The following is a 40,740-nucleotide window of genomic DNA, read 5'->3' on the forward strand; positions in this document are numbered from 1 at the left end:
CTGTTGAAATGTTCAAGTACTTGCTCGTGCGTCGTTTTATTTTCGCTGGCTGGAAGGGCTTTGCCTTTGCGGCAACCCAGTCTTTTTCTCGCTTCTCCCGTATCCTCAAAATGCTCGAAAAAAGACAAACTCACTGAAACACTTATGAAATTTCCTAAAGCACAGCATTGCGTTTAGAAGTGTGCTGCTTTGCTTTGCCATCGTGAAACTTACGTTGTTAAGACAAGTCTATCTGTAATTGCTGCACAAAATACAGCAAACTTAGAGTGAGGCCGAAGCCTCACTCTGTTCCGTTACTTCTCGACATTGGGCATGGAGAGCCAGCCGTCCCGGATGACGGCGGGGGCGCTTCCGAGTTGGGGGCTTGTGTCCGGGGTGAGCAAATGGGAAGTCACCTCCCAGCCTGTACCTTTGACCTCCACCCACTGCCATTGTCCCTGTGTGCCGCCGGGCAGGGGTAGGCTGATCGCATCCACTGGCGTCAGGATCGGACCAACCCGGAAGTTGGCAGACATGTTTTGCAGGGCAGGGGCGATCATTTGCGGGGTGAGCTGAGCCCAGTTTGCAGGAAGCCGTGTGGATGTCACCGGGATCTGACCGCGTGGATCAACCAGCAGGACCAGATCAACATATGCGGGCGCCTGTGTGCTGCTCACTGTGACGGGAATATCCGCACCGGAGTTGATGTAGGTTCCCGTTGCCTCTGTTGTTGATCGGGTCAGTGTTTGCTTCACAGACTCTGCAGAGGCATTTGTCAGTTCCTGCTGATAGTTCCTTGCTGTGATCAGCTGGCTGAAGTCGCCGTTGACATAGCTGCCCAGAACACCGGAGGCTGCCAGTTCAAAGTCGCCAATGGAACAGGTCGTCTGATACCCTTGTACGGGAGATGCCGGCAAGCTGGCCTCGGTGAGATCAACAGGGTCCAAAATCAGCGGTCCTTGCTGGGTCAGTGCCAATCTGGCGCTGACCACGGCGATGGGGGTTCCGAGCATTTCCTGTAGATTGCCATTCAGCGGCTGACCGCCTTTTGCGCTCATGGCCCAGCTGTTGAGCGCTGCAAGCTGCAACAGCCCTTCCAGTGCGGCGTCACTTTCTGAGAGCTGGGTTGCCAGCAAGCCGGTCAACATGTCTTCAAACAGTGGGTTTTGAACCGTTGGAGGCGTTCCCAGAGAGATCGGCTGTCCGGGAGCACTTTCCCAACGCAAACCAGCGCTGTTTTCAGAGTAGATGGACCGCACTGTGCCAGCGGGAGTGCCATCAGCCTCGAACACCATCATGGACTGTTCCAACCGGTTTGGCAGAAGCCAGCCGATGATGGGGGTAGAGGCACTGGCGGAGTTGACAGGGACGGAGACTGAGGTCTCTTCTGAGCCGTTAAAGGTTGCCGCGCTCATCAGCATGAGATCAAGCTTTGCCGGTTGTGTCAGAGCTGGCTCCAATGCGGCAAAGTTTGCGCCGGAATCTGAGTGCAGTGCCGGTGGTATTGTCACCACCGGATTGGTCGTCTCACCATCATCAATCACGTTCAGAACCTGACCAAAGGCGTCTGCGATGTAAACGCCGGTAAACTCAAAACGCCCCGCTCTTAAAGGCGCATACAGTTCCGTATCTGTTGGAACAGCAGAGGACGCAGAGAGGATTGCCTGCCGAATGTCAGGATCATCAGAGGTGAGCATGGACATTTCCTGCTTACGGCTCAAAAATGCCTCTTCAAAACCACTCATGGTCTGAATGAGCACATCAAAGCCAGTGCCCGTTGCTTCTGCATCAGTTAGGAATGACTGCTCCTCTGCGGTCAGCTTGCTGAACTGTGGTGAGGGCTTGATGAAGTTTTGCAGTCTAGCCGAAAAGACACCAAAAGCGGTGCCATTCAGGATTGTCTGGCCGCTTAGCTCAAACGGGCCGCTGCCTGTAGACCCTAAAGACTGTGATGTGTCTGGATACCAGTTTGCTTTCCAATCCAGAACCAACGGGATCCATGGTGCAGAGTAAGACAGGCTCACACCAACCGCAGAAGGGGCGACACCCGTAAAGTACTGGGGTGCATTAGAAACCGGATCGTGATCTTCATCGCTGCCGCTGGTTGGATAAATCGTTTGCAGTGCAGTGATGATTGCATTGCCGAATGCTTCCAGCTCGCTGGCCGTAAGCTCTTGTCCGGCTTCACTTGCAATTAAGCTTGCAATGTATTGAGCATTGCCTGGATTGAGCAGGATTGCTTCTGCCAGAAGCCATTGATACTCAACAGGAAGAAGCGAGGAACTGGTAATTCCGAGGTCGCTAAACAAGGTAGAGGCTGACACACTTCCAGAGATGGGATTGCTGCTGTAATCCGATGTCCAGGAGAATGTGAACTTGCTCAGAGTTTCTCCGGTTACTCGCACGTCCAGCGTGGTTTTCTGGGTTGCTGAAGCTGCGGCGGTTAAGGTCTGGCCTGCGATCCCTTTGCCTGCAACAATAACTGCCGGGTCATTGGGAGACATGAACTGCGAAAGCGGACTTTGCAAAACCTGAAATGTGGAACCAACGCTGGTTTCCAGCTGGCCTTTGTGATCATTTACGGACTTGGTTGCGTTTGCAAGTTTGGTGTTTTGATCATCCACTTCAGACTTAAAGGCAGCTAAAGCAGTTGTGTAAGGGCTCGCGTCAAACCCATTGCTGTCTGCTGTTTTTGCTTGCTCTTCAAGGTAGGCAACCGCAAAAATCCGCCAATTCAGGTCGGCAATGTACTCAGAGATCTGGTCGACCTCTGCCTGTGACTGGTTGAGGTCTACCAGAAGCGAGACCTGATCATTAGTAAGATTTACGGAGATAGCAGAGCTGCTTGCGGGCAATGTGCCGGGAGCTGCATTGTTTGCGTTGGCTGGGCGAACAACCCACTGGATTCCTCCGGGTGTAGGAGAGAAGGTGGTGGCCTGAGCCGTGGCATCAAAGTTGACGGTGCTGCTGTACGTATCGGCTGGAAAATTGCCAAACACGGACATCAGGAGATCATTCTTTTGAGTGCTTGTAACTGCTGTTGAAGCCGTTGTTTCGCTTGCAGTGTTTGCTGCAAGCAATGCTGCCAAAGCCTGACTGGAGCTTTGCCCAACAGACAAAGCCAGATCCGTGACCCCGGAAGACCCAGGAGTGTAGTCATGGTCTTTGCCCTGCCACGGCAGATTTAGGTAGACGCTGTTGCACAGCATCTGGCTGGGGTAGATCCATTCCGTGGTTGCTGAGGAAGGGTATTTTGCGGCAAGCCACTTTTCCCAGTCCTGTTTAGCCTCGGTCTCGCCGCCTGCAAGTGTCCAGGCAAACTCGGTCATGATCTGCTGCCAGAGAGCTTCTGCATCCTCTGCAGTCGACTTTTGGGAAACACCCGCGAACGGGTCTTGCGTGACTGGCTGATACCAACCAATCAACATGTAGCCTACGGTTACATTCTCCGTGTCATAGTTTGTCAGCGGGTCATGGAAGGAGAGCACGTTTTGTGTTCCGCTGTAAGCTGCAGCCCACCGGATGGATCCGGGTGCACTTGCGGTAATGTCAGCGGCATTGGAAAGCGGGTCGGCATTCCATTCAGCCAATGGCATCGCGCGGCCCAGACCTTTGGCCACGAGTTGAGGTGTGTCTTTAGAGCTGACAGCTGTGTTGAGCAGCCATTGCGCTTCCGTTTGTGATGTGACCTCACTCAAATAGTCGCTTTCGATAATCCAGGAGGTCAACGCAGGCTTTGCAGCCGATGATGTAGAGAGAATACGCGTGACCAGCCAACGGTTTGGCAGGTCTGGATAACTCATCATGCCTTCTTCATTTTGTGTGCCATGACGCAGCGCTTTAGGCACGGTGAAGTGTAGGTGAGCTCCTGTTTCCAAAGCATAATTGGGAGAAACTTCGGTTGTAATGGCAGATTTGCCGCTCAGCAGGTCGTCATAGTTGAGGCCCAGCTTGGCCCAGTTTGCCTTTTGGTTGGGCATGCCAACCAGCAAGCAATCCATCTGCATCGGAGCAATCATGCGTGGTCCGCTTACCACGGGAGAGACTGCGGTTTCATTGTAAGTCATGCTGCTTCTCCATTGGTGTTATTCTGAGAAGTTGAGGACCAGCTGAACGTGAATTTGCCAGCAGGCTTGATCAGCTGAACAGCAAACTGACCGGATGTTAGATCTGAAGAACCTTGCAGATAGCTGTCATTTGCGGTGATGACCGCAGCCAACAGCCGGGCGGTGGCGTCCATGCTCACCACGCCTGTACTGCCTGTGCGCATAGAAACATCAATGTCGTCAGCACCACCACTTTCATTTGGAATTTCACCTCCGACATTGGAGCCGGAAATATACCGGGCGGGGATCACATGTCTGCCGCCTATGTCAAAGATCCCGAACTGTAAATGTTGCTCCGGTTGAGTGAAGCTGACACTCTCGGGAACGCCATAAAACATGCCGAAAGCAACCGAGCTTGAAAGGTTCTGCTTTTGCAGGCAGACAAGAGGATTACCGTCCGCAGCTTTTGCTGAAACAACCATCTTCGGAAAGTCAGTGACTAGTTTGGAGCGAAGCAGGTAACCGGTGATTGGCTCAACCCAACCTTCTCCATTGTTCACCTGTGTCATAGCCTGCGTGACTGTGGTGTGCGCGCTGCCCTGATAGTGGGCGAGGGAACTGTCATCCAGAATGCCAACGCTCAACGCGCCCATGAGGAAGTAGTAGATCCAGTTCTGATCTACGACGAAGAAACGCAATTGCTCAGCGTCCAGTAAGCTCGCATTTGGAACCAGATAGGAAAATGGCAGACCGGTAAGCTGCGCCTGACGAGCAAGCCAGCTTTGAATGCTCACCGGTGGAGGAGGAAGTGTGTTTTCTGAAGATGTTGCTCCACCAGAACTGAGATAATCCCGCGCCTGACTGTAAGCGTTGTTGGTGCGTTCCAGCGCTTGATTGACTGCATCTGAACGCCAGCCTGCAATTTGTGTCAGATAAGAGGGGGATGATAGTGCCAAAAGGCGGCCAACCTCAAAGGCTGCAGCGTAAGAAACGTCAAAGACGCCGTTTGACTGATCATATCGCAGCAGCTGATCACTATGTAAAACTGCAGGCAGGATGCCTGAGGTTTCAGGAGGTGTAATTAGATCTTCTTTCGTGGCAACAGGTGCAAATGGCCCGCGGTACCACGCAGTCATGGTTTCACCAGAACGCATGTTCCAGGTGAGGGGGACAAAGCCTTGCTCCAGAATTGTCCCGGCCTGTCCTTCAAGAGTACTCTTGATCTTGAACATGCCGGCGCCGCCGCTTTCCGAGATCTCCTGAAAGTCAGTACAAAAATCACCGGTGTCTGTGACTGTTCCCATTTGCCAGGAGTACAACACGGCGACCCGCACAGCGGTTTTAGTCTCCGCAATGCTTTGGCTGCCACCCGGCAAATACTCACCAAGGCCTTCAAGGCTGATCAGGAAGATATAGTTGCTCTTGTCGGTTTGAGGGAGCCGGTTGGCGACGATGATGGAGTAAGTTTCAGTCCCAGCTTCTCCAGTTGTCGTTCCATCATCACTGCTTGTTTTGCGCACATGGGCAAGAAGCCTCATATCCGCTGCAGACGGCATGTTGGCTGCAAACACATCCTTGGGAATGTCGAGCATCTGGATCTTCTCATCCTGCTCTTGCGTGGTTGGGGCCGGAGAGATGACAGGTGCCAGAATGTCTGCCGAGGACGGGGTGATGAGCGTACCGACAGTCCCAGAGGTAACAGGCAGACCAGAACCGCCGAGTTCGTCCTCGGTCAACACCACAAGCGCCAGCCACGGTGCATGTTCCACTGGGTCTGTGTTTGGTACGGTAAGCTCACTTTCCCACGGTAGACTAGGAGAGCTGAGCGTGATGTACGGCAATGTTTCCTGCCAGGCACCGGGAGATCGCGATGGAGGAAAAACCTCCACCACCTGATCCGTACTCATGGAGAGCTTAGGGCCTGTGACAGAAAAATCCAGCGATGTGGAGTAGGGCGTACACTGATCTCCGTTTGAGGAACTGACAGCACAGGTTCCATCCTGTTTCACGGTTTGATCAACCGACAGGGTGTAGTTACCCGATGGAAGGGCTGGTACATCCTTATCGTAGATTTCAACTTGTCCAGCAGTCAGGCCAGACGAGGTGTTGGAGGCTTGTTCTTGCATTGGAAAATTCCTTCTCTTCGTCTGGTTCTAATCAGTGCCGCGCATCAGTGTGATCTGGCCTGCCGCTTTGCTCTTCGCTTTGCCTGTGACAGGGGCGGCGAATGAACTGAGGGTCTGCCTTGACCAGGTGGCTTTGAGCTCTGACGAGGATTGAATGCTGGCAAACACGCCCTTGATGGTCGGGCATGCCGTTGTACGTAGACGCACCGGCTGATCAGTTGTGCCTTCAAAGAAGAAGACTTTTGCATCACCCAGATCGAGCGTTTGTGAAGGCGTGGCCTGTTTCCAGCCTCCAACCTGAGTGCCGTGCTTGATCAGGATGTCTTGTGCAGACACCTCGCTTGCACCCACCGTGATCGCGATGGACCGCGCGCCGCTCGGGAAGCATGTCTCAAGCGTGCCATTGATGCTTGCGCCATTCACGTTTTCCAGCACGTCCGCGTCGATGACATTTTTCAGCAGAACAGGGCCAGGCTTGAACGGAGTGGTTTGCTCAAAAGCTCCGCGGGTGAAGACCGTACAACCTTCTCCAATCAAGCGGCCATCTCCGGCTAGCATCAGCTTTTGGTCGATCATCCAGCCATCAAGGTGGAATGGAATGTTGTCCCGGCCAGTTTTACAGAACACCGCCGCACGGTACGTTTTGGCTGGCAAGGCCACAGTCTGATCGTGGGTCTCAGTTTCAAGCAGCACACGACCAGCGCGATCCAATGCGACAACTCTGAGCGATACGTCATTGAACCCGCTGAGATCGAGGAGCAGCGGTAATGTGCTCTTTGATGCCTGAAAGAGGTAAGCACGACCTGACTCTGCGGAGACCTCAGGTATCCTGTAGTGGAACGGTGTTAGATTGCGCCATGTCCAACGGACACGTTTTCTGGATGGCAAACCGCCAGAAGCTACAGTTACTCCACGAAGTTCTCGTAAACTGCCATATGCAATCAGATCCACGCTGCCTTTTCCTGTTTGCTCCAGAACCTCCGATGAGCCAGAGGTGTCGGTGGAAGGTTGGGCAATTGCCGGCGGTGTACTGGAGGCCACCGGCGGTGTGTCCACATAAGTGTCGATAGTTGCCAGCTGTGGAGGCGCAATCATGATCTGATCGGCATACTCCTTCATGATACTCAGATCCGGGTTGTCTATGGCAGTCAGATTCACACTGTTCAGTGCCGTGCTGATTGCGGATCTGGTCTGCTCAACACTTGTCGATGCGATGGTCGACTGGATGACATCAAACGCATTGTCCTGTGCTTCCGGCTGATCTCCGTTGATCTGCGGAATATCCGCAAATGGCAGCGGCGCATCCGAGCTTTGTGCGCAGGTTGGCTTGTAAGCCGAACTCATCGTGATTGGGCCTACACCACCAGTTGGTTGAGACACAGTGGTACCGATGGCCAGTCCAACAATTGCGTCTTTGATGACTGCATCTTCGTCAGATGAACCAGCTGTCGAACTGCCATCAGACCAGAGAGCGGACGGCACGCCATTTGTGATTGTCTCCACAGTAAAACCAGATGTTTCTTCTGTTCCGTCTGCTGATGTGATGGAAACGGTCAGCTCCGTATCTACGCTGTCTTTCCAACCCACAGGCTTCACGCCGATAGGAGCAGAACCGTTGAAGGTCTGGGAGGTGTTCGTGAACGTGGCCGAGGTCGCCGGAATAGCCGAGGTGATCTTGAACTCAGCGGTCTTGGCCTGCACCGTATTGGCCGCTGCACCTGACACCTGACCTGCCTGAACAGCCGCAATCAGTGGGACGATCTCGTCGTCTTTTTGAGCATTCTTAGGCAGGAATTTTTGTGCAAATGCATCCCACGACAAGGCTGCCTGACTGCTTGATCCACCATCTCCAAACGGAATGGAGAAGGAAATGATCACCCAGTCTACATAGACCGAACCTCCAGTTTGTGGGCCATACAGGTTCAGACCAGCTCCGAGAGATGCAGAGAAGGTTGAGGAACCGATCCAGTAGTCGATGGTGTAGGAAACACCTACATCCACGTGCACATCAATGTTGTAGTAGAACGGCGCCCAGCTGATCAGGAAGTCCGCACCAGCATCAAACCAGGCATGAAGTTCACCGGAATGGAACTGTGCACTTAGATCAGCACCGGCCATGATGGCACTTGGGGTGAGGGCAAAATAGGTGCCCCCGGTGATGGATGTGTCATCATTGATGCGCCAGTCAAAACCGACACGTGGTACGGCTGGATAGTAATTCGGTGGTGTAAAGGCGGGTGAATAACCTCCTAGAGTAATGACAAAGTCACCTGCATTCTCATTGTCTCCAAACCATGCTCGGACTGCAAAACCACCTGTCAAATGGCAATCATGCGAAAGCAGGAAGGAGCTTGGAGAGAGTTGACCTGTGAGCGCAAACTCACCGTCAGAGGGATCAAAGCTCATGGTGACGCCCAGCTCGATATAGGCCAGAGCCTTATCGAAGGAGGCGTTTGGCGGCATGGTCGCCTTTGCCAGACCAATTGCATCAAATGAAAAGCTGGCGCCAAAGTTCGCAATGAGCATGGCAAAGGTATCCACCAGCTCAAAGCTGGAGACATTCATGCCAGCTGCGCCCCAGTAATTACCGATTTGGGGAGGGATGACCTCATCAAATTTGGCCAGCACCTGACCTGGGGAACTTCCTTCCGCGATGAATGTGGGATCAGAGACCGCCTGAATGAGAGGGAAGCTGTCCACTTCACTCACATCTGGCAATGTCAGGCCACGGTTGACTGAAAAGCCACCGGCAAAGCCTTGAATGGAGAAGGCTGGCGGTCCGCCAAGCGCGCCACCGGTGCGTACGTCACCAAACACAAACAGTGACGTGGTTTGGGTTCCTCCATCTGTTGGATTTGCAGGCATGAGGGCATAGGAGCCAACCGCTGTAAGTCCCAGAAGACTGGTGGATGCGTTGATCTCGCCGTCATAGCTGATGATGTTGTCACTGGTTTGCTTCAGTAGGTCACCTGAAAGCGAAACCGTGCCACCTTTGAATGCGAGAGCTAGGCCAGAAAGATCCAGACCATATCCATCGAAGTTGGTTGGGTCGGTGATGGGAATAGTAATATCAAGTCCCATCACCTCCAGCGTCACAGCCGTGGTTTCAATGCCGCCATCAAACAGCATCCCGAGGCTATGTGTGTCGGCGTGCCAATCGGCACCGATACCATCCACTTGCAAGGGACCAAAACTGCGCTGAACTTGCAGGTAAATTTCTGAAACTGGTTTGCCGTCTTGTTCTAGTGCGGCGCCAAAGGTGCCGTCTGAGATCCAACCCAATGTTGCATCAAACGCGGGGTTTACAGCAGGTTTGGCTCCTTGAGCGCTTGAGGACGAAGACCCTAGCAAGTTTTGAGCAACTGGGTTTGCACTGGAACCTGTGACGGAACCGGGGCTGAGTGCAAATGCAATGTTGACCAGATCACCTCCGGCGCCATAGCTTTCAACAGGATCATCTTGTCCAAACTTCAGAGCAAGAAGACCCTGAGCGGTGATACCTCCTAGAGAAAAACGCGAGAGGTCAATGAGTGGTTTGCCGTTTTTCCCATCCAGAGACGCCCCAATATAGGCCGCTGAAAACTGCATGTGCTCAAAATCTGGCCCGTCTTCAGGAACACTGAGCGTGACGGCCAGACCGGGTTTGTAATCGTCAGTGTTGGATTTTCCGGCCTGCTTAATCCAGTCACCTGCTTCTGAGTTACCAAGCTGAAGGGCAACACCGCTGTTTTTGATCGAAATACTCGGGATCACGAGTGATAAAGTATAGTCTGATGTTGTCTCCGAACTGTCACTGGTGTCTGAACTGATTTGCAGTTTGCCGTCATCTGGTAAGGATACAAGAGTAAGTGGAGCACCAGCAGTCAATGTGCCCAAAACTGAGTTGATCAAAGAGCTAAGTACGCTGCTGACGGTTTTATCTGCCATTGCCTCCGGAGATGCGGGCATGTAGAGGCCATCATCCTCGCTGATCAATCCTATGGACGTCAGAATAGTGCCGGGAGCCGGGATCTTTCCACCCAATAGCTTTTGAGTGAGCCACGCCTTTGTGACACTTGCGTTGAGCAAACCAAGTGCTGCGTAACGCGGCAGAACATGTAAGGCCAGATCTTCCAGCCATGCATCTATACCACCGCCTGCAGTTCCATCTGCACCGGGGAATGGCACGGGCAGAAGTTGTGCATTGTACACCTCATAGGCACTGCCACCTCCAATGGGATTGAAGATAAGAGAGAAACTCTTGCTGTTAGACCAGTCCAACGCGATACGCGGACCGGTGTTGCCAAACAGGTCAGCTTCTACACTCAGCCCCATATCAAATTGAATGTCACCGCCTGTCGCAAGGGGATAGCCAACTCCGGTTTCAGAGAGTGTAACCTGAATACCCGATCCGGCATCAAATCCAGCCATAGTCCAAAGGCCAACCAGACCATCTTTACTACCAAAAGAAATCTGAGAGGAACCACTCTGATCCAGTTTGTAAATGACCAACCCATCCTGCGCGGATACTCCTTCCAATTCAGTAGAGAGGAATGTGGCAATCGCTTGTGCCGTAGCTGAAGCATTTACGGTAGACAGCCTCTGCTTGATCCATTCGATCGCAATTTCTTCCAGAGACTGGCCGCTATCTGCTTCAGTCGCTGACTGGATCAATCCATCAACAAGTTCAGAAATTTGAAGAGCTTCCGCTGCGGTTTCGAGTTTATTGACAAAGTCTGAAGCACCGCTAGTTTTCAGTTTACTTAGCAACTCGGCTGTTGCTTCTGAAATGAGGTTTTGGGTCGCTTGAGCTGCTACATCCTCTGCAAACTCCATCCAGCCGTTAAAGGGGATAAGATTCAAGGTTGGGCCTTCCTGCTGCCCTACAGACAACATGAAGGTGTTATCAAAGCCGGCGGTCAGTTCGAATTGAGGAGCCGTACTTGAGATAGAACCAGACAGCGCGATCTGAGCTGTCGGAACCGGAACCAAATCAGGCGTTAAAGCGAGCCCGAATGAGAGTTCTGAGATTGAGAAGTCATCAGAAAGCTGCAGTTCCTCCGCCAACCGTGGTGAGATCGAAAACTGATTGGCATCTACATCTGCGGTAAATACCAATTCAAGATTGTATGGCAGGCCTGCAACCGTCACGCTGTTATCTGCGGGCCTCAGATAAATGCCGGAACCGGGTGTACCCTCTGCTGGTAGTTGCGAAAGCAAACGGCTCAGGCCTTCCACATTAAAGACGCCGTTGAGGCCTATTTGAGTTTTCTCCAGCAGCCAATCACTAGGATTTTCAATGAACTGTATCGGCAATGTAATATAGGTACGATCATCTTCACCTGTTTTAGTAAGGCCAAGGGCATCGGCAACACCCATAGCAACGGGATGAGTACTGAGGACCGTGTCTAAAGCGTCAGCAACGACACGACCCAGCAACATGGCTGGAACAGTTTTTTCAAGATCCTGTAAGAGGGTGTTCGCATCAAATGGATAAAGAGCGACAAGTGTCGGCTTCAGTGAACCATCAGAGGAACCAAGCATTACAGCGGCTGAAAGTTCAGCACTTTCAAAGCTGTTGCTCGAAAGAGAGAGTGTCAGAGCACTCTCAATCTGGGGTGCACTCAGATCCACTGAGGCTGTCAAACTCTCACTTGTCAGATCAAAACTGATGGATGTATCCAACTGAAGAGAAGAACCGAAAGTTACGGGACTGGTAAGCTCTAGTTTGAAGTCGTTTGCATTCAAAACCGTCAGTTCCAGAGGACCGAAACTTGCTGTGGCTGTGGATTGAACAAAAGCAGCTGCTAGAGCAGCTCTTTTCTCTGCACTGTCCATCAACGCAGAAAGTTGCGTTGGGAGGAACAATGCAGGATTTGACATCAATGCCAGAATTGAGTTCGGGACAGGGAGGTAGCCATCCTCCTTGGAAGTGATCAGGTCCAGAGCTGCCAGAACAGCCAGCAGCTCGTCTGGAACACTCGGCCATTCAAGTCCGGACACAGACTTGATGAGGTTGATCAGATCCTCTCGTTGCTGAACCTGCTCCAGCAGATAATTTCCCGCCTCTTTAAAGAACGAAGTCGGAGCTGCTGTGAGTTGCAGCCATGCTTGAGCGTTCAGAGCGAACTGTCCATCCACCATTACTGCAAGGCCAGCTGTTTCAAGTAGTCCGCCTAGCTTGGAGAGTGTTTCATTGCCGCCATAAGCGTCTACAAATGCTGCAACGCCTTTGTTCAATAGGGTTAGCAGTACTTCGCTATGGGCGGCTGAAAGAGCGGTTGCTGGATTGTCAAAATCTACTCTGATTGGCGTATTCTCATCAGCAGGGGTCACCGACAAAATTGGCGCTATAGCCGGGCCCTCTGAGGTGAGCACCAATGTGAGACCTATCTGGGCGGAGCTCAATGTGTTCTGGATGAGATCTCCATTTACACCCGACAAACCAGCAAGAAGGGTAACAGAAGGCGTGTGGGAGTCAGTCGAAGTCGAGCTGGAGTACAGCTCAGCAGAAGTCTCAACGGAGATAACAACGTCGCCCAGAGTCTCTGGAGAAAAAGTCCGTTGCAAACCAACGATAACACCGTCTCCTGCGTCCTCCTTGTCCCAGATAGCCAGATTGATGCCCGTGGACGTCGGCAATGGGACAAGGTAGGGATCGCCATTGCTTGAAGTTGAGATCTGCGGCGCGGATGTATCATCACTTAAAGCCCAGCCAAGTAAAGACAGCGCAGCTTGCGCCTGTGTTTGCTCAGAAAGCAGACTGTTGATCTGCCTGTTGATCGCCTCCAATGGATTGGTGAGAATGTCAGCGCCAACGCGTGGCATATCGTCGGGCCATGTAATGCCAGCAGGCATGTTCTGTGCAGTTGCTCCGCCAAGCAGACCTAACCATCCATCCAGCAGCAAGCCTGCGCGCGTGCCTGTGCGCAGCAAAGCCAAACCGCTAATCCCAGCGAGCAAAGGAGCAAAAGTGGCTGCACCCGCACCGGATAATTTATCGACCCAGGACACACCTTGTGCGAATTCCAGGTTGCTGCCACTTGCGACAACCGTGTCACCGTCTTTCAACTGAGATTGAGCCACATTGATCTGCCAGCCAAACCCATTTTCTGATGACCAGCTGACCTGCGCATCAGCCCCTTCAATGCCAAGGGTAATGCCGGAGACCGCGGAGGTGGTGACGCCTTCTGGCAATGCAATCTGAAAGCTCAACGCATTGAAAGCATTTGCGCCTGACAGTACTTGATCGGCGCTGGAAGTTTCCAATGTGAGAAGGTCGGCACCAAGCGAGATGTTCAGCGGGGTTTCAGAACTCAGTTCAAAATCTGCTCCGACCTGAAGTCCGACAATCAGATTTGCGTCTTCTGTATAGGCACGCAGATAAGCTTTGATCTGAGCGCCCATGAGCGGGAATAGCCAGGGATCCTGCGAAGTTCCGGCTGCAGATGATATCGAGACCGCTTGTGAACCACTGGTCATCAAGGTTGCTATCATCTGCGCAATCCATTGGGCAGGTAGTGCACCAGAGATTGGTTGATCCGCATTAAGGACCGCATAATACCACTTCTGCAGAGCCCCTAAGGGATCTGTAATGTTACTTGCAAACTCATCCGTGCTGAGAGGAGGTGCAAGATCCTGCGTCCAACCACTGCTGGTGGGAGCAGCAAGGCCTATCAAGACAGAAAGAGCAAAACCAGGTGTACCCGCAGATGTGCCCAGTAAATCGTGGAGCTTTTCGCTCACCGCAGATGCCAGATCACCAGCAACGACACTTGCAACCTTCTCCGGCTGCAACAGATTGAGAGAGGCGTGTGAGGAGCCGGCCATTTCAACGGAAACAAGCTCAAACTTCGGCAAGAGGTTTACATTCTCACCGGATGGAGTGAGTTCAATCCCCAGCTCCAGTGATCCAACCGCAAAGGCTTTGCCATCATATATCGCACTGATGAGGTCCGAGCCTTGGGTTTTGCTCTCAAGGGTAAGCTGAGCAGCAAATGGTGCAGGTGCAACAGAAAGGGCACCGCTGTTGAAACCAAGATCAACAAACGTGAGCGAAGCCGACGGAACAAGTTGAGCTTCCGATGTTCCCAAAGCGACGGCATCTGCATCAAACGCCAAACCTGGCAGCAAGTGAGTTGTGCCATCATTACTAGTCGTTGCCTGAAGTGTCAGGTATAGCGTCCCAACGCTTCCGATGGTCTGGAGGGCATACTGATAGGGGGCTGCTGGAGTTCCTTCGCCAGAGGCCTGTGTAATTGTGCCAGTGATCAAGCCAGTCAATGCAGCGCCCCAAGCATTGAGCGTTTTGGTATCACTAGAAATTTGCAGGAGCCAATCGACGAAGGGCTTGGTCAGGTCTTCACTGTTCTCAAGCAACGAGAGCCAGTCAAGGGCAGGGACCTCTCCGATATCAGCAACCTGTCCGCCAAAGCCTATTGCAGGGAACAGTAAGGATATCTCAGGCGAGTCTGCTGGCATGACCTGCGCCAGCGCCGCGATGAGAAGCCCTCGTACAGCTCCCATAATTTCTTCATTAGAAACGGCTTGGAAATCGGCTAGGTTAACATCGTTGGCCTGTGCCTCTCCTGGAATCTTAAGTTGAAGAATTTCAAGACTAATGTCGACGGGAGAACCTGTTGTATTCGCAGGAACCATAGCGACGCTCATTTGAAGGCCATCTAATGAAAAGCCTGCGACTTCGACAACCGGTCCCGATGAACTGGCAATCTCGACACCCAGCACAATACTCTCGTCCGGATCTGTCAGCGCCACCTCAGGCGATCCATTCACAATGATAATCGGAAGAAGGCCCCAAATTCTGGCCTGCAGATCGGTGGAGATATTTTGAACTGTCTGGAAACCCACCCCATATGTCAGTCCGCCCTGAGTTGCTGGTCTGGAAATGAGGTATGGGCCGGACACATCTGCTGTAGTTTCTGCATCATTTGCTTGCAGCAGCGGATACCAGGTGCCGAGGCTATCTGTTGAAGCACTGGGAATATTGAGAGTAGCACCACTGCGTGAACCGATAAGTTCTTTGATCAAGGCAGGTAGATTGCTCTGGGGATTTTTAAGACCGTCAGCAAGATGAGAGATTGGATCAGAAAACCAGTCCTCCACCAGCGAGTATTCAGAGGAACCTTCCTCTGTTTGGATGAGTAAACCGGCGAGTACAGCCAGTTGCAGTGTGGCAGCATCTAGGTCTTTTTCATTTATTGTTATTGTCACGGCGCCTGTTCCTCACATCTTGAGTTGCATTCAAGTCTGTGAGGGAAGACGGGCGACAAAGGCCCGCGTGAGTAAGGCTAAGTATCAAGAAAGAACGTGGTTAATGAAGGTCTTAAATTTGGGTCTCAAAGATCTTCCCCAAATCAACTTTCTCCAAGCTTGTTTTCAAGGCGCGATCATATCGCGTCTCTTTGCGGATCACTTTGTAGTCTAGATGGGTGTAAAGCTGGTGAGCTCTGGTGTTTTGGGCGGTGACTGTGATGAGGGCGGTGGTGTAGCCAGCGTTTTGGATTTCTGCTTCTAGGGCCATGAGCAAAGTTGTGGCGATGCCTTTGCCTTCAAAGAGAGAATAGACCCAGAGATCGGTGATGCGGTTATCGTTGAATTCTCTTGCTGCAAAACCAGCGATGTTATCACCGAGTTGAGCAACTAAAATATGCTCAATGCAAGCATGAACGAAGGGCTGGAAAGGGTTGTTTGCTTCCACGACCTCCGCACACAAAACGGGGAGGAGAGGTTTGATGCCGTTTCGCCAGGCATCCAGCTCGATTGCAGCCAACAGATCAACCTCTGTGGCTTTGGCTGGGCGTATGTTGATGGCTAGTGAAGGTTGCTGAGTAAGGTCCATGGTAATCGGTGAGGGGGCTTGGGCTTGCCTATCTTGTTCGCTTGAAACTTTGGAAGCCTTTGCAGGCTGGGGGGCTTGGGGCGTTGGGTTGGCTGAGTTCACTACAGGCCTTTTTTGTGACTGAGGATGCGCAGGCAATTGCCTTTCTTTTCTGAGTATTTGTTGTTGCCGCACTGGTGAAATCTGCTTTGATTAGAGCACAGGCTTGATTGACGCTGTTGTTGATGGCGGTTGCTGTCGGGGTTCTCTTTGAAGAAGCGTTGATGCCGACTTGCAGGAACGCGCAGGTCTTCAGTTTCTCGCACATATTGGCGATGGCAGAATTGAGATCGGAGGTCATTCCGGCAGAGGCAATGCTGGACGAGGCAATGAGAAGCGAAATTGCCAGGCTGAGGTTTTTCATAGGACACTCAGATTTGTATTGGTCACATGAGCATTGTGAGTTGCTGCCATGACCAATACAAGCACCAAGATCTGTGGGCTTTACCTAAGGTTTTGCGTTGCTGCTGTGCTGAAAATTGCCCGCTTGCCCGTCCTCGCAAGCTGGTTCAAACACTTTATTTCAGGATAGAAACTTTGCCGCGCAAAATGTCGAAGAACATCACAAAGTCGCCAAGCAGGCTGTAAAACGGAAACTTGAATGTGGCTGGTTTGTTCTTTTCAAAAAAGAAATGCCCAACCCAAGCAAAGCCATAGCCAACGATTGGGACCGCAAGCAGCAGCGTCCATAGGCCGAATGAGATGATATAAGTGAGCAGCGAAAGCACCAGCGCGGTTCCCACAAAATGCAATCGGCGACTCACGACATTCCCATGTTCTGCCAGATAAAATGGATAGAACTCTTTGAAACTGCCAAACTGCTGGTTATGGCTATTGTTTGCTTCACTCATTGCGTTATCCCCCCTTGATTTGCCGGTAGTATGTTATTAGTACCCCGGCTTGACGCGTGATGAACAATCTTGCGCGCTCTCCCAATCCTGCCTCTTTTTGTGGAAGAAGCATAGACCTGACCAAATTGCGCATGGCGCGGGCGTGTTCACGATAGCGCTGTGTTGGGTTCAAGTCCTTCGCACGTTTCTCCATGCTGATGCTTGTGTGGTTTTGCCCGCGCACCAGCAATGCAGATTGGTTATCGGCGCTTACATTACTTTTGGCAGCCACATAACGGATTGCAAAGCCAATGCGGCGATCGCTTGTGGTGTTAGCATCCGAGCCATGCACGAGTTTGAAATGGTGCAGCGACATCTCACCGGGTTTCAGCTCCATATAGATCTGATTTTCCGGCTCCAGCTCTTCCTCCGGGATCTCCTGTCCGCGGGTGAGAAGGTTGTCTTTGGCGTAGGTGTTGATTTGCGTGCGGATGGATTTGTGACTGCCAGGCTCCACCTTCATCACACCTGATTGGGCGGTGGCCGGGCTCAACGCGACCCATGCGGTGACCACATCATCAGCGTCTACGCCCCAATAGGCTGCGTCCTGATGCATGGAAACGTAGGAACTGCTGCCTGCCTCCTTGGTGAACAGGTTGGTCATCAGGCATAAGATGTCCGGCCCGATCAGTTGCTCAACCGCGTCGAGAATAACCGGATGATGGACGAGTTCATCTGCCCAGTCATACAGAAGATATGACTTGTTGCATTGCGCTTTGTCCATGGGATGCCCTTGCAGCTTCTCAATTGCTTCAAGTTCTGCACGCATGCGGATGGCATTGTCTGGTCCAAGCACTTTGATGGGAAACAGGTATCCATCCTTTTGGTAGGACCCTGTATCAATTGTGTTAGCGGTATCTGTCAGTGTCATGCTGGAACCATCCTTGAAATGAGTGTTGCGAAGGTTGCAAGAAGACCGATTGAGGCTGCACCAAGAAGAATTGAGAGGGCTGGTATGCGTTCGCGGGTTCCCGTTTGCGGGTCGAGCCGCGTAAACAGCATTGCGTAGAGGTTGCCAGACATGAACGCCCATGCGCAAAGCATAAGAGCGATGCCCATTGTGCTTTCGAAAATCAAAGCAGAAAAGACGAGTAAACTGCATGCGAGATAGTCGTCGATAGACAACGGCCAATATTTATCGGTTCTGATTAAAATGAGCGTTTCGCCGACACTGAGTATAACGGCGAGAACCACTGCATAAATTGGCAGATAAGTTTGAAACTCCCCCAAAATTCTCCCTCCTGAATATATGGAAACAGCGTTACCGAGTCTTGTTGTTGTGTCAAGTTATTTGATCTCGATCAAAACTGGAGTGTTTTTCGGTACATGAGGGAACAAGGCGACTAGGAGACAGTCGAAAACCAGATACAATGGCAAAAATTGGGGGAGCCAATCGGAATGACCGTTGATGTTGACCGCAGAACAATAAAGCCGGAAGCACTTGAAACACTTCGCCGAACCATTCTGGAGATCTTCTCCTCCGGGATGTATCAGGATGTAGGGATACGGCAGATCTGTCAGCAGGCTCGGGTGAGCCCACAAACGGTCTACAAATACTTTGGCAATAAGGAAGAGATGCTCTACGCCTGCATTAAAGGAGATCTTGATAACCTTTATGCAGAAGCAATGGCTGCCGCTGGTACTGCTGATAACACGGTTGATAAGTGTCTGGTCTTTCTGGATGTCTGGTGTGAGTTCTATTTTGCCAACCCAGGCATAGCGCGTGTTGTATTCTTGAACATCCCACAGGCTTACTGGATGGGTAAGACCCAGTTCACTCATGTTGCTTTACACGATGAAACCACCCGTACAATTGCACATGGTCAAAGTGAAGGTTCAGTCTGGGATGAAACTTCTGCTGAACTGTTAGGGCAGGCGATTATGGGTATGGCGCATAGGTTGCTTACACGTTGGCTCATGACAGAGAACGCAGATAGCGCGGAAACAAAACGAGCTCTGGCGAGGAGCATCCGAAAACTTCTGCAGCCCTAAACCGCAATGCGGAGGTTAGTCCAGTTCAATATCTGAGGCATGAGAGATCAGACGCTTCAGGCTGTTCATGCCTTCATCGACGGATTTTTGTGCCTGAATTGCCTTGCCGTTTTCAATATGGCCTGCTGCGCTGTCGAAGTGATTTCTTACGTTTTCTGCTTCTTTTTCATAGGCGTCGAAGCTTTGTCTGGCATTTTCATCTGATTGGCTGATGAGCTTGAGGTCTTTGTGACGATCAAGCCAGGAACTGGCATCGTCTTTTAGCTGAGTAAGTTGCTTTTCAACCCACTGAACCTGCTCCTTGGCCTTATGGGTCAGACTGTAAAGCTGGAAGCGGATTTTTCGGAGTGGCAGGACCTTTTCTTCCGCGTCTTCAATTCTTCCGGAAATCAGATCTGATTGAGCTGAAGTGAGCAATGTCTTCAGTGATTTGCATTCAGCTTCATATTGATGAGCATTCGGCAGGGAAGCTTTGATAAAGGGCAACCGTTCATAGGCTTGCTCCAATGCACGGCGCAGGTTTTCAATCTTCTTGCGCGTTGGGATTGGTTTGCCCTTCTCAATGGGCTGATCCGCTTCCCCATCTGCCGTGGTCGCATTGCTAAACCAGAGCTGCTGCATCTGGAACAGTGCGCCTTCGTTGTCGTGCAAAATGGCTGTTGCACCTTGATAATCGCCGGTGCTTAAAGCTTGCTGTCCTTTTGGAGTGGAAGTCGCAACCTTTTCAAAAGCTGAGGTAAACTGTGTGAGCGCTTCGGGCGAGTGTTCAAGCTCTGGCGCACGTTTGTTTAAGGATGTGGCGTCAGCAAGTGTTTTATCCAGTTGTTGCTGCGCCTCTTCTTTGTTTTTCTCGATCTGCTCCTTGGCATCATCATAGGCCTTTACAAAGGCTTCTTTCTTGCCAGCAATCTTACCCAGCATGAACTTCAGGCCCTGATAACTATGATCAGAAATCGCCTTTTGCATGCGCAAGAGCGGAAGGTTTGCAATACGGTGAGCCTTATCGAAGTCAGTGGTATCAACGCCCCATTGCGTCAACTCATCGCGATGCTTGAAAGTGTCTTCAACGGTGTTTTGGTAGGCCTCGACAGCTGGCATCTCCTTGGCAATCATCGCATCAGCGTGCTCACATCCCTGCTGCAGAACCTTCTTTCCCTCGGTGATGTGATACTGGACCTTATCCAGCAAGGTCTTGAGCACGCTTATAGTTCCGGCATCAGGTCGCTGCTGGCCAGAAAAATTCTTGTTAAACTGCTTGAAGGTGTTGCTGATCTTTTCGATCTGTACTTTGAAGAGATCAATATGCTCTTTTGTCACGAGCTGTTTGCGGGCCTGCGCGTCCAGCTTTTGTGCATTTGTTGCCAGCGCCTGGTATCTATTGGAGAGCTGCGTAATTTCAGCTTTAAACTCAGTTGCCGCGCGTGCTGCCTGCTCCTGATGTGCAGCTGTACTGTCTTTAGAAACCAATACGCGAGCACGCCGTGCTCCAGGTTGCCCCGGATTCACTTCATTGGGACGCTTGTTGTGCTCTGTATTGTCAGAATGCGTTTCGTCCGGTTGAACCTCATCCACATTCTTTAAATTCAAGTGCTTAAGGACCTGATCAGTCCATTTTTTCTGTTCGGGAGTGAGGTCAGACTTCGGCATCGAGATGCTCCAATCGAATGCGCATATTTTTGCTTCTTACTTACCTATAAGACCAAAATGCTGAGCAATCTTAAGGGAGATGGCGTGAAATGCGTCGTTGAGTTAATCGAGAATTGAAGAAGGGCAAAGATTTTATTGTAATTTTCAGGGAGGAAGGATGAAGGTGTAACTCTGGCCTTTGAAGCTACTGAAAATGTGACGGTCATCACAGAAGTGCTGCTGGCGCACATAATTTACAATTTGCGTCTGGTATGTACACTTGCAGCTCCCTAATTTAAGCAGCGAGAAATGGGCAAGATGAGCAGGCTGTGTGCCTCAAGCTCGCATGTAAGAGATTGCAAAAGCGAATGATTAAGAAGATTGCGGGTGGCGTGCTAGGTGTAGTGGTGATCGGCGTTGGTACGATTTACGCCAGCGCCTACACGAACATGGGGCAAAAACCAGATGATGACCACAAAGCGCAGCTAACGCAGTCCAAGCAATGGGGTGATGATAGTTTCGCAAACGAGTTGCCAATGGTGCGCGGGCCGTTAAGTGAGATTTTCCGCCAGTTTGTTCTGGAACCAACCGACCACAACAGACCGCAACAAGACATTCCTGTCGAGACAATTGGTGATCGCCTCAATGTAGCACCGGAATCCGGGGCTCGCGTAACATGGTTTGGTCACTCCACGCTCTTGGTCGAGATGGATGAAACGCGCATTTTGATTGATCCGGTCTGGAGTAAACACGCCTCTCCAGTGCCTTGGGTGGGCGCTGAGCGCTTCTATGATCCGGTGATCGCTTTGGAAGACCTGCCTGAGCTCAATGCTATTGTTATCTCCCATGACCATTATGACCACCTGGATATGGAGACGGTTCAGAGACTGGCGCGGCAGCAGGTACAATGGATCGTGCCGCTTGGGGTTGGGTCTCATCTGGAATATTGGGGTGTTTCCAAGTCCAGTATTACCGAACTCGACTGGTGGCAATCTGTGCAAGTTGAGGAGACAACTGTTACGGCCACCCCTTCACGGCACCGATCAGGCCGCTCTGTCACGTTTAGTGATGTGAATGCAACCCTCTGGGCTGGCTGGGCCTTTAACGGGCCGGAACACTCAGTTTTCTATTCTGGCGATACTGGCATGCATGATCGCTTTGAAGAGATTGGCGAACGCCTTGGGCCATTTGATCTGACCGTGATTGAAACGGGCGCTTACAATCCGCTTTGGAAAGACACTCATCTGGGACCAGAACAGGCTGTTTTGGTGCACAAACTGGTGAAGGGCAAAACAATGCTGCCAGTGCACTGGGGGCTGTTTGATCTGTCCTCCCACAACTGGACTGAGCCTGTTGAGCGCGTCAAGGTAGCTGCCGAAAAGTACGGCGTCGATGTTGCCATACCGCTGCCGGGTGGTTCTGTCGAACCGGGACAAGTCATCTCTACGAAAGCCTGGTGGCCAAAAGTGCCTTGGAAAAATGCCGAGGAACGTCCGATCTGGGCAACGCAGGTGGAAGACGCGGTAAAGCGTGCCAAGGAGATGAAGGGGAGTACCCCTCAAAGTGTAGCAACACCCTCCAGCTAACGACCGGAAGACAGGGAGAGCCGATGAATGCCGCTCTCCTTCTTGCATTTAATAGACCGCGAGGACACGGCCCGGCCCACCTGTCCCACCTTTGAACTTTGGTGCGCCAGCAATGATTGTCGCACCTGCCAGCGGTACTTGATCCAAGTTGGTCAGATTCTCGATGCCATATCGGCCAGATCCCAACCAGAGATAGTGCACGGGAAAGTCTTTTGTTGGCCCGTAATCAATGGACAGGGTGTCCACGCCAAGTCCGTAGACATTGCGCTCATCAATCAGAAACTTAGCCGTATCCTCGTGAAACCCGGGGAAGTGCAGAACACCCTTGCCGTCTTCTCCCCGGTACTTATCTGTGCCTACAAATTGCGGCCAACCAGAAAGTATCGCAACACAGGCTCTGTCTGGAATGTGTCCATGCTGCTGTTCATACTTCAAAATGTCTTCTGGTGTAACACGGTAGTCAGGATTATTTGCCGCCTGATCGCGCACATCAATTACGGCCAACGGGCAAACGAACTTCTCAACCGGGATCTCATCAATAGACTGGCCGTCTTTGCTGAAATGGATCGGAGCATCGAAATGTGTTCCCACATGCTCATGATAGTGGAGGGTCTTCAGGTTCAGCCCGTCCCTGGCAAAGGTAAATTCATAGCTCTCCTCAAACGCAGGACCACCCTCAAACGTTGGAAAGTCCGGTGTCAGTGTCTGGGTGAGATCCACCACGTTTGAAAATGAAACGGCTTCGGGAATTACATTTGCCGTCGCCGCCAAAGCAGATGCACTCAGCACGGCGCCACCCGCCACTGAGGCCACTGCTCCGCACAAAAATCCTCGGCGCGACAACCGCTCCCTCACCAACTGCACAACACACGCATCACACATATCCGTCCCTCTGTAGTTTTGCTCAAAAGCGTATGTGAGAAGGGTTAAGGAGGGTTGAGCGGCGTTAACACACAAGGAAGAAGCTCTTAACCTAAACGGTACTGCTTCCCAAACACAAAAAAGCAGCACTCGCCGGGCGGGGAGTGCTGCTTTTGGTGGTGGGTGCCCCTGAAGGTTCGGGAGGAGGGTAAACCTTCAAAGGCACCTTATGTCTCTGTCAGTTAAATCTGAGCAGAGAGATCCTTGGCGAGTTTGATGTACTTGTCGCCAACGATGAGATGGAGCGCTTTGTCTCCGGCTTTCATGACCTGAATGCCTGCCTGTGACAGCTCTGGCATGGACACACCAGCGATATCACGCAGTTCTACGCGCACGCGGGTATTTGCAACAGCCTCAACAGCTACCACGTTATCCTTGCCGCCAAGCTGACCAAAGATTGCAGCCGCGTCGAGACCTTGCTCAGCAACAGGTTGTGCAGAAGCACCGCCGCCTTGCAGGTAGATCTCCATGTCGGTCTTCAGGTTTTCAGAAGCCGTTCCGAAGATGGCCTGCGCGCCGTTGCCGACACGGATAACACCGCGGGCACCAAGTGCTTTCAATGCTGCATCATCAACCTTGGAAACATCTGCGGTGCTGACACGCAGACGGGTGATACATGCATCTAGGTTGGTGATGTTGTCTGCGCCGCCGAAGGCTTTCACAAGCGCTGCTGACATTGCATCTTCATCACCGCTGGCAACAGCTGCGGAAGTCTCAGTTGCAGCTTCACGGCCCGGAGTTTTCAGGTTCAGGGCTACAATGAGAATACGGAACACAGCGTAGTACAGAGCTGCGTAACCCAGACCAAACACCACCAGCATCCAGCCGTTGGAGGAGAGTGGGTAAAGCAGAACGTAATCGATGAAGCCGTGTGAGAAGGTCATGCCGTGCTTGATGCCGAGCATGATCATCAGGGAGTAGCCAACACCCGCAAGAATGGCGTGTGCAATGTAAAGAACTGGCGCAACGAAGAGGAACGCGAACTCGATTGGCTCAGTGATACCAGTCAGGAAGGAGGTCAGCGCTGCGGAGATCATGATACCGCCAACCATGGTGCGGTTTTCAGGTTTCGCGCAGTGCCAGATTGCCAGTGCAGCTGCAGGCAGGCCCCACATTTTGAAGAGATAGCCACCAGCCATGTTACCAGCAGTCGGGTCACCAGCAAGGTAACGCTGGATTTCGCCTGTTACAGCCTGGCCGGTTGCCGGATCAATGTAGGAGCCAGCTTCGAAGAAGAATGGCACGTTCCAGATGTGGTGCAGGCCGAATGGGATCAGCGCACGCTCGATCACACCGTAGATGAAGAACGCAACTTCCGGGTTTTCTTCCGCTGCCCAACGGGAGAACGCGTTGATGGCACCGCCGACTGGAGGCCATACGAATGATAGGATAACGCCCAGGAAAATACAGGCAAACGCAGTGATGATCGGCACAAATCGCTTACCCGCGAAGAAGCCTAGATAATCCGGCAACTTTATGCGGAAAAACTTATTGAACATGAACGCAGCCAGCGCGCCCACGAGGATGCCGCCAAACACCCCGGTATCGATGGAAGTGATGCCGAGGATCGGCTTGGTTTCGATCGCAAGTGTTTCAGCAACAACGCCCATTGTTGCGAGAAGAACACCGTAACCAACCACGGCAGCAAGGCCGGCAACACCGTCGTTTTTAGCGAAGCCGAGTGCAACGGCAACTGCGAAGATGATAGGCAGGTTACCGAAGATCGAACCACCAGCCTGAGCCATCAGGTGGTTGATGAATTCCGGAATGAATGGCAGGTCAGCTGCGCCGACGCCGAGAAGGATACCAGCAGCTGGAAGAACCGACACTGGTAGCATTAGGGACTTACCAACCTTCTGTAAGGCACCGAATGCGTTTGAGAATGTACTCATTGTTTTTCCCCCAGAGTTGCATGGTGTGCGAACACGCCATGCCCCCTGACTTTTGTTAGGTATTCCCGACTGGAACACCAACTCCCACATTTACTCCTGCATCACTGCTGTGATTTGAGGAGATCTTTCACGTCACTGGTATCCGCGCAGTCCAAAGCTGCTTGCGCGAGCTTGCGGGACTCCTCCATGGATACAGTGCGAACTTTGTGTTTCACTTCCGGCAACGCAGGTACGCTGACAGAGAGTTCTTTGATGCCGAGGCCGATGAGAACGGGCACCGCTTCTACCTGACTGGCCAGGCCACCACAGACGCCGACCCATTTGCCTGCATCGTCTGCTGCTCTGACGGTCAGCTCGATCATGCGCAGCACGGCTGGATGCAGAGCGTCGGCGCGGGACGCTAGGCCGGGATGGCCGCGGTCGATCGCCATGACGTATTGGGTGAGGTCATTGGTGCCGATGGAGAAGAAATCCACTTCCGGTGCAAGCTTGTCGGCCATAAGAGCAGCGGAGGGCACCTCGATCATAATGCCGACTTCAACATGCTCTACACCAAGGTTCTTCTGCTCTTCGCGCACCAGAGCGTTGACGGCACGCAGCTCATCCAGTGCACTGATCATCGGGTACATGATGCGTGCATGACCCTTGTGTGCCTGAGAAAGAATGGCCCGGACCTGACGGCGCAAGATGCTTGGGCGCTCGATGCCGATGCGCACACCGCGGACGCCGAGGAACGGGTTCTCTTCATGCGGCATAGGCATGTAAGGCAAAGGCTTGTCGCCGCCCACATCCAGCGTGCGGATGATGACAGGGCGTTCCTTGCCCATAACCTCAAGGATTGCGCCAACCTTTTCGGCCTGCTCTTCTTCCGTCGGCTCGTTGAGGCGCTCCATGTAGAGGAACTCGGAACGCAGCAGACCAACGGCTTCAGCACCAGCTGCAACAGCTTTTTCAGCATCTTCGACGCTGCCGATGTTGGCCGCAACTTCCACCCGGAAACCGTCTTTGGTGATGGCCGGCTTGTGGGCGTCACGCTGGTATTCTTCAGCTTGCTTGGCTGCGTTTTCGATCTTCTTGGTGAATGCAGCTTGCTCGGCGTCAGTCGGAGAAACTTTGATTTTACCGCGCTTTGCGTCCAGAAGCAGCACGGTGCCGTCTTCCAGATCCTTCATAGCGTCTTCAACATTAACGAGGTAGGGCAAGTCGTTAGAGCGGGCGATGATGGCCGCGTGAGAAGAAGACCCGCCATGGGTAGTACACAGACCAACGATCTTGGTGAGGTCCAGAGCAACGATTTCGGAAGGGGTGACGTCTTCCTGAAGAAGGATGGTGCCTTCCTCTAAAATCTCACCACCATCATCAACGCCAAGCAGCTTTTTCAGTACGCGCAGGCCGATGTCGCGGACGTCAACGGCGCGGCCAGCGAGCAGCGGGTCGTCCATTTTGGCGAGGGTTTCAGCCTGGGCTTCGTAAGCCAGCTTCCAGCTCCAGGCGGCGCCTTGGCCCTTGGCGATGTCTGCCAGTGGCTTTTCGGAGAGTTCCGGATCGGAGAGCAGCTCGATGTGGGCGTTGAAGACCTCGGCCAGTTCTTCCTGACTGTTCATGTTCAGGCGGTCCATGATGCTTTGCAGGTCAGCGATGGAGGATTTGACGGAGGCTTTGAACGCGGCACGCTCTTCAGCAGGGCCAATGCTCTCGCGGGTAACTTCCGGTAGAGCCTTGTTGTGCTTGACCAATTTACCGATAGCGCGGCCCGGAGAGGCGGTGAAGCCGATGAGAACACCATCTTCGCCGGACTTGACCTGAAGCAGAGGTGCTTCCTCGATCACGTCTTCCTGCGGAGCCTCGGAGAAGCTGGTGATTTCTTCGCCAAGACCAGCTTTCACAGCAGCGATAACATCAGCTACCACTTGCTGCGCATCTGGACCAACAGCTTCAATCTCCAGCTCGTCACCAAGCTTTGTTTTCAAAGACATAATGCCGGTAACGGAAGAGCCGCTGCAGGTTTTGCCGTTGACCGTAAAGGTCACTTTTGCGTCCGCTTTACGCACTTCAACAGCCAGACGGGCGGCTGGACGGGCGTGGAGGCCGGTGGCGTTGGGGATCTTGACGGAGCCAGTGATAGCAGGGCCGGTTGGCTCGGCAGCAGTTTCCTGCGCTGGAGCAATTGTGCCTTGCGGATCGTTGCTGCTTGGGACGGTGAAGACGACCTGACTGAGGTCTGTCTGAATGCTGCCGAGGGGAGCAACTGTTGTGACTTCCTGACCGCTGGTGATGACAACTGCGGACTGAACGGAAACACATTCGCGGGCGATGAGGTCGACGTCGAAGGTGATAAGGGGTTGACCTTGCTCGACCTGATCTCCCTCTGCGACGTGCAGTTCAAAGCCGCGGCCTTTCAGGGCGACGGTGTCGAGACCGATGTGCATCAGCAGTTCAACATCACCTTGTTGCAGTGTAACTGCATGATGTGAATTATGAATTTGAGTTATCTGGCCAGCAAACGGGGCGTAAAGAACATTGTCTGTCGGGTCGATGGCAACACCATCACCCATCATCTTTTCGGCAAACACCGGATCGGGCAGGTCGGTGACAGCCTGAACAATGCCCTTCAAAGGCAAATTGATGGAAAATTTGTTTTTTGGATCCTTCACCATTTTATCTCCCGATTATATTAGGTGAATGCGCGCCTTCTTAAGCTTCCACTAAGTCTTGAAGGGACAAGAGGCGATTTTTACGCGAGGATCATTTGCGTAAGGCCGCACAACAATACGTAAAAAGACTAGTGTTACGGAGTGTTACGAATTGTTACAAAGGGAAATATTTCTCATTACATAGAGAATGACTTACTGACGGATATCAGCACTAATCGACTTGATGTATAAATAAGATTAACTCGAATTATATACTAATATACATCATGCAATTACATGCGGTCGGCGACACCCTCCCATACATTTGCAACAATGCTGTAACAACAGCTTGATACATTACAGAACTGCCAATCCGGGCAGTTTCACTTGTAATGAGGATCAGTACGCGCTCTAGCATCCCGAAATCGCAAAAGCGCGCATGCCTGAAGGGACCACGGGACCGGATTTCAGTCTGCGTTTTTCTTTGCGTTGTTTTGTGATTTTTGCGTTCAAAGCGCTTTTTGCTGCGCGCTTATGTGCTGAACCGCGAGGAGAGGAGCCCGCGGCAGCATAGAGCCGCCACAGGTCAAGTTTCGATCTTCAGAGCAAGACAGTTCTGGCTTCTTTGTTGCTCAGATAAGCTGCTTCGATGATGCGGATGGTCTGCATCGCGTCACGTGGGGAGACTGGTACTGCGGTATCATTGTGAATGGCGTCCCGCATACCTGCGTAGAACCGTTCGTATCCACCTTTCTGGCTTGGTACGCGCGTACCTTCACCCGTCTCGTCGTAGAGCGTGCCCCAGTCGTCTTCAGCTTCAATGCCCCAGGTCGGACTTGCAGGTCCACCGCCAGCCTTCAACATGTCCTCTTGCGGGTCCATGCCATAGGTGATGTAGGTGGCTTTATCCCCGCTCACCTGAAAGCGTGGACCTTGCTCAGTGCTGAGGCAGTTGCCGTGCAGGACGACATCGCAGTCGTCATAGCCGAGCACAAGATGGAAGTGATCCACCGCTGCTGCCTCTTTACGCTGAACGCGCAGTTTCGCCTGAACGGATTTTGGCGTGCCAAACAAACTCAGCGCCTGATCAATGCCGTGGGCACCCAGATCATAAAGAATACCGGCACCGGGGATATCCTGCTCGCGCCAACGGCCTTTAATGTCCGGGCGGTAGCGGTTGTAGTTGCACAGGTACGAGTGCACTTTGCCGAGCTTGCCTGTTTCCATCAGGTCCTGAACCGTCAGGAAATCGCAGTCGAACCGGCGGTTATGATAGACTGAGAGCTTCAGGTCTTTCTGCTCTGCAATGTCGATCAGCTCTTCAGCTTCTGCACTGGTGATGGTGAATGGCTTTTCAACCACCACATGCTTGCCAGCGAGCAGTGCCTTTTTGGCATGATCGTAGTGCAATGTGTTGGGCAGGCTGAGAACGACAAGCTCGATCTCCGGTTGCTCCAACAGCTCATCAAAGGAGGTGTAGGGCGTGCAATCGGGCAACTTGCTTTTGACGAGATCCGGCTTGCTGGAAACCACCGCGGCAAGGTCGATCCCTTCTACAAATGTCAGCAGAGGTGCGTGGAAGCTTTGGCCAGAAACACCAAAGCCCACAAGAGCCGTTTTAACAGGCTGAACAGAACTCATATTACGCATCACTCGCTGGAAAATTCTTCTGTACGTTGTCGAGATCAAGAACGGTTGGCAGGGAGGCCTCGTTGCCGAGGAACTGAATGGCGTGTGCGGAGGCCGCGCGCGCTGTTTTGAAGTGATCTTCCCAACTGCCTTTTGGGTCTGCCAGATACGCATAGACGTAAGCACCGTGGAAGGTATCACCCGCTCCGTTGGTGTCGATGACGCGCTCTTTTGGCACTTTCAGAGCTGGTAAACGTTTGATCGGGCACTTGTCTTCGTACCACAGCAGGCCTTCTTCGCCTTGCGTGACACCGCCGACCTTCACGCCCTTGGCACGCAAGTATTCCAGCGTGTCTTCCGGGGATTTGCCAAGTTGCTCACAGAACAGCTCGGATACGATGGCTACATCAATGTAGTCGAGAAGTTCCTCGGTGTTCTCGCGAACAGCACCACCATCCAGAGACGTCAAGATGCCGTGTTTGCGGCAAAGTTTGGCGTAGTGCAAAGCGGCATGAGGGATGTGACCATCTACATGCAACGCCTGACAACCAGCCAGGTTTAGCTCAGGAACCGGATGCAGGAAGTCGTTGTCGCGACAACGTACGATGGCCCGTTTGCCGTCTTTTGGCATGATGAAGGAGAGGGAACTTTCCTTCACTTTGCAGCTATGGATTGGAATGGAGTATTTGGCCGCCATATCGCGGAACATGCGGGAGAGCCAATCGTCTGCCATGGAGCACAGCAGGTCAGGTGATATGCCCAGCTTTGCGCAGACGAAAGCCGCGGTGACAGCGTTGCCACCAAAACTGACAGCGTAATCCTGTGCAATTGCCTTCTCATCACCCTCTGGCATGATTTCTGACAAAAAGGTCACGTCAATATAAGACTGACCAATGAATAACGCTTTCATCCTGTACTCCATTAAAGTCCGGGTCACACTGCCAAGTGCAGCGATGGTACCTTCCGCTTTTAACGACGGATTTCTAAATGATGTCCTAGGGAAATCATGAAAGTGCCTTGCTCGCAAACCTGATGTATCAACTTGTTACATTACAGGTTGTTTTTGCGGGTCTTTCCCCAAAATGGCAGGTGGTATGAGGAAAACTACGCAGGCCGTGATTCCATAGGGCTAACTTAAGAAGCAATGTTCGGGGGGGTACGTTGTATTTTCCGCTTTCTGGGAGGCTTTTATATGTTCCGCCAAAAACTGCTGGTGTTAACGGCGATGCGCCCATTAGTTATATGCGATGAGCCCCACAATTTTTGATTTGTTTTGTAACTATCGAAATATCACTAAAAGCTGATTTGACTTGTAAGTTCTTAAGTATAGCGGTTCAGCGATAGGTAAAACATACTGCTGTTTTTACTATCTGTATTCTTCCATATATTGTCACATATGGGCATATGCCTCACTCGGCAATCCGACCAGTCCTCAGTTCAGTTGAGGCCCATACAAACGAGAACTGAGAAATGCGTAAAGTTAAATCTATTGGTAGAACAGAAGCCATTTTGTTCTGGGGGATCTCTATCGCTTCGTTCTTACTACATCTAGCTCCAGGCGATGTCGTTGTGGCACAGAAACAGGAGCATGCCAAATATCTTATATCCCTTAGAGAAAATCCTTCCGTCTGGGTCGAAACAAACGCCTTTCTTTACTACGCAAAGTTAGCGCAGCCATGGATTACATTACCTGCGATAGCGTTCATAATCCTATCAACAATCATAAGAAATAAGTGCCGGGATCAGTAAAATAAGTTAGACGCAACTGGTATCCAGAAACAGGTTAAAATTTGCAATTTAATTCAATGCGTTAGGTCTTAGGTTGGTACCTAGGCGGCGCGATCCGTCATAGTTCGCGCGGCAGTTTCACAAAAATGCAGAACTTGCCTTCTGCCGTTTCACCAAGGCTGATTTCACCGCCATGGGCGTTGATGATCTGTTTGACGATGGATAGGCCGAGGCCAACGCTGGAAGAGCGCGTGCGCTCTACACTGTCATTGCGGAAGAAAGGCTCAAACACCTTTTCGTGCAGATGGTCGGGAATGCCGGGACCGGGATCGCTGATGGAAACAAGCAGCTGATCATTCTCAAGGTTTTGCATCTCCACAGTGGCTGCGCCACCATATTTGAGCGCATTATCAATGAGATTGCTAAAGGCTCGGCGCAGGGCCGTCGGTTGGCCATTCATGACAGCGCGGCCTTCAACTTCCAGCTCAACTTCACCGCCACCACCAAAGATATTGCGGCTTTGGTCTGTCAGCTTATGGCGTTGAGGCACGAACACAACATCATTGCCCGTGTCCATATAGTCATCACAAAGAGACTGAAGCAGCGCTGCAAGGGAGAGGTGTTGAGGCTCTTCCAGCAAGGCGTTGAAGCGGAGGAAATCAAGGGAGGCTGCAATGAGGCGGGTCATCTCTTCCACATCATGCAGCATGCGATTGCGCAGGGTCGTGGATTCGATCTGCTCCAGCCGCAGGCGTAGACGGGTGGCAGGTGTACGCAGATCATGACTGATGGAGGCCAGCATCCGCTTTTGCTCTTCCAGCAATTGCGCGCGGGCTTCCTGCTCTCGCACCAGCGTATCCTGCAGGGCAACGGCTTCCTCTGTGTCCCACGGTTTCAGCTCTGCCCGTTCATATTTCGCCAGAGAACGGAACGGGGCGGATGTGTAGTGGACGAGGCTGCGGGCCAGCACAAACACCAGCGTGATGCAAAGGGCCGCGATGATGAAGAGCACCGGCTCCGTCATCCGGTCCTGCCAGAGCTTCGGGAAGGTGATCAGGCGGTTGCCTTGCTGGTTTGGAAGCGTCAGATAGAGCTGAACAGCCTTGTCCTGCCGTGTGACTGCCTGAGCAAAGGCGCCCATCTTATCAAGTTGATAGGCTGGATTGGGTTGGTCGTCCGAGATCAAATCTGCTCGAGGCAAAGCACCGGTAAACACCAGTTCGGCTGCGAGCTTGAGACCATCGTTATTGAAGGTCAAAGGAAGAGAAGAGACATCACCTGAAAACACTGGTTTGCCAGCTTCAACAACCTGCAGATACTTACCCGCAAAAGGAGCAGGTGCAGTGCCGCGCATGTATTGGCTCAGTTCCGCACCGGCCTCAAAAGAGTTCGCCAGTGCTAACTCGCGCGTGTTGTAGGCGTTGAGCGTGAGCCCCAAAACCACGAAAACCGAGAGCACGGCGGTGATGAGAACCACAACCATACGGCGTTCAAGGGATCTGGGCAGGAGACTCAGGATCAGTCCTGACATGGCCACGCTCTTTTCAGTGCCATGGACCTACACCCGCGTTACGCTTTGAGAAAACAGATAGCCCTGATGGCGCACAGTGGTGATGAAGTCCGTATTCGGGTCCGTCTGTGCCAGCTTCTTGCGCAGGCGGCTAATCAGAATATCAATGCTGCGATCGTGGGAATCCACCTTGGCACCGCGCAGCACGCGGCCCAGTGTATCGCGAGAGATCGGCTTTTGCGGTGCCTTCACAAAGGTCAGTAAAGCGTCGAACTCGGAAGAGCTCAAATGCACCAGCACACCATCTGGTGCGGTCAGGTGGCGGGTTGCCTCATCCAGCTTCCAACCGGCGAACTCAAAGCGCTGCGCCTTGGGCGCTGCCGCTGTTTCAACGTCTTCTGTGCGGCGGAAAATAGCGTAGATGCGAGCCTGTAACTCACGAGGATTGAACGGCTTTTCCAGATAATCATCAGCGCCCAGTTCCAGCCCGACAATACGCTCCGTATCACCTGTAATCGCGGAGATGATGATGATTGGCATCCTGGAGGTCTGGCGCACGCGCTGGCACAGGGTCAGCCCGTTTTCTCCCGGCAGCATGATGTCCAGAACCATCAGATCAATGTGGTTGGTGTCCAGAAGCTCAATGGCTTCCTCTGCTGAGTTTGCAGTGAACACGGTGTACCCACGATCTTTCAGGAAGTCTGCCGTCAGGCTGGCGATTTCCTCATCATCGTCAACAATCAGCAGTGTTTTGTTCGAGAGCATCATACCTCGGTGTACCCATTTCAGTCCCAACCAGCTCACTCTGGCCCAGTGCTGTATAACAAAACATTTGGCCGCTGCGAGAGGAATGTGTATGCGTCAGGTTGTCTTGCACGTGCAAGTTCATTGGATTGTGTGTTTATACGGGATAAATTGAAGAAAGAGTTTGCTAGAAGCGTCCTTGAGAATACCCATCGGGAGAATGTAATGGACAGCCCGCGTCTCAGCTTGGTCGCACTTGCTGTTTTATTCGGTAGCATAACGGCACAAGCCGCACCAACCGCTGAAGTTCTGCATTTCTGGACATCAGGCGGAGAAGCACGTGCAGCCCGTTCGCTCAAACAAGCGTTTGAGGCCCGCGGCGGCGTGTGGGATGACGCACCTGTTGCTCTGGGAGGCGGCGACGCCATGGCAGCCGTCTTGCGTGCCCGTGCGCTGGCCCAAGTGCCGCCATCCGTTGCCCAGATCAAAGGTCAGAACATTCAGGAATGGGCAGAAATCGGCTCGCTTCAAGGGCTTAACACCATAGCGCAGCAGCAAAACTGGGATGAGCTGCTGCCAGACCTTTTAAAAGAAACCGTTCAGTATCAGGGTAAATATGTTGCCGTGCCTTTGAACATCCACCGTGTGGATTGGATCTGGGCCAATCCCAAAGTGCTGGATAAGGTTGGCGTCACACCTCCGCAAACATGGGATGAGTTCAACGAGGTTGCAGACAAGATCAAAGCCGCTGGCATTATCCCGCTCGCCCACGGCGGTCAGCCCTGGCAAGACGTGACCCTGTTTGAGGTGGTGCTGCTGGGGATCGGCGGCGCAGATTTTTACAAAAAGGTCTATCTGGATCTGGATCAGGACGCTTTGCGCTCAAAGACCATGATCAAGGTGTTCGACCAGATGCGTAAGCTCAGCACCTATGTGGACCCGGGCGCTCCGGGCCGTGAGTGGAACCTTGCCACTGCCATGGTGATGCGCGGTGAAGCGGCCATGCAGATTATGGGCGACTGGGCCAAGGCCGAATTTCTGACAGCAGGCCTTAAGTACGGTGAAGACTTCATCTGTGTCTCGTCTCCCTCCAAAGGCGGTTACATCATCAACTCCGACAGCTTCGCCATGTTCAAAGTCTCAGACCCTGAGCAGAAAGCTGGACAGCAACTGATGGCCTCCATGCTGCTGGATGAAGAGGTGCAAAAGGACTTCAATCTGCTGAAGGGCTCTATTCCCGCCAGACTTGGCGTGAGCCTTGACGGCTTTGACGAGTGCGCCATGAAATCAAGCGAAGACCTTCTTCTCAATGAAGCGCGCAACACCGTGGTTGGCTCCATCGCCCACGAGCTTGTACAGTCCGGCGCCGTGCGTGGGGCTTTTCTGGATGTGGTCACAGAGCATTTCAATACGGAAATGTCTTCGCAAGAGGCTGTCAATCAACTTGCCGAGACCGTAATCCTAGCAGATTGATTTCCCTAGGGCAGTCAGAGTAAAGCGTAGATCCTGATAAGACCGCAGCACCCAGTGAGCAAAGAGAACCTTATGTCCAACCCCCAGCAGCGCAAGCAGCAGATGTCTGTTTTAGACAGATTGCAGCGATATTTGCCGCAGCTGGTGGTCGCTCCGCCGTTCCTGCTCCTCGTGTTCTTTGTGTACGGCTTCATCGCGTGGACGGGCATCATCTCGCTCACCAACTCTCGCATGCTGCCCACTTTTGATATTCAGGGCATCCAGCAATATGTGCGCTTGCTGGCTATGGATCGCTGGAATGTGGCTTTCGATAACCTGCTGATTTTCGGCAGTCTTTACATCCTGTTCTCAATCACCATTGGCTGCGTGCTGGCCGTTCTGCTGGACCAGCGTATCCGCGCAGAAGGGGCGCTGCGCACGATCTATCTGTACCCCATGGCGATCAGCTTCATCGTGACGGGCACAGCGTGGAAATGGATCCTGAACCCGTCCCTCGGCATTGAAAGCTACATGCAAAAACTGGGGTGGGAGAGTTTCCAGTTCGACTGGATCGTCAACCGCGACATGGCAATTTATGTAGTGGTCCTCGCCGCGGTCTGGCAGGCATCAGGCTTTGTGATGGCCCTGTTCCTCTCCGCCCTACGCACTGTCGATGAGGATATCATCCGCGCCGCTCATCTGGACGGGGCCAGCACCACACGCATCTACTTCGGCATCATCCTGCCCTCGCTGAGACCTGTGTTCCTCTCCGCCTTCGTCATTCTCGCGCACCTATCCATCAAGAGCTTCGACCTTGTGGTGGCGCTGACAAACGGCGGCCCGGGCTATTCTTCCACTTTGCCTGCCAATTTCATGTATGAGATGGCCTTCCGCCGTAACCAGATCGGCCTTGGTGCCGCCTCCGCCATGATGATGCTGGCCACCGTTGCCGCAATCATCGTGCCCTATCTTTATTCAGAGTTAAGGGCAAAGCGACATGGCTGAGCCCAAAACACTCCCCGGCGCCAACGGCAAACGCCATCTGCTTGGCCGCCTGTTCATCTGGACCCTGCTGCTCGCCGCCGCCGTGCTCTATCTGGGCCCAATCTACGTGGTGCTCTCCACCTCGCTGAAGGATCTTGCTGAAATCCGCGCCGGAGCCTTGCTGGATTTGCCGCACGAGCTCAACTTCACCGCATGGCGTGAGGCATGGTCGAGCGCCTGCATCGGCGTACGCTGCGAGGGCCTGCGCCCATACTTCCTCAACTCGGTGATCATGTCCGTGCCGTCGGTTGCGATCTCCACCCTGATCGGTGCCTTAAGCGGCTATGCCCTGTCGCTCTTCCGCTTCCGCGGAGCCAACATCATCTTCGCCCTGATGCTGTTCGGCTGCTTCATCCCGTTCCAGATCGTCATCCTGCCCATGGCCCAAACCCTCGGCTATCTGGGCATTGCCAACTCCATCACCGGGCTGATTGTCGTACATACCATCTACGGCATCAGCTTCACCACGCTGTTCTTCCGCAATTACTACGTCTCCGTTCCGCAAGAGCTGGTACGCGCAGCCACCATGGATGGGGCAGGGTTCTTCCGCATCTTCTGGCACATCATGCTGCCGCTCTCGATCCCGATCATCGTTGTCTCCGTTATTTGGCAGTTCACGCAGGTGTGGAACGAGTTCCTCTTTGGCGCCAGCTTCACCTCAGGCGGGTCTCAGCCGGTCACAGTCGCACTCAACAATCTCATCAACTCAACGACCAGCGTAAAGCAGTACAATGTGGACATGGCCGCAGCCCTCATAGCCGCCGCGCCCACCCTTGTTGTCTACATCATCGCTGGACGTTTCTTCGTGCGCGGGCTCACCGCCGGCGCGGTCAAAGGCTAAAGGCTCATTTATGGCGACCATATCCATCGAACATGCGTCAAAATCCTTTGGCTCAACTGAAGTTTTGAAGGACATTTCCCTTGATGTGAAAGACGGCGAATTCCTCGTCCTGCTCGGCGCCTCCGGCTGCGGAAAATCAACGCTACTTAACATCATCGCAGGACTGGAACCCATCGCAGACGGCACCATCCGACTGGATGGCGAAGTGGTCAACGACGTCCACCCCAAAAACCGCGACATCGCCATGGTGTTCCAAAGCTACGCGCTCTACCCAAACATGACGGTGGAGCGCAACATCGCGTTTGGGTTGGAAATGCGCAAGATCAGCAAGGCCGAGCGCAAAGCCACCGTCCGCGAAGTCGCCAGCATGCTGCAAATAGAGCACCTGCTTGCCCGCAAACCAGCGCAACTCTCCGGCGGACAGCGCCAGCGCGTCGCCATGGGTCGTGCCCTCGTACGTCGCCCCAAGATCTTTCTGTTCGACGAGCCTCTCTCCAATCTGGACGCTAAACTGCGCGGCGAAATGCGCACAGAGATCAAGAAGCTCCACCAGACTCTCAAGGCCACCATGGTCTATGTCACCCATGACCAGATCGAGGCTATGACGCTGGCAGACCGCATCGCCATCATGAAAGACGGCGTGATCCAGCAAATCGGCACCCCGCAAGAGATCTACAGCAAACCAGCGAACATGTACGTCGCCGGTTTCGTCGGCGCACCTCCCATGAACTTTGTGGAAGTGGATTTGGTGAAGCAGGATGCTCAGCTCGGTGTCATCCTGCCAGCCGTCCTGAAAGGCGAGCCCAAGAACTACTTCCTCCCGCTCCCAAACTCCAAGCAGCTGGAAACCCGCGAGAACACAAAAATCATCCTCGGCCTGCGCCCCGAAATGATCACCCACAACGCCTTCACCCAATCCACAAACCCAGAGATCGAATGCGACGTCGACCTCCTAGAACCCACCGGCGCCGACACCCTCTGCCTCATCCGCCTAGCAAACCACCCCGCCAAAGCCCGCATCTCCCCTTTATTTGCGTGTGACCCAGGAGAGAGCATGACCTTCACCATCGACATGGGGAGAGTGTGTCTGTTTGATGCGGGGAGTGAGGAGTTGATTGGGTAGGCTAAAACTTCGAGGAATATAGTGTGAGTTGCTAAAAACAGTCACTCGCTGTGAGAAGAGTTGCAATCAACATGAATTATCTCTCGATAATATCATCTACAGGTTTAATTGTCGCAGAACCAATGTTTTCTGACATAAGAAGATGTCTGAATAAACTTTAATTTAGTTGTCAAAGGTATACGATTCTCGTTTTTAACTTACCGGTGTTTTACCGGTATTTTCAAGCTCCATTTCGTCCCTTAGTTATGGCCCTGTCGTCCTCCGATATTTGGGGTCTCCGTCCTCCAGGGCCATGGGCTGCGGCAGGTAGCAGCTCTGCGCTTTAAACCGCCGCTGTTTCAAAGCGCTGCCGCGAGGCGTTAAGCGCCGCAAGTCAAGGGGTCTTAGAAAGCAATATGCAGTCCTCAACGTGCGCGACCTACTAAGGTCGCTCGTTCACGTTCAGTGGCTATTGAAATACATGCTTTTTGTATAACATTTAAAACTTCTGAAATTTTCTTAGTGTCATAACCGCCATGTTTATCCGGCTCGCCATTATACTCAAGAAAATCGTTCATTGCCTGACATTTGCTTCTAAGCTCTCCCTGATACCGGTCGAGATTTTTGTTTTTTTGCACCCCACTCAACCTTTATTCTCGGCAAGCATGCCCGTTTTAAATCTAGGTAACATTCAATTGCTGCTGCTCGCCCATTTATATTTTCTTCAGATTCACCTGTAGGGCCGATGGTAGGAAATTTCTCCAACTCCCCTAAATTTGGCAGGATCTCCACTCTGTAGCTCTCAGGCAGCTCAAGGCGTTTTGTCTTTTCATAAGTCTCAACGCCCACAGCATCATTGTCAAACACAGCGACAACATTTAGCGGAGCACGCAAGGCGGCAAGTCCATGGACAAACTTACGTAAATTACCTGTGCCGGAGAACGGATATCCTTCTTCCATGTCCACGTATCGAAAAAATCCTCCACTTGTGGGCAGAGTAGGTTGAACGCATGTCTGATTATCTTTGCGTCACTGCTTCCTTCAGTGACGATCAGAAACTTCTCTCCGTCACTGAGTCCCGTATTAAACTCGTCTTCGTAAGCCCAACCATTTTCTACCAGAGGTCCATACATCCAAGTGACATGACTAGACAGGTTAACTTGGTTTTCTGCGGACAAGCGAATTTGGGTGTAGGCGTGAAAACCATCTATGAAAAAAGCTGCGCTAGAAGCTTCTGAATGTATATCGTCGGGTTCTCTACCGATGTAGTCGATTGGGTCATACCAAGGCAGCTTTTTCAGTGTGTGAGCATCACAAATTCGTTTAGGATTCGGGTGATCCTCATCAATACCCGTTGATACCTCACTGACAGGGATGGTTCGGACAATCTCGATAAACTGCTCGAATGTCAGAAAGTCCTCTGCAGATTTTCTTTGTCCTTCACCTGGGATATCGAACTGGCGTCTTATGGCTCGTTCAACAAGGTAGTTGTACTCCTCTCGTGCCCTATCAAGAGTATGCCCCATTAGCTCAATGCGAGGTAAGATCTGCTCAACTGTGGTTTGAAAGGCGGGATATTTTTCTTCGGGGTTTCCGAGAGGGTCAGGGACCTCCTTGCGGTCACTATCTAGAAAGAGATCGCCGTGATAGGGGCCCAGCATATTTTTTGATGAAGTCAGTTCAAGCCTACCAACTGTCAAAGCAATGTATGTACCCATTGTTTTACCCAACTTGCCCCAACAAAAAACGTTTTTCCCAAGGTCTACTTCAGTCAACAATCTAAATAAACTTCCGAATGTTAAAGTTTAACTAAATCGTAATCGCCGTTTGTATCACACCTTGACATCATAATTTGATAAAATTCCAGGGCAGGAGCTCGTTGATTTGCTCTGCATGTGGCCTTTTGCGATTCTGGTGAGAGTGTTGGCCAGATAGGCGTGCGGGTTGATGCCGTTCAGCTTACAAGTATCTTAATGAAGGATGCGAGGAAGCTGACGCTAAGCTTCTGATGCGCTTTGAAAGGATTAGGCAGGTGAGATAATGCGCGGGCATGCCGTTGGCGTCGAGCACCAGCGGCAGGGGCTCGCCATCGGAGCGAACAAGGATCTGGACTGTTCAAAGATACCGCTCTCGAGTAACCATCAGATAAGAGCTTCCGTATGAATTTTTTGACAGGGTCGCTCCTTCCAATAAGTGCGGCAATTCTGGAAGGTTACGGGTCTAAAATATCGTTCTTCTATGCAATTGTGGGAGAGTAATAAACTATCATACCGACGAGTATTCCAAGCAGCAGAGCACAGCCGATACGAGTGACCTATCAAAAAATAGAGTTACATACTGGTCGCAGTGCAGGCTTTTGTGTGGCTATGCTTTGTAAACAGGCCTTGACAACCCACTCGAAAAGTCCAGCACCGATGTGAAGACATCGGATGCTCGTTGTAGTATAGATCAATTTTGGACTTTTATTGCACCTCACGTAAGGTAGGCCGCAAATCTAACCGTCTCGCTTCCGGTTTCGTGTTGTTGTCCATTGCCTATGCATTCTGGGTTATCATTGCATTTGTTATCGATCTAGATATCAGCGTTCAGGAGAATGTTGCAGTTGTAGCCCCTTTGTACTTCTTGCTAATCATGTTCTTTATCGCTGCAATCCGAGCGTTTGGTAGTTCAGATCTTTGCGAGATGATCACTCCTTTGATTGTTAACTTCGAAATCCTGGTGCGCTCATTCTTACTGTCTATCTCGCTAGTTTGCTTTGGCTTTGGGGCTTACATAGTTGGCATGTAGTTCATGGAAACGTCTACAACTAAGCTCAAAATCAGCAATTACATGTATCTAGTATTGATTGACTATTGCTCAAGGCTAAAGGTTTTTGAACTCAGGTAGCATCTGTCGGTCGGCAGAACACCGGTTGCTATGATATGTGCAACTGGATCCGTGAAATCATCTTCCATAGTGAAGATAACACGCATTAGTCCTTTATTGTCCGTCGTCAAATGAAGTTAGACAGAATTAGCTTCTGAATAGCGGCGTGTTTGGCCCGGTTTGCATGTTGATGTTAAGCGGCTTGCGCGTGGTAACGCAAGCGGCGATTTTGAAGAGTTCTGCGTTTAATCATCTGT

Annotated in this window: 25 protein-coding genes and 1 pseudogene; 6 read left to right on the plus strand and 20 right to left on the minus strand. The window is 52.2% G+C overall.

Annotation, left to right across the window (positions count from 1 at the left end; translation table 11 throughout):
* Positions 1-293: 293 nt before the first annotated feature.
* From PsAD26_RS08885 to PsAD26_RS08920, 8 genes are all read right to left on the minus strand, one after another.
* A complete protein-coding gene (locus PsAD26_RS08885; RefSeq protein ID WP_063310102.1) occupies positions 294-4,046 on the minus strand; it encodes a hypothetical protein in 3,753 nt (1,250 codons plus the stop codon).
* Positions 4,043-6,151, minus strand: a complete 2,109-nt coding sequence (locus PsAD26_RS08890) for a hypothetical protein (protein WP_063310103.1) — start codon at positions 6,149-6,151, stop codon at positions 4,043-4,045. Before PsAD26_RS08890 ends, PsAD26_RS08885 begins: the two co-directional genes overlap by 4 nt.
* A 27-nt stretch (positions 6,152-6,178) precedes the next feature.
* Positions 6,179-15,361, minus strand: a complete 9,183-nt coding sequence (locus tag PsAD26_RS08895) for a DUF6603 domain-containing protein (protein WP_063310104.1) — start codon at positions 15,359-15,361, stop codon at positions 6,179-6,181.
* Positions 15,362-15,473: 112 nt separating this feature from the next.
* A complete protein-coding gene (locus PsAD26_RS08900; RefSeq protein ID WP_063310105.1) occupies positions 15,474-15,989 on the minus strand; it encodes a GNAT family N-acetyltransferase in 516 nt (171 codons plus the stop codon).
* A 28-nt stretch (positions 15,990-16,017) separates the two neighbouring features.
* Positions 16,018-16,392, minus strand: coding sequence for a hypothetical protein (locus tag PsAD26_RS08905; protein WP_063310106.1), 375 nt, complete (start codon positions 16,390-16,392; stop codon positions 16,018-16,020).
* A 154-nt stretch (positions 16,393-16,546) separates the two neighbouring features.
* Positions 16,547-16,879 (minus strand): DUF962 domain-containing protein, encoded by a 333-nt coding sequence (locus PsAD26_RS08910; RefSeq protein WP_063310107.1) that lies wholly within the window; start codon positions 16,877-16,879, stop codon positions 16,547-16,549.
* 4 nt (positions 16,880-16,883) lie between these two features.
* Positions 16,884-17,789 carry a phytanoyl-CoA dioxygenase family protein gene (locus PsAD26_RS08915; RefSeq protein WP_063310108.1) on the minus strand — a complete coding sequence of 302 codons (906 nt, stop codon included), beginning with the start codon at positions 17,787-17,789 and terminating at the stop codon, positions 16,884-16,886.
* Positions 17,786-18,148: a hypothetical protein gene (locus tag PsAD26_RS08920; protein WP_063310109.1), complete on the minus strand. Its 363-nt coding sequence runs from the start codon at positions 18,146-18,148 to the stop codon at positions 17,786-17,788. The genes PsAD26_RS08915 and PsAD26_RS08920 overlap by 4 nt, the downstream gene beginning before the upstream one ends.
* A gap of 168 nt (positions 18,149-18,316) precedes the next feature.
* Between PsAD26_RS08920 and PsAD26_RS08925 the strand changes: the two genes are divergently transcribed.
* Positions 18,317-18,910: a TetR/AcrR family transcriptional regulator gene (locus PsAD26_RS08925; RefSeq protein ID WP_063310110.1), complete on the plus strand. Its 594-nt coding sequence runs from the start codon at positions 18,317-18,319 to the stop codon at positions 18,908-18,910.
* A 15-nt stretch (positions 18,911-18,925) separates the two neighbouring features.
* On the opposite strand, the gene PsAD26_RS08930 is transcribed toward PsAD26_RS08925, so the two are convergent.
* Positions 18,926-20,557 (minus strand): hypothetical protein, encoded by a 1,632-nt coding sequence (locus PsAD26_RS08930; RefSeq protein ID WP_063310111.1) that lies wholly within the window; start codon positions 20,555-20,557, stop codon positions 18,926-18,928.
* 347 nt (positions 20,558-20,904) lie between these two features.
* On the opposite strand from PsAD26_RS08930, the gene PsAD26_RS08935 reads away from it, so the two are divergent.
* Entirely contained in the window at positions 20,905-22,122 is a 1,218-nt protein-coding gene (locus tag PsAD26_RS08935; protein ID WP_063310112.1) for an MBL fold metallo-hydrolase, read from the plus strand.
* A gap of 48 nt (positions 22,123-22,170) precedes the next feature.
* Here the strand turns inward: PsAD26_RS08935 and PsAD26_RS08940 are convergent, their stop codons facing one another.
* The 7 genes from PsAD26_RS08940 to PsAD26_RS08975 form a co-directional block, all read right to left on the minus strand.
* The gene (locus tag PsAD26_RS08940; RefSeq protein ID WP_244278186.1) at positions 22,171-22,926 is read right to left on the minus strand and encodes a cyclase family protein; all 756 of its coding nucleotides are present in this window, start codon (positions 22,924-22,926) and stop codon (positions 22,171-22,173) included.
* A gap of 299 nt (positions 22,927-23,225) precedes the next feature.
* The gene (gene ptsG, locus PsAD26_RS08945) at positions 23,226-24,935 is read right to left on the minus strand and encodes a PTS glucose transporter subunit IIBC (RefSeq protein ID WP_063310114.1); all 1,710 of its coding nucleotides are present in this window, start codon (positions 24,933-24,935) and stop codon (positions 23,226-23,228) included.
* A gap of 101 nt (positions 24,936-25,036) precedes the next feature.
* On the minus strand, positions 25,037-27,592 hold the full coding sequence (gene ptsP, locus PsAD26_RS08950) for a phosphoenolpyruvate--protein phosphotransferase (RefSeq protein ID WP_208985591.1): 2,556 nt from the start codon (positions 27,590-27,592) through the stop codon (positions 25,037-25,039).
* Between the two features lie 576 nt (positions 27,593-28,168).
* Complete coding sequence (locus PsAD26_RS08955; protein WP_063310115.1) at positions 28,169-29,209, minus strand: oxidoreductase; 1,041 nt, start codon at positions 29,207-29,209, stop codon at positions 28,169-28,171.
* A 1-nt stretch (position 29,210) separates the two neighbouring features.
* Entirely contained in the window at positions 29,211-30,107 is an 897-nt protein-coding gene (locus PsAD26_RS08960; RefSeq protein WP_063310116.1) for a sugar kinase, read from the minus strand.
* Positions 30,108-31,043: 936 nt separating this feature from the next.
* Entirely contained in the window at positions 31,044-32,456 is a 1,413-nt protein-coding gene (locus tag PsAD26_RS08970) for a HAMP domain-containing sensor histidine kinase (RefSeq protein ID WP_063310118.1), read from the minus strand.
* 27 nt (positions 32,457-32,483) lie between these two features.
* Positions 32,484-33,203, minus strand: coding sequence for a response regulator (locus PsAD26_RS08975; RefSeq protein ID WP_063310119.1), 720 nt, complete (start codon positions 33,201-33,203; stop codon positions 32,484-32,486).
* Between the two features lie 201 nt (positions 33,204-33,404).
* Here PsAD26_RS08975 and PsAD26_RS08980 point away from each other — a divergent pair, with 201 nt between their 5' ends.
* From PsAD26_RS08980 to PsAD26_RS08995, 4 genes are all read left to right on the plus strand, one after another.
* Positions 33,405-34,652: an ABC transporter substrate-binding protein gene (locus tag PsAD26_RS08980; RefSeq protein WP_063310120.1), complete on the plus strand. Its 1,248-nt coding sequence runs from the start codon at positions 33,405-33,407 to the stop codon at positions 34,650-34,652.
* A 72-nt stretch (positions 34,653-34,724) separates the two neighbouring features.
* Positions 34,725-35,636: a sugar ABC transporter permease gene (locus PsAD26_RS08985; protein ID WP_063310121.1), complete on the plus strand. Its 912-nt coding sequence runs from the start codon at positions 34,725-34,727 to the stop codon at positions 35,634-35,636.
* Positions 35,629-36,516, plus strand: a complete 888-nt coding sequence (locus PsAD26_RS08990) for a carbohydrate ABC transporter permease (protein WP_063310122.1) — start codon at positions 35,629-35,631, stop codon at positions 36,514-36,516. The genes PsAD26_RS08985 and PsAD26_RS08990 overlap by 8 nt, the downstream gene beginning before the upstream one ends.
* A gap of 10 nt (positions 36,517-36,526) precedes the next feature.
* Positions 36,527-37,639: an ABC transporter ATP-binding protein gene (locus PsAD26_RS08995; protein ID WP_063310123.1), complete on the plus strand. Its 1,113-nt coding sequence runs from the start codon at positions 36,527-36,529 to the stop codon at positions 37,637-37,639.
* A gap of 404 nt (positions 37,640-38,043) precedes the next feature.
* Here PsAD26_RS08995 and PsAD26_RS29675 read toward each other — a convergent pair whose 3' ends face one another.
* From PsAD26_RS29675 to PsAD26_RS28785, 4 genes and pseudogenes are all read right to left on the minus strand, one after another.
* Positions 38,044-38,196 carry a hypothetical protein gene (locus PsAD26_RS29675; RefSeq protein WP_193758276.1) on the minus strand — a complete coding sequence of 51 codons (153 nt, stop codon included), beginning with the start codon at positions 38,194-38,196 and terminating at the stop codon, positions 38,044-38,046.
* Positions 38,197-38,212: 16 nt separating this feature from the next.
* The gene (locus tag PsAD26_RS29325; RefSeq protein WP_193758277.1) at positions 38,213-38,485 is read right to left on the minus strand and encodes a hypothetical protein; all 273 of its coding nucleotides are present in this window, start codon (positions 38,483-38,485) and stop codon (positions 38,213-38,215) included.
* Positions 38,486-38,496: 11 nt separating this feature from the next.
* Positions 38,497-39,393 carry a HEPN/Toprim-associated domain-containing protein gene (locus tag PsAD26_RS09005; RefSeq protein WP_153041476.1) on the minus strand — a complete coding sequence of 299 codons (897 nt, stop codon included), beginning with the start codon at positions 39,391-39,393 and terminating at the stop codon, positions 38,497-38,499.
* Between the two features lie 70 nt (positions 39,394-39,463).
* A pseudogene (locus PsAD26_RS28785) lies at positions 39,464-39,585 on the minus strand (transposase domain-containing protein); the annotation flags it as partial.
* Positions 39,586-40,740: the final 1,155 nt, after the last annotated feature.

The sequence above is a fragment of the Pseudovibrio sp. Ad26 genome, from assembly GCF_001623285.1.
GTDB classification, from domain to species: domain Bacteria; phylum Pseudomonadota; class Alphaproteobacteria; order Rhizobiales; family Stappiaceae; genus Pseudovibrio; species Pseudovibrio ascidiaceicola.

Bases quoted from the DNA above. Each gene is read 5' to 3' on its own strand.
- PsAD26_RS08975 (WP_063310119.1), bottom strand. From the start codon at position 33,203: ATGATGCTCTCGAACAAAACACTGCTGATTGTTGACGATGATGAGGAA.
- PsAD26_RS08925 (WP_063310110.1), top strand. From the start codon at position 18,317: ATGACCGTTGATGTTGACCGCAGAACAATAAAGCCGGAAGCACTTGAA.
- PsAD26_RS08930 (WP_063310111.1), bottom strand. From the start codon at position 20,557: ATGCCGAAGTCTGACCTCACTCCCGAACAGAAAAAATGGACTGATCAG.
- PsAD26_RS08900 (WP_063310105.1), bottom strand. From the start codon at position 15,989: ATGGACCTTACTCAGCAACCTTCACTAGCCATCAACATACGCCCAGCC.
- PsAD26_RS08955 (WP_063310115.1), bottom strand. From the start codon at position 29,209: ATGAGTTCTGTTCAGCCTGTTAAAACGGCTCTTGTGGGCTTTGGTGTT.
- PsAD26_RS08960 (WP_063310116.1), bottom strand. From the start codon at position 30,107: ATGAAAGCGTTATTCATTGGTCAGTCTTATATTGACGTGACCTTTTTG.
- PsAD26_RS08885 (WP_063310102.1), bottom strand. From the start codon at position 4,046: ATGACTTACAATGAAACCGCAGTCTCTCCCGTGGTAAGCGGACCACGC.
- PsAD26_RS29675 (WP_193758276.1), bottom strand. From the start codon at position 38,196: ATGAACGATTTTCTTGAGTATAATGGCGAGCCGGATAAACATGGCGGT.
- PsAD26_RS08980 (WP_063310120.1), top strand. From the start codon at position 33,405: ATGGACAGCCCGCGTCTCAGCTTGGTCGCACTTGCTGTTTTATTCGGT.
- PsAD26_RS08890 (WP_063310103.1), bottom strand. From the start codon at position 6,151: ATGCAAGAACAAGCCTCCAACACCTCGTCTGGCCTGACTGCTGGACAA.
- PsAD26_RS08985 (WP_063310121.1), top strand. From the start codon at position 34,725: ATGTCCAACCCCCAGCAGCGCAAGCAGCAGATGTCTGTTTTAGACAGA.
- PsAD26_RS08990 (WP_063310122.1), top strand. From the start codon at position 35,629: ATGGCTGAGCCCAAAACACTCCCCGGCGCCAACGGCAAACGCCATCTG.
- PsAD26_RS08905 (WP_063310106.1), bottom strand. From the start codon at position 16,392: ATGAAAAACCTCAGCCTGGCAATTTCGCTTCTCATTGCCTCGTCCAGC.
- ptsP (WP_208985591.1), bottom strand. From the start codon at position 27,592: ATGGTGAAGGATCCAAAAAACAAATTTTCCATCAATTTGCCTTTGAAG.
- PsAD26_RS08910 (WP_063310107.1), bottom strand. From the start codon at position 16,879: ATGAGTGAAGCAAACAATAGCCATAACCAGCAGTTTGGCAGTTTCAAA.
- PsAD26_RS08915 (WP_063310108.1), bottom strand. From the start codon at position 17,789: ATGACACTGACAGATACCGCTAACACAATTGATACAGGGTCCTACCAA.
- PsAD26_RS08935 (WP_063310112.1), top strand. From the start codon at position 20,905: ATGATTAAGAAGATTGCGGGTGGCGTGCTAGGTGTAGTGGTGATCGGC.
- PsAD26_RS08995 (WP_063310123.1), top strand. From the start codon at position 36,527: ATGGCGACCATATCCATCGAACATGCGTCAAAATCCTTTGGCTCAACT.
- ptsG (WP_063310114.1), bottom strand. From the start codon at position 24,935: ATGAGTACATTCTCAAACGCATTCGGTGCCTTACAGAAGGTTGGTAAG.
- PsAD26_RS08970 (WP_063310118.1), bottom strand. From the start codon at position 32,456: ATGTCAGGACTGATCCTGAGTCTCCTGCCCAGATCCCTTGAACGCCGT.